Source organism: Ensifer sp. Root1252 (genome assembly GCF_001425885.1).
Taxonomy (GTDB): Bacteria; Pseudomonadota; Alphaproteobacteria; order Rhizobiales; family Rhizobiaceae; genus Ensifer; species Ensifer canadensis.
In genome coordinates this window covers 1-57,671 of sequence record NZ_LMDT01000018.1, presented here as the reverse complement: position 1 = coordinate 57,671, position 57,671 = coordinate 1, and the positions used below count along the sequence as shown (strand labels likewise).

General features: G+C 62.2%; 49 protein-coding genes and 2 pseudogenes (1 of these 51 running past the window's edge). 32 read left to right on the top strand and 19 right to left on the bottom strand.

The genetic code is table 11. From position 1 onward, the window contains the following. The 23 genes from ASD02_RS19260 to ASD02_RS19150 form a co-directional block, all read left to right on the top strand. Positions 1-36 carry the 3' portion of an NAD(P)-binding domain-containing protein gene (locus ASD02_RS19260; RefSeq protein WP_107027552.1) on the top strand. 1,092 nt of this gene lie to the left of the window's left edge, so the window shows 36 of its 1,128 coding nt (coding positions 1,093-1,128); its start codon lies off the left edge, out of view; its stop codon occupies positions 34-36. Positions 37-381: 345 nt separating this feature from the next. Then, complete coding sequence (locus ASD02_RS19255) at positions 382-561, top strand: hypothetical protein (protein WP_057221051.1); 180 nt, start codon at positions 382-384, stop codon at positions 559-561. 264 nt (positions 562-825) lie between these two features. Continuing rightward, positions 826-1,770, top strand: coding sequence for an ABC transporter permease (locus tag ASD02_RS19250; protein ID WP_057219085.1), 945 nt, complete (start codon positions 826-828; stop codon positions 1,768-1,770). Next, positions 1,767-2,585: an ABC transporter permease gene (locus tag ASD02_RS19245; RefSeq protein ID WP_057219083.1), complete on the top strand. Its 819-nt coding sequence runs from the start codon at positions 1,767-1,769 to the stop codon at positions 2,583-2,585. The genes ASD02_RS19250 and ASD02_RS19245 overlap by 4 nt, the downstream gene beginning before the upstream one ends. Then, positions 2,582-4,210: an ABC transporter ATP-binding protein gene (locus ASD02_RS19240; RefSeq protein WP_057219081.1), complete on the top strand. Its 1,629-nt coding sequence runs from the start codon at positions 2,582-2,584 to the stop codon at positions 4,208-4,210. The genes ASD02_RS19245 and ASD02_RS19240 overlap by 4 nt, the downstream gene beginning before the upstream one ends. 1 nt (position 4,211) lies before the next feature. Beyond that, on the top strand, positions 4,212-5,069 hold the full coding sequence (locus ASD02_RS19235; protein ID WP_057221050.1) for a serine hydrolase: 858 nt from the start codon (positions 4,212-4,214) through the stop codon (positions 5,067-5,069). 53 nt (positions 5,070-5,122) lie between these two features. Continuing rightward, a complete protein-coding gene (locus ASD02_RS19230; RefSeq protein WP_057219078.1) occupies positions 5,123-6,667 on the top strand; it encodes an ABC transporter substrate-binding protein in 1,545 nt (514 codons plus the stop codon). Positions 6,668-6,781: 114 nt separating this feature from the next. After that, positions 6,782-8,221 (top strand): M20 family metallopeptidase, encoded by a 1,440-nt coding sequence (locus ASD02_RS19225; protein WP_057219076.1) that lies wholly within the window; start codon positions 6,782-6,784, stop codon positions 8,219-8,221. Between the two features lie 277 nt (positions 8,222-8,498). Then, positions 8,499-9,752 (top strand): plasmid partitioning protein RepA, encoded by a 1,254-nt coding sequence (repA, locus tag ASD02_RS19220; RefSeq protein ID WP_107027553.1) that lies wholly within the window; start codon positions 8,499-8,501, stop codon positions 9,750-9,752. A gap of 5 nt (positions 9,753-9,757) precedes the next feature. Continuing rightward, on the top strand, positions 9,758-10,813 hold the full coding sequence (gene repB / locus ASD02_RS19215; RefSeq protein ID WP_057219074.1) for a plasmid partitioning protein RepB: 1,056 nt from the start codon (positions 9,758-9,760) through the stop codon (positions 10,811-10,813). A 319-nt stretch (positions 10,814-11,132) separates the two neighbouring features. Then, positions 11,133-14,057 carry a DNA translocase FtsK gene (locus ASD02_RS19210; protein ID WP_057221049.1) on the top strand — a complete coding sequence of 975 codons (2,925 nt, stop codon included), beginning with the start codon at positions 11,133-11,135 and terminating at the stop codon, positions 14,055-14,057. Positions 14,058-14,496: 439 nt separating this feature from the next. After that, complete coding sequence (locus tag ASD02_RS19205) at positions 14,497-15,564, top strand: LacI family transcriptional regulator (RefSeq protein ID WP_038577936.1); 1,068 nt, start codon at positions 14,497-14,499, stop codon at positions 15,562-15,564. A 26-nt stretch (positions 15,565-15,590) separates the two neighbouring features. Beyond that, positions 15,591-16,337 carry a transporter substrate-binding domain-containing protein gene (locus ASD02_RS19200; RefSeq protein ID WP_025429204.1) on the top strand — a complete coding sequence of 249 codons (747 nt, stop codon included), beginning with the start codon at positions 15,591-15,593 and terminating at the stop codon, positions 16,335-16,337. An 80-nt stretch (positions 16,338-16,417) separates the two neighbouring features. Beyond that, the gene (locus ASD02_RS19195; RefSeq protein ID WP_057209765.1) at positions 16,418-18,073 is read left to right on the top strand and encodes an amino acid ABC transporter permease; all 1,656 of its coding nucleotides are present in this window, start codon (positions 16,418-16,420) and stop codon (positions 18,071-18,073) included. Between the two features lie 19 nt (positions 18,074-18,092). Further along, positions 18,093-18,755 (top strand): SDR family oxidoreductase, encoded by a 663-nt coding sequence (locus ASD02_RS19190; RefSeq protein ID WP_025429202.1) that lies wholly within the window; start codon positions 18,093-18,095, stop codon positions 18,753-18,755. A 17-nt stretch (positions 18,756-18,772) separates the two neighbouring features. After that, positions 18,773-21,805 (top strand): aminotransferase class III-fold pyridoxal phosphate-dependent enzyme, encoded by a 3,033-nt coding sequence (locus ASD02_RS19185; protein WP_057221048.1) that lies wholly within the window; start codon positions 18,773-18,775, stop codon positions 21,803-21,805. Between the two features lie 202 nt (positions 21,806-22,007). Then, positions 22,008-23,156: a sn-glycerol-3-phosphate ABC transporter ATP-binding protein UgpC gene (ugpC, locus tag ASD02_RS19180; RefSeq protein WP_025429200.1), complete on the top strand. Its 1,149-nt coding sequence runs from the start codon at positions 22,008-22,010 to the stop codon at positions 23,154-23,156. Between the two features lie 20 nt (positions 23,157-23,176). Beyond that, the gene (locus ASD02_RS19175) at positions 23,177-24,409 is read left to right on the top strand and encodes a sugar ABC transporter substrate-binding protein (RefSeq protein ID WP_057209761.1); all 1,233 of its coding nucleotides are present in this window, start codon (positions 23,177-23,179) and stop codon (positions 24,407-24,409) included. Between the two features lie 18 nt (positions 24,410-24,427). Beyond that, entirely contained in the window at positions 24,428-25,384 is a 957-nt protein-coding gene (locus ASD02_RS19170; protein ID WP_057209759.1) for a sugar ABC transporter permease, read from the top strand. Beyond that, positions 25,377-26,189, top strand: a complete 813-nt coding sequence (locus ASD02_RS19165) for a carbohydrate ABC transporter permease (protein ID WP_025429197.1) — start codon at positions 25,377-25,379, stop codon at positions 26,187-26,189. The genes ASD02_RS19170 and ASD02_RS19165 overlap by 8 nt, the downstream gene beginning before the upstream one ends. Positions 26,190-26,192: 3 nt before the next feature. Next, positions 26,193-27,896 carry a trehalase family glycosidase gene (locus tag ASD02_RS19160; RefSeq protein ID WP_057219061.1) on the top strand — a complete coding sequence of 568 codons (1,704 nt, stop codon included), beginning with the start codon at positions 26,193-26,195 and terminating at the stop codon, positions 27,894-27,896. Between the two features lie 14 nt (positions 27,897-27,910). Beyond that, positions 27,911-28,945, top strand: coding sequence for a LacI family DNA-binding transcriptional regulator (locus ASD02_RS19155; RefSeq protein ID WP_057209756.1), 1,035 nt, complete (start codon positions 27,911-27,913; stop codon positions 28,943-28,945). A gap of 128 nt (positions 28,946-29,073) precedes the next feature. Then, complete coding sequence (locus ASD02_RS19150) at positions 29,074-31,086, top strand: beta-galactosidase (RefSeq protein ID WP_057221055.1); 2,013 nt, start codon at positions 29,074-29,076, stop codon at positions 31,084-31,086. 45 nt (positions 31,087-31,131) lie between these two features. On the opposite strand, the gene ASD02_RS19145 is transcribed toward ASD02_RS19150, so the two are convergent. Together ASD02_RS19145 and ASD02_RS19140 are read right to left on the bottom strand one after the other, a co-directional pair. Next, complete coding sequence (locus ASD02_RS19145; RefSeq protein WP_057221047.1) at positions 31,132-31,626, bottom strand: SRPBCC family protein; 495 nt, start codon at positions 31,624-31,626, stop codon at positions 31,132-31,134. 1 nt (position 31,627) lies between these two features. Beyond that, on the bottom strand, positions 31,628-32,011 hold the full coding sequence (locus tag ASD02_RS19140; protein WP_057209755.1) for a metalloregulator ArsR/SmtB family transcription factor: 384 nt from the start codon (positions 32,009-32,011) through the stop codon (positions 31,628-31,630). A gap of 254 nt (positions 32,012-32,265) precedes the next feature. On the opposite strand from ASD02_RS19140, the gene ASD02_RS19135 reads away from it, so the two are divergent. Then, positions 32,266-32,763 (top strand): DUF2165 domain-containing protein, encoded by a 498-nt coding sequence (locus tag ASD02_RS19135; protein ID WP_025429191.1) that lies wholly within the window; start codon positions 32,266-32,268, stop codon positions 32,761-32,763. A 90-nt stretch (positions 32,764-32,853) separates the two neighbouring features. On the opposite strand, the gene pcaF is transcribed toward ASD02_RS19135, so the two are convergent. Genes pcaF through ASD02_RS19120 form a run of 3 tightly spaced genes read right to left on the bottom strand, consistent with a single transcriptional unit; the run spans position 32,854 to position 35,713 of the window. Beyond that, a complete protein-coding gene (gene pcaF / locus ASD02_RS19130) occupies positions 32,854-34,059 on the bottom strand; it encodes a 3-oxoadipyl-CoA thiolase (RefSeq protein ID WP_057219053.1) in 1,206 nt (401 codons plus the stop codon). After that, entirely contained in the window at positions 34,060-34,842 is a 783-nt protein-coding gene (locus ASD02_RS19125; protein WP_025429189.1) for a CoA-transferase subunit beta, read from the bottom strand. A 10-nt stretch (positions 34,843-34,852) separates the two neighbouring features. Continuing rightward, a complete protein-coding gene (locus ASD02_RS19120; protein ID WP_057209752.1) occupies positions 34,853-35,713 on the bottom strand; it encodes a CoA transferase subunit A in 861 nt (286 codons plus the stop codon). Between the two features lie 240 nt (positions 35,714-35,953). Here ASD02_RS19120 and ASD02_RS19115 point away from each other — a divergent pair, with 240 nt between their 5' ends. Together ASD02_RS19115 and ASD02_RS19110 are read left to right on the top strand one after the other, a co-directional pair. Then, entirely contained in the window at positions 35,954-36,709 is a 756-nt protein-coding gene (locus tag ASD02_RS19115) for an IclR family transcriptional regulator (RefSeq protein WP_057219050.1), read from the top strand. Positions 36,710-36,784: 75 nt separating this feature from the next. Beyond that, positions 36,785-37,447, top strand: coding sequence for a sulfite oxidase-like oxidoreductase (locus tag ASD02_RS19110; protein ID WP_057219044.1), 663 nt, complete (start codon positions 36,785-36,787; stop codon positions 37,445-37,447). Positions 37,448-37,531: 84 nt separating this feature from the next. On the opposite strand, the gene ASD02_RS19105 is transcribed toward ASD02_RS19110, so the two are convergent. The 5 genes from ASD02_RS19105 to ASD02_RS19085 all read right to left on the bottom strand — a co-directional run bounded on the left by ASD02_RS19105 (position 37,532) and on the right by ASD02_RS19085 (position 42,587). Then, entirely contained in the window at positions 37,532-37,735 is a 204-nt protein-coding gene (locus ASD02_RS19105) for a hypothetical protein (RefSeq protein WP_025429185.1), read from the bottom strand. A gap of 429 nt (positions 37,736-38,164) precedes the next feature. Then, positions 38,165-38,626 (bottom strand): acyl-CoA thioesterase, encoded by a 462-nt coding sequence (locus ASD02_RS19100; protein ID WP_038578389.1) that lies wholly within the window; start codon positions 38,624-38,626, stop codon positions 38,165-38,167. Between the two features lie 301 nt (positions 38,627-38,927). After that, entirely contained in the window at positions 38,928-40,007 is a 1,080-nt protein-coding gene (locus tag ASD02_RS19095) for a GSU2403 family nucleotidyltransferase fold protein (protein ID WP_057219042.1), read from the bottom strand. Between the two features lie 211 nt (positions 40,008-40,218). After that, positions 40,219-41,535 (bottom strand): aspartate aminotransferase family protein, encoded by a 1,317-nt coding sequence (locus ASD02_RS19090; RefSeq protein WP_057219040.1) that lies wholly within the window; start codon positions 41,533-41,535, stop codon positions 40,219-40,221. Positions 41,536-41,537: 2 nt separating this feature from the next. Further along, on the bottom strand, positions 41,538-42,587 hold the full coding sequence (locus ASD02_RS19085) for a phosphotransferase enzyme family protein (protein ID WP_057221046.1): 1,050 nt from the start codon (positions 42,585-42,587) through the stop codon (positions 41,538-41,540). Between the two features lie 183 nt (positions 42,588-42,770). Here ASD02_RS19085 and ASD02_RS19080 point away from each other — a divergent pair, with 183 nt between their 5' ends. From ASD02_RS19080 to ASD02_RS19055, 6 genes are all read left to right on the top strand, one after another. After that, complete coding sequence (locus ASD02_RS19080; protein ID WP_057219037.1) at positions 42,771-43,451, top strand: GntR family transcriptional regulator; 681 nt, start codon at positions 42,771-42,773, stop codon at positions 43,449-43,451. 76 nt (positions 43,452-43,527) lie between these two features. Beyond that, complete coding sequence (locus tag ASD02_RS19075) at positions 43,528-44,268, top strand: SDR family oxidoreductase (RefSeq protein WP_025429178.1); 741 nt, start codon at positions 43,528-43,530, stop codon at positions 44,266-44,268. 212 nt (positions 44,269-44,480) lie between these two features. Beyond that, entirely contained in the window at positions 44,481-45,533 is a 1,053-nt protein-coding gene (locus ASD02_RS19070; protein ID WP_025429177.1) for an ABC transporter substrate-binding protein, read from the top strand. 110 nt (positions 45,534-45,643) lie between these two features. After that, the gene (locus ASD02_RS19065; RefSeq protein ID WP_171520168.1) at positions 45,644-46,711 is read left to right on the top strand and encodes an ABC transporter ATP-binding protein; all 1,068 of its coding nucleotides are present in this window, start codon (positions 45,644-45,646) and stop codon (positions 46,709-46,711) included. Next, the gene (locus ASD02_RS19060) at positions 46,708-47,886 is read left to right on the top strand and encodes an ABC transporter permease (protein WP_057219035.1); all 1,179 of its coding nucleotides are present in this window, start codon (positions 46,708-46,710) and stop codon (positions 47,884-47,886) included. Before ASD02_RS19065 ends, ASD02_RS19060 begins: the two co-directional genes overlap by 4 nt. A 3-nt stretch (positions 47,887-47,889) precedes the next feature. Continuing rightward, positions 47,890-48,672: an ABC transporter permease gene (locus ASD02_RS19055; protein ID WP_057219032.1), complete on the top strand. Its 783-nt coding sequence runs from the start codon at positions 47,890-47,892 to the stop codon at positions 48,670-48,672. Positions 48,673-48,753: 81 nt separating this feature from the next. Here the strand turns inward: ASD02_RS19055 and ASD02_RS37170 are convergent. The 9 genes and pseudogenes from ASD02_RS37170 to ASD02_RS19015 all read right to left on the bottom strand — a co-directional run. Then, a pseudogene (locus ASD02_RS37170) lies at positions 48,754-48,873 on the bottom strand (NAD(P)H-dependent oxidoreductase); the annotation flags it as partial. Between the two features lie 39 nt (positions 48,874-48,912). Further along, complete coding sequence (locus ASD02_RS19050; RefSeq protein WP_057221045.1) at positions 48,913-50,205, bottom strand: amidohydrolase family protein; 1,293 nt, start codon at positions 50,203-50,205, stop codon at positions 48,913-48,915. Next, entirely contained in the window at positions 50,202-51,143 is a 942-nt protein-coding gene (locus ASD02_RS19045; RefSeq protein WP_057219028.1) for an ABC transporter permease, read from the bottom strand. Before ASD02_RS19045 ends, ASD02_RS19050 begins: the two co-directional genes overlap by 4 nt. A gap of 1 nt (position 51,144) precedes the next feature. After that, on the bottom strand, positions 51,145-52,194 hold the full coding sequence (locus ASD02_RS19040; RefSeq protein ID WP_025429171.1) for an ABC transporter permease: 1,050 nt from the start codon (positions 52,192-52,194) through the stop codon (positions 51,145-51,147). Continuing rightward, on the bottom strand, positions 52,184-53,713 hold the full coding sequence (locus ASD02_RS19035) for an ABC transporter ATP-binding protein (RefSeq protein WP_025429170.1): 1,530 nt from the start codon (positions 53,711-53,713) through the stop codon (positions 52,184-52,186). Before ASD02_RS19035 ends, ASD02_RS19040 begins: the two co-directional genes overlap by 11 nt. Before the next feature lie 133 nt (positions 53,714-53,846). Then, positions 53,847-54,872, bottom strand: a complete 1,026-nt coding sequence (locus ASD02_RS19030; RefSeq protein ID WP_057221044.1) for a BMP family protein — start codon at positions 54,870-54,872, stop codon at positions 53,847-53,849. 283 nt (positions 54,873-55,155) lie between these two features. Beyond that, positions 55,156-56,592, bottom strand: coding sequence for an FAD-binding oxidoreductase (locus tag ASD02_RS19025; protein WP_057209729.1), 1,437 nt, complete (start codon positions 56,590-56,592; stop codon positions 55,156-55,158). A 56-nt stretch (positions 56,593-56,648) separates the two neighbouring features. Beyond that, positions 56,649-57,230: an S-(hydroxymethyl)glutathione synthase gene (gene gfa / locus ASD02_RS19020; protein ID WP_057209727.1), complete on the bottom strand. Its 582-nt coding sequence runs from the start codon at positions 57,228-57,230 to the stop codon at positions 56,649-56,651. Positions 57,231-57,347: 117 nt separating this feature from the next. Then, a pseudogene (locus ASD02_RS19015) lies at positions 57,348-57,671 on the bottom strand (S-(hydroxymethyl)glutathione dehydrogenase); the annotation flags it as partial.

Here is a 57,671-nt window from a genome sequence, read left to right as displayed (position 1 = left end):
GCCCGCGAGCTCGCCGATCACCTTCAGCTGCTCTAATCGCCGGCCGACGCGATCTCTTCGGCGTTGACGTCGGTGTCCCGCAGAGATTGTGCCCGGCACATCCATCGGCCCGTCACGGCACCGACCCTCGGGCAATGCGTCCAAAGGATGCGACCCTCGATATCAGCCCAAAACTCCGCTTGAGCCGGACGTTGCGTCATACCTTAAACGTGATTCCCGAAGGCGCTTTGAAGAGCCAAGCGTCGAGCCAAAGCGACCCCAGCTTGCGGGAATTACTCCCGTAAATGCCGGCCGATGCGCGTGGCGTTTCACGTCATCGGGCAATGACACCAGTGATTTCGTCTGGTCGTGCTCGAAAGTGATGCAAGGATACGGTCGCGGATGATGTTGCAGGCAACGCAGAAGAAGCGCCAACCGGCCGCCATGACAGTTCGGTTTGTGTTTGCCGGCATCGTCTTCGGCGTGCTCATGGTCGGCATCGCCTCAGCCATCAGCGCCACGGGCAAGCGCGGCGGCCACCTGTTTCCCGATCTCAAGATCGGTTTCAACATCCGTTGGTGATTTAAAGTCCATCGCTGACTGTCTTTTTGCGTCGGCATCGCAGGGCAATGCTCCCCGACTGCAAGCGCGACTTCCGCCCAGCGCATGATGCCGCACGTTATCGGCCCCTTTGGCAGCTCCCATGTCATCCCTTCGTCATAGAGCTATGACGATTCCTCATAATATTGCGCGGTTTTTTCCATTCGATCATAGTCGTGTCAAGAAAAGCCGGCAGGAGGGCCGAATCGCGATGTCGCGCCAGGCTGTTCTCAGTACGGGGAACCCATGATCAAGTTCATACTCAATCGTCTCGTGATGGCGATACCGACGATCGTCATTGTCTCGGTTGCCGTCTTCACGCTCATCCGTCTCATTCCCGGCGATCCGGCCGCGCTGATGCTCGGCGATATGGCCGAGCCGCAGCAGATTGCCGAAATGCGCAGCGTGCTCGGCCTTGACCGAAGCATTCCCGAGCAGTTCGTCATCTGGGCCGGCAACATCCTGTCCGGCGACTTCGGCCGCTCGATCGTCACCGACGAGCCGGTGCTTCATCTGGTGCTGAGCCGCTTCATGGTGAGCGCCGAGATCGTCGTCATCGCCGTGTTCCTCGCGAGCCTGATCGCCGTTCCCGCCGGCGTCATCGCCGCCTGGCGGCAGAACAGCCTGACGGACCTGGCGCTGGTCGGCACGGCCACCGTGCTTCTGTCCATCCCGACCTTCTGGCTCGGCCTGCTATTGCTGCTTGCCTTCGGCCTGAAGCTCGGCTGGCTGCCGGTGCTCGGTTACGTGCCGATCTCGGAAAACTGGACGGCGGGCCTTCTCTACCTCGTCCTGCCCGTCATGACGCTGGTCATCCACGAAATGGGCGTGATCATCCGCATGGCGCGCGCCTCGACGCTCGAGGTTCTCCGGCTTGATTACGTCACCCATGCACGGGCCAAGGGACTGTCGGAAAGCGCCGTCCTCTGGAAGCATGCGTTCAAGAATGCGTTCGGCCCAACCTGGACGATGATCGGCCTGATCCTCGGCAATCTGCTCGGCGGTATCGCGGTCATCGAGACGGTCTTTACCATCCCCGGCCTCGGCCGTCTGATGGTCGATAGCATCTTCCAGCGCGACTACCCGGTGATCCAGGGCTGCCTGTTGCTCGTCGCCTTCTCCTATGTCGTCGTCAACCTCGTGGTCGACCTCCTCTATCCTCTCTTCGATCCGCGGGTGGTGGCAGAATGAGAAAGCTCACTTTCAACGGCGTCATCGGCGGCGGACTGATCGCCGCTCTGGTCATCACCGCGCTGATCGGCGTGTTCTGGACGCCCTACGATCCCAGCGCGCTGGGCTTCACTTCGCGTCTGGCCGCCCCCGGTGCCGCCCATTGGCTCGGCACCGACGAGTTCGGACGCGACGTTGCCAGCCGGTTGATGATCGGTGCCCGCGCCAGCGTCTGGATCGGATGTCTGACGGTCGCCTTCGCGGTCGTCTGCGGCACCCTGATCGGCCTCATCAGCGGCTATGCCCGCGGCTGGGTCGATGGCGTCATCATGGCCGTCAACAACGCACTGCTCGCCTTTCCAGGCATCCTGCTGGCGCTCGGGCTGCTCGCGGTCTTCGGGGCTAACCAGTACGGCATCATTTTCGCGCTTGGCATCGCCTACACGCCGTCGATGGCGCGTGTGGTGCGCGGCGCCGTCTTGTCGCTGCGCGAACGCGAATTCATCGAAGCCTCGCGCGTCATGGGCAATGCCGAAATCTACACCATGCTGCGCCACATCCTGCCGAACTGCCTGGCACCGATTACCGTGCTGGCGACCTCGATGTTCGGCTGGGCAATCCTGTCGGAAAGCGCGTTGTCGTTTCTCGGCCTTGGCGTGCCGCCACCGGCGCCGACCTGGGGCAACATGCTGGCTGCGGGCCGCCCGTTCATCGAACAGGCCGTCTGGCTCGGTTTCTTCCCCGGCCTTTGCATCGCGCTGACGCTACTCGGCATCAACCTTCTCGGCGACGCGCTCCGCGACAAGCTCGACCCCCGCATGCGAGGCCTGAAATGATCGGCAGTTCCCTACTCAGCGTTCGCGACCTGTCGCTGGCTGTCGCCCATAACGGCAACCAGGTGGTCAAGGATGTCAGCTTCGACGTCGGCGCCGGCGAAATCGTCGGCATCGTCGGCGAATCCGGTTCCGGCAAGACGCTCGCGACCCGCGCCATCATCGGGTTGATCCCGCCTGCCGTGCGCCATGCCGGCGGCACGATCAGTTACCGCGGACGGGATGTCCTGTCGATGAAAGATCGCGACCTCCGGCAGTTGCGCGGCGGCGAGATCGGCGTCGTGTTCCAGGAGCCGATGACCTCGCTCAACCCGTCGATGACCATCGGCAGGCAGCTCGAAGAAGGCCTGATCCTGCATACGAAGAAGAGTGCCGACGAGCGTCGGGCTGCGATACTCGACATGCTGAAGCGCGTCGGTCTGCGCGAGCCGGAGCGGGCGCTTGCCGCCTATCCGCACGAGTTTTCCGGCGGCATGCGCCAGCGCATCATGCTTGCCTCGGTGATGCTGCTGAAGCCGGCCCTGCTGATTGCCGACGAGCCGACGACCGCGCTTGACGCCGTGGTGCAACGTGACGTCATGGAGCTGATGGTCGAACTGACCAAGGCGGAAGGCACGGCCGTTCTCCTGATCAGCCACGACCTGCCGATGGTGGCGCGCTACACCAATCGCTTCGTCGTCATGGAAAAAGGCGTGATCGTCGAACAGGGCACGACCGAGGACATTCTGAGCGCACCGGAGCATCCCTATACCCGCAAGCTCCTGTCTTCGCTGCCGTTTCGGGCGGCACCGCGCGAGCTCGACATGTCCCGCACGCCGATGGTGTCGGCCCGCAACATCGTGGTGGAATATCCCGGCCGCAAAGGGCTCTTCCGCAAGCAGGCGCCGAAGCGCGCGCTTCACGGCGTCAGCGTCGACATCCATGTCGGCGAAGTCGTCGCCCTTGTCGGCGGCTCCGGCTCGGGCAAGACGACGCTTGGGCGTACGATCGCCGGTCTCGTCCAGCAGACCGAAGGCGAGATCCTCTTCCAGGGGCGCGAGCGCAGCGCTGACTGGCGTGATTATCGGCTGAACTGCCAGATGGTCTTCCAGGATCCCTACTCTTCGCTCGACCCGCGCATGACCATCCAGGCGCTGGTCGAAGAAGCGCTCCGGCTGGTGCCCGATCTCGAGGGTGCGGCCAAGCGCAAGCGCGCGCTCGAAACGCTCGAAGAAGTTGGTCTTAGCGGCGATTTCGCCAGCCGCTATCCGCATGAGCTTTCCGGTGGTCAGCGCCAGCGCGTCGCCATTGCCCGGGCGATTGCCCGGCGGCCGAAGTTCCTCATCGCCGACGAACCGGTCTCGGCGCTCGACGTGACGGTGCGTGCGCAGGTGCTCGAACTCTTCTCCGATCTGCAGAAGCGCTACGGGTTTTCCTGCCTGTTCATCAGCCATGACCTCGGCGTCGTCGAGCAGGTCGCCGACCGGGTGATCGTCATGCAGGACGGCCGCATCGTCGAGCAGGGCGATCGCGACCGGATCTTCGACCAGCCACAGGAAGCCTATACGCGCAAACTGCTTTCGGCGATCCCCGCGCTCGATCTCAATCACACGGGTGGCGTCACCCTCAAATGGCGCCTGGAGGCCTGACATGACCGTAGCGATCAAAACCGCCACGACAGCCGGACGGCTTAATGCCATCGCCGACGCCCAGCCATTCATCACCCGCTTCCTCGTTCGCAACCTTCAGACCGGCGAGACGATCGGACGGGGCGAAAACGAGGAGACGCCTTCGGCCAGCACCCGCAAGACGTCGATCATGATGGCGGCGCTGAAGGCAGCGCACGAGGGCCGGCTCGATCTCGACACGCCCATCACCTACGAGGAGCGGCTGAAGCATGAGGTTGCGAGCGGCATGTTCCGCTACATGACGCCTGGCATCGTCATCCCGCTGCGCGACGCCATCGTCGGGATGATGGTCTTGAGCGACAATGTCTGCACCAAGATGGTGCTGGAGCGGCTGACGCTGGAAGAGGTCGACAGCTACTGCAAGGCGATCGGCATGGCCGGCACTCACCACCGTTTTCTGATCCCGCCGCTTGGCCTGAAGCCGGACCATTCGCTCGGCGAGGTGACGACGACGACGGCTGGTGACCAGATATTGCTGCTCGAACTGATCCTGGCGGCACAGGACGATGAGGCCGCTGCTGCACGCCTCGGCACTTCGGTCGACCTCTGCCGCTTTGCGCTGCAGACGCTGAAGAACCAGGTGCTGCGCTACGGCATCCGTTCGCGCCTGCCTTTCGATGCCGTCGTCGCCAGCAAGTCCGGGCGCGGCAAGCGCGGTCGCATGGACGCAGGTCTCGTCTATCGCAACAGTCGGCCGCTCTACGGCATCGCCGTCTTCACCGACGCCGTGCCGCAAGTGATGGCCGATGGCACGCCTGGCTACACAATTGCGCTCGAAACCATCGGCCAGCTGTCGCAGGCCTGCTGGGACGCGTTTTGAGCCGAAATCAACCGCAACAAACCAACAAGAAACAACTGGAGAAGAGTGGAACCATGAACAAAATCTTCCTTGCCGGCACCATCCTGATGAGCGCCGTCGGCTTTGCCGAAGCGCGTGACCTTGTGGTCGCGCAGAGCTCCGATATCCGCAGCAACGTCCCGGGCGTCAACCGCGACGGCAACACCGATTCCGTAATCTTTCACATCGTCGAAGGTCTCGTCGGCTACGCCGAGAACGGCGAGGTAAAGCCGCTCGTCGCCAAGAGCTTCGAAGTGTCTCCCGATGGCCTGACCTATACGTTCAAGCTGCGCGACGACGTGAAATTCCACAACGGCAATGCGGTCACGGCCGACGACGTCGTATGGAACTGGAACCGCTACATGGCCGCGGACACCAAGTGGACCTGCGCCGGCGATTTCGACGGCAGCAAGACGATCAAGGTATCGGCCGTCACGGCCGTCGATCAGGCCACGATAACGATGACGATCGAAAAACCGTCGGCGGTCTTTCTCGGCCTGATGGCGCGTCCGGAATGCGGCTATACCGGCATCATCGCCAGGGAGTCTGTCGGCGCCGACGGCGCCTTCGTTGCTCCCATCGGTACCGGGCCGTTCAAGTGGGCCGAGTGGAAGAAGGGCGAGTATGTCCGTCTCGAAAAGAACGAAGCCTATGTCTCGCCTGCCAATGACGGCAAGCCGGACGGCATGGTCGGCTCCAAACGGCCGCTGGTCGACGGCATCAAGTTCATGGTCATCCCCGATGCATCGACGGTGAAAACCGGTCTGCTGTCGGGCGCGCTGGATACGGCCGAGGTGTCCGCCGACCTGATTTCGGAGTTCAAGGACAGCGAGACGATGCAGTTGATCGTCAAGCGCAACAACGGCAAGAACCTGCTTTACTTCCAGACCCGCGACAAGGTTCTGAGCAACGTGGCCGTGCGTCGCGCCATGGCCGAAGCGCTTGATCTCGACCAACTGGTTGCTGCCGTCTCGAACGGTACGGGCGAAACCAATACCTCGATGGTGTCGGCAGACTCGATCTTCTATTCGGACGCGCAGAAGACGAAGTTTCCGATGGACCTGGAAAAGGCCAAGAAGGACCTGGCGGACGCCGGCTACAAGGGCGAGCCGATCACCATCATCGCCAACAAGCGCGGCAACGTGCCGAGCTTCCCGGCCGCCGTCGTCGCCCAGGCGATGATGCAGCAAGTCGGGCTTAACGTGCAGATCGAAGTGCTCGACTATGCGACCCAGGTCGACCGTCGCCGTTCCGGCAACTACCAGGTGATCTCGCAATCGGTCGCACCCCGCCTCGATCCGGCGCTGATGTATAGCTTCTATGTCGGCAACAAGGACAAGAACGCGTCGCTGATGTGGGATAACCCCAAGGCAATCGAGCTGATGAAGTCCGCCTATGTCGAGGCCGACCAGGCAAAGCGCCAGGCGATTTTCGATGAGTTCCACAAGCTGATGCTCGAGGAGGTCCCCGGCATCTTCATGTACGACATGGTCGACATCTGGGGTGCGACGAAGAAGCTGCACGGCGAGCCCGTGTGGCAGTCGAACACCCGGCTTTGGGAAGTCACGCTCGACGACTAAGTCGCGGCCCGGCCAGACACCATATCAGGTGGCGGCAGCCATGCCGCCGCCCTCCATCTGAAGACAGAAATGCCAATGCGGCCGGCCCCCATGTTGCCCGCAAGAGGAATATCCATGCCCCAGCCATCCGTCGTCGCCGCTCTTGCTGATATCGTCGAAGAGCTGAAGCCCGAATTCACTGCCATGAGCGACGCGATCTGGGACTATGCCGAACTGAGCTTTCGCGAGCACCAGTCGGCGGCAACGCAAATCGCGATGCTGGAAAAGCACGGGTTTCGCATCACGCGGGGAACGGCCGATATCGAAACCGCCTTTACCGGTGAAGCCGGCGCGGGTGGCCCGGTCATTGCCCTTCTCGGCGAATTCGACGCGCTTGCGGGCTTGAGCCAGATCGCCGGGGTGGTCGAGGCAAAGCCGCTTGAAGACGGCGGCACTGGACACGGCTGCGGGCATAATCTGCTCGGCACCGGCTCGCTGCTGGCAGCAGTCGCGCTTGCCCGTTATCTCCGCGAGAACAATCTGCCGGGCACCGTTCGCTACTATGGTTGCCCCGGCGAAGAGGGCGGCTCGGGCAAGACTTTCATGGCGCGCGCCAGCGCCTTTGCCGATGTCGATGCCGCACTCACCTGGCATCCAGCACCCTTCAATGGCGTGCGCTCGACCAACAATCTCGCCGTCCTTGAAATCTACTATCGTTTCAAGGGGGTCGCCGCCCATGCCTCGAACGGCGCCCATCTTGGACGCAGCGCCCTCGATGCGCTGGAACTGATGAATATCGGCGTCAACTTCCTGCGCGAGCACATGCCGCAGGATTGCCGCGTGCATTATGCAATCACCGACGCCGGCGGCAAGGCGGCAAACGTCGTCCAGGCGCGCGCCGAAGCGCTCTATCTTGTGCGTGCGCCGCAAATGCCTGAGGCGCTTGCGCTGGCTGCCCGCATCGACAAGGTCGCCAGGGGCGCTGCGATGATGACGGAGACGGAGGTCGAGATCGTCTTCGATCGCGCCGCCACCAATCTGTTGCCGAACATCACGCTTGAAACGGCGATCCACCAGAACATGGTCGCGCTCGGACCGGTTCCCTTCGATGAGGCAGACCTTGAATTTGCCCGCGATATCCAAAAGACCATGACTCCGGAGGCGATCGCCAGCAGCATCCGACTTTACCAGATCAAGGGCGACGTCTTCTCCAACAGCCGGATGGACGGATCGAGTGGTCTCCATCTGGGCTTGCGCGATTTCGAGGGTCAGTCGCATTTTCGCGCCGGATCCACCGATGTCGGCGATGTCAGCTGGGTGACGCCGACGGCGCAATGCTGGGCGCCCGCCTGGGCGATCGGCACCGCGCCGCACACCTGGCAGGTGGTAGCGCAAGGCAAGAGCCCCGCGGCACACAAGGCTTTCGCCCACGCGGCCAAGTCGTTGGCGACGACCGGTCTCGATCTCATCCTCGATCCGGAACTGCTGGCGCAGGCAAAGGCCGAGTGGCGGGAAAAGACCGAAGGCAAGCCCTACCAGTGCCCGATCCCCGATCATATCGGTCCCAAGCTCTGATCCTTCGACGGCAATCGCGTTCACGCGACGTCACGACGAGCCACCGCCCTTGGGCCGGCGGCCTTTTTGTCTCTTCCGTCTCGCAAGCGTGCAGGATCTTGCCGGCCGGGATGTTCGAACTCGGCTCGATGCCTTGACGCGAATCATTGTCTGCGGCATCTCTGTTACGGAATTTTGTGAATATGTGCCGTTTAGGCGTATCTGAATTAAATCTCTGTTAGTGCATCCCGGTGTCAATGGTGCGGGAAAGCGCGCAAGGAGCATGGCGGGAATGGACATGACGGTAACACAGACGCGATCCGGGACGGACCCTTCCCACGCCCGCCAGCCAGCCGACGAAGCGATCGCGGCCGATGCGCGCGCCCTTTCCGAACAGCTGAAGGCGATGCGCGAGCGGCTGTTTCCGCCAACGGCGATGAAGACGCTTCGCAGCTTCACCTCAGGCGAGGCGGCCAAGCTGATCGGCGTTTCCGACGGTTACCTGCGCCAGCTGTCGCTTGCGGGCGAGGGGCCTCAACCCGATACCGGCACCGGCGGTCGCCGCTCCTATTCGCTGTCCGACATCAACGCGCTTCGCCGCCACCTTGCCGAGCAGGCACTTGCCAAGGGCAATGCCGCCAAGGCGCGCAGCTACCTGAAGTGGCGTGACCGCGAGCGCGGCGAGCACCTGCAGGTCATTTCCGTCACCAACTTCAAGGGCGGTTCCGGCAAGACCACTTCGTCGGTCCATATCGCGCAATACCTCGCCATGACCGGCCACCGGGTTCTCGCCGTCGACCTTGACCCGCAGGCGTCGCTTTCGGCGCTCTTCGGCTACCAGCCGGAGCTGGACCTCACCGGCAACGACACGCTCTACGGCGCCATCCGCTACGACGCCGAAGCGCGGCCGCTGAAGGACATTATCCGTCCGACCTATTTCGACGGGCTCGACCTGGTGCCGGGCAATCTGGAACTGCAGGAATTCGAGCATACGACGCCGCAGGCACTCAGCGCCCGCCATAGCGGCTCCGATGCCGGCCCGCTGTTCTTCGCACGGGTGCAGTCGGCACTGGCAAGCGTTGCCGACGATTACGATGTCGTCGTCATCGACTGCCCGCCGCAGCTCGGTTATCTCACGCTGTCGGCGCTTTGCGCCTCGACGTCGGTTCTCGTCACCGTGCATCCGCAGATGCTCGACGTCGCGTCGATGAACCAGTTTCTCTACATGACCTCGGACCTCCTGAGCGTCGTGCGCGAGGCGGGCGGCGAACTCAACTTCGACTTCCTGCGCTATCTCGTCACCCGCTTCGAGCCGAACGACGGGCCGCAGGCGCAGATCGTCGGTTTCATGCGCTCGCTGTTCGGAGACCGTGTCCTGACCTCGGCGATGGTCAAGTCGACCGCCGTTTCCGATGCCGGTCTGACGAAGCAGACGCTGTACGAAGTGGGTCGCGAGAATTTCACCCGCGCGACCTACGACCGCGCGATCGAATCCTTGAATTCCGTCAACGGCGAGATCGAAGCTCTCATTCATGCGGCCTGGGGGCGCTAAAATACATGGCTGGCAACCGCAAGAACGAACTGCGCGCACTCTTTTCCGGAAACGTAGCGCCTGCGCCTGGCGCCGAACCCAATGCGACGAGCTCCGCTGAGATAAAGACGCTGACGCCTGCCGCACCTGCTGCCGATACACCGCGTGCGGCCTCGGGCGCCATCAAGGCCATGGGCCTTTCGCTTGGCAGCATCACCCGCGAGGCAGAAGAGGCGCGATCGCTGCGCGAGGCGCTGCATCAGGGCGAGCGCGTTGTCGAACTTGATCCGGATCTGGTCGACGCCTCGTTCGTCGGCGACCGCCTGACCGATGGTGAGCTCGACGATCCGGACTTCCTGGCGCTTGGCGACAGCATCCGCGAAAACGGCCAGCAGTCGCCGATCCTCGTGCGCCCGCACCCGGAAAAGCAGGGCCGCTATCAAACTGCCTATGGCCACCGCCGGCTGAACGCCGTCCGCAGCCTCGGCATCAAGGTCAAGGCCATCGTCCGGTCCTTGACCGACGACGAACTTGTATTGGCGCAGGGCAAGGAAAACGCCGAACGCCGCAACCTGTCTTTTATCGAGCGGGCGCTGTTTGCCTCGGCCCTGGCCGAGCGCGGCTTTGATCGAAAGGTGATCGGCGATGCGCTCGCCGTCCAGAAGAGCGAGCTGTCGCGGCTGATCCAGGTCGCCGAAAGCGTTCCGATGGCAATCGCACGGGCAATCGGTCCGGCGCCCAAGGTCGGTCGCGAACGCTGGATGGCGATCGGCGGCCTGCTTGAGGGCGAGCAGGCGCTGCAGAAGGCGCAGGAAGAGATTGGTCTGAGGCGTTTCCTCGAGGCCGACAGCGACCAGCGCTTCCAGTTCGTCTTTGCGCGTCTGTCGCGTACCGAAAGGCAGGATCCGGCCAAACCCGAGGTTCTCACCGACGAGAACGGCCAGGCCTTTGCCAAGCTGAGACGAGACGGAAAGAGTGCACGGATCGAGTTTTCGGCCAATGTCAGCCCGGCGTTTGTCGATGAAGCGATCGAGCTTCTGGCCAGGCATCACGCGGCTTTCGTCGCTGCGCGCCGGAGCTGATCGCTCGGGGCCGGCGTGACAAGGTCACGCCGGCCCGATTCGTTATGGTCCGTATCTCCGACCGAAGCGGTTGCCCCTGCTGCGCCGCGACGTGCCAAAATGACAATCCGGAAGAAATATTTTCGGCCAGGTTCTGCCAGCGACAGAATGGCGCGATGCCCTTGAGCGGGATGGGGATTGCGGCCGTTTCATCGGTCGTTTTGCCGGGTTGAACGGCGCGCCTGATGTCTTTCAAGCGGCCTTTGGAAGGGACTTGTTAACCTTCATTTTCTATCGCTTAGCAGGCCCCTCGGCGATGTCTCTAGCTCTTCCAGGACCCATGCGTATTCCCAGGACAAACTTCTCTCAGGCAGCTTTGCATGATGCAAACCAGGCGGATTACTATGACGATCCGCAGGACGGTGCGTTGAGCGATATGCCCACCCATGACGTGGATCCAGTCGATCCCTACCAGTTGTACGAGGCGCCTGCCGCGCCTCGCAAACCAGCCAACCAGCAATCGGACGCGACGGCGCATGTCGGCCGCGCTGCCCGGCTCTATGGCCAGGGCACGGCCTATGCGCCGGCCCAGGTGACGACGTCGACCGACGAGCCGCTGCCGACCCTGTCGGAGATCGCCGGCCACTACGGCGATTCAACGTGGGAGAGCCACTTCTTCCTGGCGCCGAACGTGCGGTTCACCCGCACGCCGGAACGGGAGTTTACCAAGCGCCGCGCGCCTTCGGACAGCGACAGCGATGTCGCATCTGAGGAACAGATTGCCTCAAGCGAAAATGTCGTCGCCGCGGCAGAGCCCGTGGAAGCAGCGTCTGCGGCTATCGAAGCCGTCGCCCCCGTCGAATCGCCGGACATGGTCGATGTCGTTCCCGTGCCCATGCCCGCACCCGTGCCTGAGCAGGCCCTGCCTTCCTACAGCCCCTCCGAGCTGCTGCGCGTTCTCACGAGCCAGCTGCCGCATTGGTCGTCGGCGCCAAAGGCAGGCGCGGCCAACCTGGCGCCCAACGCTACCGTTGCTGGCTCTGCAATCGGCCCGAGCCTGCCGGCCCAGTCCGCGAACGAGGCGCCTGTGGCGATCGCAATGCTCGCTGCACCCGTTGAACCGACGCAGATAGTCGAGCCAGCGGCGGCAGTAGAAGCCCCGGCCGACACGCGTCTGTCGTTTCTGTCGGACTTCGCCTTCTTCGAGTTTGGCCCGTCCGGCCTGGATGACGGATCGGCTGAGGCAGCCACCGTGCAGCCGAAGCCTTTCGTCGACACAGCGGTGCCCGCTTCCTTCACGCCCGCCGCTGTCGTGTCGATGCCGGCACCGGCACCGGCCCCAATTCCCGTCAAGGCAGTCGAAATCAAGCGCATGCCGCCGACGGCGATCACGTCGCTGTTCCGCGTTGTCGAATGCCGCCCGGCAGCTGAGGTGCCATCGGTGCCTGCCGCCGTTGTGCCCGCACTAGCAGAACCCGCATCGTTCGAACCCACGCGCGATGCGCCGGAGCCGATGATCGTGCCGTCGGAAATCGCATCCGTTCCACCTGTTGCGGTCGAACCGGCCGAGATCACATCGCTTATGGCCGAGGAAGAGCCTGTTCGTACGGTTGCGACAGTCTCAAAGGCTGCGATCACCATGCCCGCCCAAGTCTCGCGCGCACCCTCGCTTCTGCCGCCTATCGGTACGACCGAGCGTTTCGCGCACGCCGACGGCTATGAATTTCCGGCCGAAGACCTGTTGCAGGAACCGCCGGAAGGCCGCGGCTTCTTCATGTCGCAGGAGCAGCTCGAACAGAATGCCGGGCTGCTCGAAAGCGTGCTCGAAGATTTCGGCGTGCGTGGCGAGATCATCCATGTCCGGCCAGGGCCGGTTGTCACGCTTTACGAATTTGAACCGGCGCCCGGCGTCAAATCCTCGCGGGTGATCAACCTGGCCGACGACATCGCCCGCTCGATGTCGGCACTATCAGCCCGTGTCGCTGTTGTGCCCGGCCGCAACGTCATCGGCATCGAACTGCCGAATGCGACGCGCGAGACGGTCTATTTCCGCGAGCTGATCGAATCCGTCGATTTCCGCAAGACGAACTGCAAGCTGGCGCTTTGCCTCGGCAAGACGATCGGTGGCGAGCCCGTCATTGCAGAACTCGCCAAGATGCCGCATCTGCTCGTTGCCGGCACCACCGGTTCGGGCAAGTCGGTGGCGATCAATACCATGATCCTGTCGCTGCTCTATCGGTTGAAGCCGGAAGAGTGCCGCCTGATCATGGTCGATCCGAAGATGCTCGAACTCTCCGTCTATGACGGCATCCCGCATCTGCTGACCCCCGTCGTCACCGATCCGAAGAAGGCCGTCATGGCGCTGAAATGGGCGGTGCGCGAGATGGAGGACCGCTATCGCAAGATGTCGCGCCTCGGCGTTCGCAATATCGACGGCTATAACCAGCGTGCTGCCGCTGCCCGCGAAAAGGGCGAGCCGGTGATGTGCACGGTCCAGGCCGGCTTCGAGAAGGGCACCGGCGAGGCGCTGTTCGAGCAGCAGGAAATGGATCTGGCGCCGATGCCCTATATCGTCGTCATCGTCGACGAGATGGCCGACCTGATGATGGTCGCCGGCAAGGAGATCGAAGGTGCTATCCAGCGGCTGGCGCAGATGGCGCGTGCTGCCGGTATCCACCTGATCATGGCGACGCAGCGCCCCTCGGTCGACGTCATCACCGGCACGATCAAGGCCAACTTCCCGACCCGTATCTCCTTCCAGGTGACGTCGAAGATCGACAGCCGCACCATCCTTGGCGAACAGGGGGCCGAACAGCTGCTCGGCCAGGGCGACATGCTGCACATGCAGGGCGGCGGGCGGATCGCCCGTGTCCATGGACCGTTCGTTTCGGACCAGGAAGTGGAGCACGTCGTCGCCCACCTGAAGACGCAAGGCAGGCCCGAATACCTCGAGACCGTTACCGCGGACGAAGAGGAAGAGGAGCCCGCGGAAGAGCAGGGCGCTGTCTTCGACAAGACGGCGATGGCCTCGGAGGACGGCAACGAACTCTACGACCAGGCCGTCAAGGTGGTGCTGCGCGACAAGAAGTGCTCGACCTCCTACATCCAGCGGCGTCTGGGCATCGGCTACAACCGTGCCGCTTCGCTCGTCGAGCGCATGGAGAAGGAAGGCCTTGTCGGCGCTGCCAACCATGTCGGCAAGCGTGAGATCATCCATGGCAATCGTGACCATGCGATTGCGCCTGATAGCGACGACATGGATTGAGAAGGCGCCCGCACGGCGCAGTGTGATGTGTCGTGCGTCTCTACTCTGAATATCGATTAACAAGGCCGCGAAGGGAATGCTTCGCGGCCTTTTTCATTTGCGGGATTTTACCTGGCGCAGAGGTCTACTGCCAGATTCCTTAAATCCTATTCGATTTAAGGATAAAAACATGAAGCAATTCAAAGTGCTACAGCGACCTTTGCGCGTCTAAGTAAGACGCGCGGCGCTGTAGTCTTCGGCGGGTGTTGATCCGCAAGTCCTTTGGGTTCCGCTCCGGCGCAAAGCACACCTTCCTGGCCCATTAGGCAGTCTTGGTAGTAATTTCTTTGACGTCGAACTTCTCCCCATATGATAATAAAAACGTTTTTATTTTTCTTGAAAACGTTTTTATTGACTGTTACGCATATGTTCAGAGTGAGCCAACGGCCTGGGAGGGTGCATGGCGGCGCATATGCACAGAACCCGGCGTACACCGGTGCCGACGATCAAGACACTGGCCGAGATCACTGGCTATTCCATCGCGACGATCTCGAAAGCGCTCAGGGATTCGCCTGTCGTTGCGCCTGTTACCCGCGATCTCATCTTCAAGGCGGCGCGCGAAGTCGGCTATCAGGCCAATGCGCGCGGCATGGCGCTTCGCACCGGAAAGAGCTTTCAGGCGGCAGTGCTGATGCCGGTTACCGCGGCACGCGATTACGAGTGGGACGGCGTCGAATATACCCAGATTTTGAGCGGCGTCAGCCAGGCGCTGGATGGTACGGACTACCGCATGTCCGTGCATGTCATCCGCGATGCTGCCGACGGCGCGGAAACGGCGCGCCGCATCGTCGATCAGGGTCTGGCCGACGGATTGATCTTTTCCGGCATTCTTGCCGACGACCCGCGCATCGATCTGCTGGTCGACCACCATTTCCCATTTGTCTCGATGGGGCGTTGCCGCAAGGATCTGGATTACGCCCATGTCGATATCGACAACGAGTGGGCAGCCCACGCTGCCACCGCCCGCTTGCTTGCCGGCGGCCATCGCCGCATCGCGCTCGTCAACCCGGAGCGTCGGCTCTCCTATGCGTTGGACAGGCTGGACGGGTTTGCCCGCGCCTTCCGCGAAGCCGGCGTTACCGCCTCTGCCGATCTCGTTGTCGAAGGCGATCTTTCGACCCATTTTGGCCGGCAGAGCGTGATCGACCTTTTGCAGGTGGCGGAGCCGCCGACTGCCTTCGTCTGCATCAACGAATCGACGACGCTCGGCGTCCTTTCCGGTCTCGGCAGTCTCGGGCGGCAGGTTGGCGTCGATGTCGACGTGATCGCCTATGACGACATCAACGTCAGCGCCTATTTCACGCCGCCGATCACCACCTTCTATCAACCGATCGAGGTCCTCGGACGGACGCTCGGGCAGTTCCTGCTGAAGCGCATGGAGGGTGAGGACCCGAAGGCGCTCCGGCAGGTCTTCAGGCCAACCCTGATCGAAAGGCAGCCGGACAATCTCGGCGGCAGGCTGGCATGAACATTCATCATCCAAGGAGGAGAACCATGAAAAAACTGATTATTGCCCTGACATTTGCGGCTCTTTCCGCAAGTGTGTCCCACGCTGCCGATCTCGGCGGAAAATTGCTCAAGGTTGGATCCGACACCACCTCGCCGCCGATGGAAAGCGTCGATCCGGCCAGCGGCCAGATCGTTGGCTTCGACGTCGATGTGGTCAATGCGGTCTGTGCCAAGATCAACTGCCAGGCCGAGTTCATCACCACCGGTTGGGACGGCATCTTTGCCGCTCTCGATCAGGGCAATTTCGATCTCGTCGCCTCCGGCGTCTCGATCACCGATGAACGCAAGAAGGCGATGGACTTCTCCGACCCCTATATCGTCAACAGCCAGGCGGTGCTGATGCGCGTTGAAGACCAGGACATCACGCTCGATCGCTTCAAGGAGGCCGGCAGAAAGCTCTCCGCCCAGGCCAATACCACCGACGCTCAGGTTGCCGAAGGTGTGGTCGGTAAGGAGAACGTTGCCGCCTATGACACCTTCAGCGCCGCCATCATCGCGCTCAAGAACAAGGACGTCGACGGCGTCGTCATCAATGGCGCGAATGCGGCGGCTTACGAGCGCGAATTTGCCGGCGAACTGGTGGTGGCGATCAAGGATCTGGAATCCGATCCGCTCGGCCTCGTCTTCCGCAAGGGCGACGAGAATGTCGCGGCCTTCAACGAGGGCCTGAAGATGATCAAGGACGATGGCACGCTCGACCAGCTGGTCAACAAATACTGGGGCCTGAAATAAGCCCTCCGCAATTTCCCCGGAGCGCCGAGGCGGCCGCTCCGGGGGCTAGCCTTTTCAACAGCAATACCCCGGAGGAATGAATGTCGTTCCTGAGAAGCGTGCGTCCGAGCAATCTCATCATCCTGACCGCGCTGCCCTTCATCATCTATCTTTTCGTATCCTCCGGAGACTACCAGCGGTCGCTTCGCGCCATTCTCGGCGTCGAGAACGGCTCGTCTGCCTTCGTGCCCGGCTTTCTCGCGCTGGCGATCGCTTTTTCGGCGGGCCTTTGCGTGCTCCTGTTCTCGCGGGCCAAGGCGAGCCGTCCGAAGTGGGCGGTGGCCGCGGCCGTACTGAACCTCGGCGCCGCCGTCGTCCTGCTGCTCGGGCATAACATTCACCCCTTCATCGCCTCGGTCGTGGCAAACGGCGTCGATGCGTTCAAATCGGACCTGATCGTCAAGGGCGTGACGCCGCGCCAATTGACTGAGGCCGCCGATCTCTGGCTTCGTGGTGTCGAGTCCTGGCTGTTCCCGGGATATCTGGTGTCGAGCACCCTCGGTCTCGGGCTGTTTTTTGCAGGCGCACGTGGCGGCGAGCCTCTGGACAGTCCGTTCAGACGTGTCGGGCGCTGGATCCTCGGCGTCGTCAACGGCGCCGGGCTGGTTTTCGTTCTCTTCTTCGCGCACATCGCCTTTGCTGCGGGGGTGGCGACCACCATTCGCGCCGCGATTGCCGCCTACATCCTGGCGGCAGTGCTTGGTCTCGTCTGGGTCGGCCTCCTGCAATTGCGCTCGACGGTGCGCACCAGCCTCTATTTTGCGGTCGCGACCCTGGTTCTGGCGCTCGTCGCCGCCTGGTTCCTGCTGCAGCCGCGTGACACCTACGTGCTTGCCGGTTCGCTCGAGGGCAAGGTCGGCATCGTCACCAACACGCCGGCGGGTCTGATCGGTGCGGTGCGGTTCGGCCAGTATGACGGCGCGCCGCAGACGGAAACGCCGGTTCGCACCTTTGTCGGCCCGACCGAAGCACTCGCTTCCATGGCCAAGAACGAAGGGGTCAGCGCCGCCCTGCTGCCGGCCGCCTCGGCGCCTGCCGATCTGCCGGTGCTCTGGAAGACCGAAGCGCTCAACGACCGCGATCGCGCAACCGGCATTACGGTTGCGGTGCTGGCGATTATCCTCGGGCTTCTGACCTTCGGCGGCTACCTGCACCAGCGCCACCCGCTGGCGGTCGGCTCCGAATTCATCGTCGATACCATTCGCGGCATTCCGATGCTGGTCATCGTGCTCTATGTCGGGTTGCCGCTCAGCGGCGCGTTGAAGGACGCGACGCAAGGCGTGCTCGACCCACCCAATCTGGTGCGCGGCATCGTCGCCATGGCGCTTGCCTATTCGGCCTACCTCGCGGAAATCTTCCGTTCCGGCATCAACGCCATACCGGTCGGCCAGGTCGAGGCGGCGCGCAGCATCGGCCTCAATCGCTGGCAGACAGCGCGCCTCGTCATCCTGCCGCAGGCCTTCAGGATCATCATTCCGCCGCTCGGCAACGAACTGATCGCGATCCTCAAAGACACCTCGCTGCTGTCGATCCTGTCGATCCGCGACATCACCCAGCGCATGCGCGAGTTCCAGTCGGCAAGCTTCCTGCCTTTCGCGCCCTATAACTCCGCCGCGATCTTCTACATCTTCCTGACGCTTGCTGCAGCCAGCCTCGTGAACATGGTCGAGAGAAAATATGACATCAAGCATCGATAAAACGGAGGTACGACGCACCGTGCTGATCACCGGTGCCTCGCGAGGTCTCGGGCGCGAGCTCGCGGCACTCTATGCGGCCGACGGCTGGCGGGTCATTGCCTGCGTCCGAGGGGAAGCGTCTTTCGAAGGTGCCATTGAAGCGCAATCGCTTGATGTCTCCGACCCCGCTTCGATCATGGCCCTTGGCAGAGCGCTCGAAGGTGTGGCCATCGACGTTCTGATCAACAATGCCGGCATCCGCGGCGACACGGGTGGGCTTGCGACGCTGGACAGCGATGATTTCCTCGAGGTGATGCGCGTCAACGCGCTCGCACCTTTGCTCCTGGCACGTGCGCTGCATGCGAACCTTCTGGCCGGTGAACGCTGTGTTATCGCCAACATCAGCAGTCGTGCCGGCTCGCTTGCCGAAGGCACGCTGGACGATGATGACGGCGACTATGCCTATCGCTGCTCGAAGGCGGCGTTGAACATGGCGACGGTGAAGCTGGCACAGGATTTTCGCAAGGACGGCATCACCGTCCTGTCGCTGCATCCCGGCTGGGTCAGGACCGACATGGGTGGCGGCGAGGCAAATGTTCCGGTGGCAACAAGTGCCGCTGGGCTGAAAGCGATTATCGACGAAGCGGACATGGCCGACAGCGGCAGCTTCTGCAGCTACGACGGACGACGGATTTCATGGTGACGGGACAAGCAGCAGGCATGGCACAGGAAGACTTGAAGGCTGAGCAGGAACTGGCGGCAATCCGGGCGCTGCTCATCGAGACCTATGGCATCGAAGGGGATATCTCGCCGCTGCCGGGCGAGCACGACCTCAACTATCGCGTTCGCGCGCAAGACGGCGAGCAATATCTCCTGAAGCTGCACGCGCCAGGCGATGCCGATGAACTCGACATGCAAGTCGCGGTGCTCGACCACCTCGCAAAAACGGCAGTCGATCTGCCGGTCTCGCGGCCAGTGCCCGGTCGCGCCGGCGCGTCAACCGTGAAAGCGATGGTGCGCGGCGAGCGCACCGCGCGGCTCCTGACCTGGCTACCCGGCGATATCTGGGTGAAATCCGCGTCCCGCGGTCTGACGAGCGCGGAAACGCTCGGGCACCTGCTCGGCCAGCTCGACCAAAGCCTCAAGGGCTTTGCCCATGCCGGCACGAAACGCGTCTATGCCTGGGATATCGGCCGTGCCGATATGCATCTGAACCACGTGGGTCTGATCGACGGCGACGACAAGCGGGAAGCGGTTCGCGCCATCCTCGAACGGTTCGCGTCGTCCGTCCGGCCAAGCCTCGAAAGCTGCCTGCGACAGGTCATCCATAACGACGCCAACGACTACAATGTGCTTTTGGACCACGAGGGACGCGTCAGCGGATTGCTGGATTTCGGCGATATGGTCGAAACGTGGCGCGTCGTCGAGATCGCTGTCGCTGCCGCCTATGCGCTGATCGGCACGGCGGATGCGGTCGGCACCATCGCAGCGCTCGCGGGCGCCTATCACCGAGCGAACCCGATCAGCGAGGCCGAGACGGCTTTGATCTTCGATCTCGTTCGCACCCGCTATGCCGTCAGCATGTGCATGGCGGCCAAGCAGATCCGCGACAACCCCGAAAACACCTACCTGCTTGTCAGCCAGGAAGACGTCTGGCGTGAGCTTCAACGGCTCGAACGCGAGAACCGCGCGATTGCGATCGCCCGCATCCGCGACGCCTGCGGCTTTGCGCCGATCGCGCATGCGGCGTCCGTCGTGCGCTGGCTGGAGCAGAACGCCCATGACTTTTCCGCCATCGTCAAGCCGTCCGTCGCCAAGCCCAAGGTCGCCGTCTTCGATTTCTCCGCCTCCAGTCCCGAAGCGGCACAGTGGGCAGCACTGGATGCCACGGCGGCAGCGGCGCTGATCGCCGCGCGTATTCGCGAGCAGAATGCCGACTATGGCATCGGCCTTTACGGCGAGGATCGCGCGATCTATCAGGGCGACGCCTACGAAACGGCAACCGCCGGTGAGCGCCGTTCAGTCCATCTTGGCGTCGATATCTTCGCGCCGGCATTGGAACCGGTGCATGCACCGTTCGCTGGCAAGGTCGCTTTCCTTCATGACGATGCCGTCGCCTTCGGCTTCGGCCCGACCGTCCTGCTGGAACATGTCACCGATGCCGGGGATATCTTCTGGACGCTTTACGGCCATCTGTCGCGCGAGACGATGGCGAAGTTGACGGTCGGCCAACCGATCGCCACGGGCGAAAGCTTTGCGAGCCTTGGTGCCACCCAAGAAAACGGCAACTGGGCGCCGCATCTGCATTTCCAGCTGGTGACCGACCATCTGGGGCTGGAGGGCCGCATGTTCGGCGTCGGCGTGCGTGATCAATGGCAGGTCTGGCGCGAGGTCAGCCCCGATCCGAGCGTTGTGCTTGGGCTGCCTGTGCCGGCTTCGGTGATCGTCGCCCGCGACAAGGATTTTCTGGTGCGTGAACGTCGCCGGCGCATCGGGCGTTCGCTCAGTATCGCCTATAGCACAGCGCCGCTGAAGATCGTCGGCGGCGAGGGCGCTCATCTGATCGACGAGGACGGCACGCGCTGGCTCGATATGGTAAACAATGTCTGCCACGTCGGCCATTGCCATCCGCGCGTCGTCAAGGTGGCGCAGATGCAGATGGAGAAGCTCAACACCAATTCGCGCTATCTGCACGATTCGCTGGTCGAATATTCGCTGCGGCTGGCCGCGCAGTTCCCCGACCCACTCAACGTCTGCTTCTTCGTCAATTCCGGCAGCGAGGCCAACGACCTGGCGCTCAGGCTGGCGCGTGCCTACACCGGAAACCGCGACGTCATCACCGTCGATCATGCCTATCACGGCCATCTGTCGAGCATGATCGACGTCAGCCCCTACAAGTTTGCCGGCAAGGGCGGAGAGGGCCGCCCCGCCCATGTCCAGGTCGCGGAAATGCCCGATCTCTATCGCGGCCGCTATCGCTATGGCGACGTCGATGCAGGCCGCAAATATGCCGAGGATGTGCGCAACCAGGTGCTGGCGCTTGCCGCAAACGGCCGCCGCCCGGCGCTGTTCTTCAGCGAGGGTATTCTCGGAACGGGCGGGCAGCTGACATTGCCGGAAGGCTATCTGCATGAGGCCTATGCCCATGTGCGTGCCGCCGGCGGCCTGTGCCTGGCCGACGAAGTGCAGGTCGGCTTCGGCCGCGTTGGCAGCCATATGTGGGCGCACCAGACGCAAGGTGTGATCCCGGATATCGCCACGATGGGCAAGCCGATCGGCAACGGACACCCGATGGCCGCCGTCGTCACCACCGAGGCGATCGCCGCCTCCTTTGCCAACGGCATGGAGTACTTCAACACCTTCGGCGGCAATCCGGTTTCGGCCGAGATCGGCCTTGCGGTGCTGGACGTCATTCGCGACGAACGGTTGATGCACCACTGCCGTGTTGTCGGCGACCGGTTGATGGACGGCGCCCGTGCGCTGGCCAAGCGCCATGCCATCATCGGTGACGTGCGCGGCTACGGTCTCTTCAACGGCATCGAATTGGTGCGCAGCCGCGAGACCCAGGAACCGGCCGCAAGCGAGCTCGACTTCGTCATCGCTGAAATGAAACGCAAGCATCGGATATTGCTCAGCAGCGAGGGGCCGCACCACAACGTGCTGAAGGTGAAGCCGCCGGCGCCGTTCAGCGCCGAGGATTGCGACCATTTCCTCAATGCGCTCGACGAGACGCTCGGACGCCTAAACCATTGATCAAGAAACGATACGGCCGGTCATGAACCGGCCGTATCGGTTTTGTGCCCTTTATCGCCCACAGCAATTTCTCAAGCACCGATTTTTTCGCTTTACAACAAAGTTAAACGTTTTTATCGTGCATATAAACGTTTAACACGAACATGTGGTAAGGTAAGCGTTAAGCCGGCTGCCACAATGTTCGCCATCAGGGGAGGGCCCGTTGGCAGCTATCCGTATTGAAAATCTGCGCAAAGGCTTTGGTTCGCTCGAAGTCTTGAAGGGCATCAATCTCGATATCGCCGATGGCGAGTTCGTGTGCTTTCTCGGGCCGTCCGGTTGCGGTAAGAGCACGCTCCTGCGTTCGATCGCCGGTCTTGAGGAGCTCGATTCCGGTTCGATCCGCCTCGGCGATCGCGATATCACCGATCTGCGCTCGGCCAAGCGCGATATCGCCATGGTCTTCCAGAATTACGCGCTCTATCCACACATGAACGTGCGCAAGAACCTGTCCTTCGGCCTGGCGCTGAACGGCATGAAGCGCGACGAGATCGATCGCCGCGTCAACAACGCTGCCGACATCCTGCGCATCTCCGAACTGTTGCACCGCAAGCCCCGCCAACTCTCCGGCGGCCAGCGCCAGCGTGTTGCCATCGGCCGCGCGATTGTTCGCGAGCCGAAGCTGTTCCTGCTCGATGAGCCGCTGTCGAACCTTGATGCCGGCCTGCGTGTGACCATGCGCGTCGAGCTTGCAGCACTCCACGAGCGCCTTGGCGTCACGATGATCTATGTCACCCATGATCAGGTCGAGGCGATGACGCTTTCCGATCGCGTCGTCGTGCTCGACAAAGGCAAGGTCAGCCAGTTCGGCACGCCGCTCGAACTCTTCTATCAGCCGGCGAACCTCTTCGTTGCCGGCTTTATCGGCTCGCCGCGGATGAATTTCGTCACCGCGAACCTGGTCCGCCAGGACCGTTCCGAATTGACGCTTTCCGGCGGTGGTCTGGTTCGGGACCTGACGCTCGGAACGTTGTCATCCACCGTCGTCGCCAAGGACAAGCCGGTGACGATCGGCATCCGCCCGGACAAGCTTGAGCTGGTTTCGCCTGAGGAAGCGCACCTGATCGGCGACGTCCGCCTGGTCGAGCGGCTCGGCACCGAAAGCCATGTTCACATCGGCCTTGAGAATGGCTCCGACATGACCGCCGTCGTGCGCGGCACGCATCCGGTTGCCAACCGCGAGCGCATCCATCTGCGCATCCCCGCTGAGCATTGCCATCTGTTCGATGCCGACGGCAAGGCGATCGCGCGGGCGCTCGATCCCGAGACGCAGATGCTGATCAATCAGGAAAAAAGCAAAAGGGTCGCGTGACCCGAATGAGGAGGAGAAGCATGCAGAACAGGACGAAATCGCTCATCGGCTCGCTCATGGTCTTGGCCATGGCTGGAGTTGCCACGGCCCGCGCGGAAGAAACCTTGCGCTTTGCCACCTGGGACACGGATGAGAGCCTGGCGATCCAGCAGGCGATCGCCAAGAAGTTCGAGGAAAAGCACCCGGGCGTGAAGGTGCAAGTCGAGCCCTATGCCGATGGTTACGACCAGAAGCTGATCGCCGCCTTCGGCGCCGGCAGCCCACCCGACGTCATGTATATGTGGAATTTCCCGCAGTACTACACCTCGCTGATGCCGCTCGACGATCTGATCGCGCGCGACGCAGCCGAAGTGAAGCCGGACGATTTCCCTAAGGGCCTGATGAACACCACGCGCGTCGAAGGCAAGACCTACGGCATGCCGTCGGGCTTCACGACCCAGGTCGTCTTCTACAACAAGGACATGTTCGCCAAGGCCGGCGTCGAAGAGCCGAAGGATGGCTGGACCTGGGACGATCTGCGCGCCAAGGCCGCCAAGTTCCGTGACGAGAAGAACAAGGTCTACGGCTTTGCCGTCGACGCCAAGCCCGACCCTTACGACTTCGAGCAGTTCCTCTGGTCGAACGGCACCAAGTACATCTCCGACGATGGCAAGCAGATCGACGGCTACATGAACAGCGATGCGGCGGCCCAGGTGCTCGACATGTTCGGCGATATGGCCAAGACGCAGGAAGCGATCACGCTCAACCTCGGCGACGACACCTCGGGCAGCACGCTGTTCAAGGGGGGCAAGATCGCCATGTTCCAGAGCGCAATGTGGTCGAAGGCAGGCATCGACTCCTCGGGCATCAAGTATGGCGTGGCGCCGTTGCCGAAGTTCGGCGACAAGACCGCCCATTCGGCGCTCGGCGTCTCGGCGATCTCGATCGCCAAGGACGCAGCACACGCTGACCTCGCCTGGGAGTTCGTCAAGTTCTTCTCCTCGCCGGAAGCCGTTGCCATGCGGATCAACGACCTGCCGGTCCGCACCAGCGTTGCCGAAGAAAAGGGCATGACCACCGATCCGATCTACAAGCCGTTCTTCGACATTCTCGCGACCTCGAACACCGAAACCCACGCGTTCCTGAAGAACGCCAACTGGGGCAAGGTGCAGGACAATCTCGCGCGCGCCATCGAAGCAACCATGATCGACCAGGGCAACGCCAAGCAGCATCTGGACGATGCCGTCAGCCGTTCCAAGCGGTTGATCAAGTAAGCAAAGGGAGTACGGGGGATGGATATGACCTATGCCGGGGCAGAGCCCAAGGTGGCAAGGCGCAAGCGCTCAGCCATCGCGCGCTACGCAGCGCCCTATCTGTTCATCTCCCCGTGGATCCTCGGGTTCCTGTTCTTCACGCTCGGGCCGCTCGTCTTCTCCCTGACGATGAGCTTCTATGACTGGCCGGTGGTCGGTGAGCGGGCCTTTGTCGGTCTCGACAACTATAAATCGATGCTGTTCGACGATCCGCAGTTCTGGGAGAGCCTCTGGATCACGGTGAAGTTCGCGGCGATCTACGTGCCGTTCAACATCGTCATGTCGTTCCTCTTGGCGATGATGCTGCACAACATCACCTTTGCCAGCGGCTTCTTCCGCACCGCCTTCTATCTGCCGAGCGTCATTTCCGGCGTCGCGCTGGTGACGATCTGGAGCTGGATCTACAGCAAGGAATACGGCCTTTTGAACTTCATGCTGTCGCTCGTCGGCATCCACGGGCCGAACTGGCTCGGCGATCCGAATCTCGCGATCGTCGCGATTATCATCGCCAGCCTCTGGGGTCTCGGCGGCACCATGCTGATCCTTCTGACCGGCCTCAAAGCCATTCCGAAGGAGCTTTACGAGGCGGCCACCGTCTCGGGCGTTCCCGGCTGGGCCCAGATGCTGTTCATCACCCTGCCGATGCTCGGGCCGATGCTGCTTTTTACCTTCATCACCTCGATCATCTCGGCCTTCCAACAGTTGACCATCGCGCTCCTCCTGACCAAAGGCGGCCCGCTCGGCTCCACCTATTTCTTTGCTATGTATATCTACGACAACGCCTTCAAATATTTCGACATGGGTTATGCCGCCGCCGGCTCCTGGGTGATGTTCATCATCGTTCTGGCGCTCAGCCTCGGCGTGATGCGCTGGTCGGCCGCCTGGGTCTACTACGAAGGCGAAGTCCGCCAGAACGATGGAGAAGGCCATGCGTAAGACGCTGCTCTATTCCGCGCTGATCCTGCTCTCGGCCCTGTTTATCGCGCCGTTCTACTGGACCTTCATGACGGCGATCAAAAGCACCGCCGATCTCTACCAGTTCCCGCCGGTCTTCTGGCCGTCGGAATGGCACTGGGAGAATTTTGCCGCCGCCTGGAACAAGCAGCCCTTCGGCACCTACCTGACCAACTCGGTCATCGTCGTCGTGTTTTCGACCATCGGGCAGCTGATCTCGAGCTCGCTGGTTGCCTATGGCTTTGCCCGCTTCCGCTTCCCTGGCCGCGACCCGCTGTTCATCGTGCTGCTCGCCACCATGATGATCCCGTGGGACGTGAAGATGATTCCGCTCTACATGGAATTCAACATGCTGGGCTGGATCAACACGCTGAAGCCGCTGATCGTGCCGGCCTATTTCGCCGACGCCTTCTTCGTCTTCCTGCTTCGCCAGTACATCATGACCGTGCCTATGGAGATCGACGAAGCGGCGCGCATGGATGGCGCCAACGCCTTCGACATCTATTGGCGCATCCATCTGCCGCTGATGATGCCGGCCCTGGTGCTGGTCGGTACCTTCCACTTCATGAACGCGTGGAACGACTATCTTGGTCCGCTGATTTTCTTGAACGACCAGTCGAAATACACGCTGACGCTCGGCCTTTCGATGTTCAAGGGCCTGCATGAAGTCGACGTGACCTCGATTGCCGCGATCACGGTGATCCTCTGCCTGCCGCCGCTGGCACTGTTCTTCGTCGCCCAGCGCTACATCATGGATGGTGCGGTCGGCTCGTCGGTGAAGGGGTAAACGATGCTGTTCGATATCGATCATATCCCCTTCAGCCGAAAAGGACGGTTTCTGACGCTGTCGATGATGAAGGTGCCGGGTGGCGACGGCGCGCGTGCTCTCTATCTGCGCTTTGTTGCCGGCGGTGACGAACGGCCCTCGCTCGGTCGCCTTTGCCGCGTCGAGTTCCTCGATGCAATGGGCAAGCCGGCGCAGGCAACCTTTGAGTTGACGCCGGAGCGGCTGGTTGCCCGCATCAATGCCGGATCGCTGACTTTTGTTATCGGCGAGGGCGAGCGGCTACATGTCCGCGGCCAGAATGCCGGCGTGCGCTTTCACCTGGAAGGATCGCGCTACGATTACGTCTATCGCACGCCCACCGGCGTCGATTGCCTCGTGGCAGCCGTCGAGAACGTGAAATTCATCCCGCGGGCTGTGTCTGGCACCCTTGACGTGTCGGGCGCCTGGCAGCGCGACCACTCGGCCGACGTTTCCTTCGCATTCACGGGCACAGGCATTTTCGAGGGCAATGTCGACTTCTTCCGCACCGTGCCGCCGACAGCGCCGCTTGATTGCTTCGCGGACGCCCTTTCCGACGTCACTGTCGAGTTCGAAAAGTGGTACGGCAAGGTGCCGAGGGGCGCGCACGGTCAGGACGCGGCGCATCGGCTGGCAAGCTATCTGCTGTGGGCAAACGGCGTGCCGGTTGGCGGGCAGCTGACACGGCCGGCGATCTACATGTCCAAGAACCACATGATCAACATCTGGAGTTGGGACAACGCCTTTTCGGCACTGGGTGTGGCGGCCGTCGATGCGGACCTCGCCTTTGACCAGCTCGCAGCGATCTTCGACCATCAGGACGGCTCCGGTCTCCTGCCCGATTACATCAATGATCGTGACGTGCTCTTCGCCTTCACCAAGCCGCCGGTCCATGGCTGGGCGGTGTCGCTTATCGCGGCTAGGCACCCGGATTTCCTGACGGCGGAGCGCAAGAGCTATCTGCGCGACGCAATCGGCCGGCAGGTCGACTACTGGCTGACCTATGCGCGCACGGACGCAACGTCGCTGCCGAGCTATTTCCATGGCAACGATAGTGGCTGGGACAATGCGACCTTCTTTGCCGAAGGTGGCCCGGTCATCTCGCCTGATCTGCCGGTATTCCTCATTCTCGCTTGCGAGACGCTTGCGACGTTGCTCGAGAGCGATCCTGCGCGTGCTGCGGAATGGAACGCCAAGGCGGATGCCTTGCAGGCGTTGCTGTTCGCGCGCCTCTGGACCGGCGCAACGTTTGGCGCCCGGCTTGCGGGCGTACCGGACCGCATCTTGCCGGGCGAAAACCTGATCCAGTTCATGCCGCTGTTGCTCGGCACGCGTCTGCCCGCGGAAATGCGCGAAAAGCTTGTTGCGCATCTGGTCTCCGGCGGCTTCATCACCGCCTGGGGGCCGGCGACCGAGAGCCCGAAAAGCTCGTTCTACGAGGACGATGGCTATTGGCGTGGCCCGATCTGGGCGCCGACGACGCTTCTTCTCTGGGATGGCCTTCGTCGGCAAGGGGAGATTGAGCTAACGCGCGAAATCGCGGAAAAGTTCTGTTCACTTGCCAGCAAAAGCGGTATGGCCGAAAACTTCGATGCGCGGTCGGGGAGGGGCCTTCGCGATCGGGCATTCGCCTGGACATCCGCAGTCTATCTCCTGCTGGCGGCATCGCTCAGCGACGACAATCCATGACGAGCCGAGACGCCATGCAAAGACCAACGATCAAGACCATTGCGCAGGAAACGGGGCTGTCGATTGCCACCGTTTCGAAGGCCCTGAAGCATTCGCCTCAGGTTCGCCCGGAGACGCGCGCGATCGTGATCGAAGCGGCCGAGCGCGTCGGCTACGAACTGAACATGCACGGCGTGCAGTTGCGCACTGGCAAGACCTATCAGGTCGCGGCGATCATGACGGCGCCCGGCCCGAAGCAGAACGAGTGGGAAGGCGTGGAATACGCCCAGCTCTTGAGCGGCATTTCCTGGGCGCTGGAAGACAGCCCGTACCGGGTCTCGCTCTATGCGGTCAGGAATTTCGAGGAAAGCCAGGCCGTCATCCAGCAGATCGTGTCGCTGAAGAAGGCCGACGGCATCATCATCTCGGGCACGCGCGCCGACGATCCGCGCATCCGCACGATGCAGGCGGCCGACTTTCCCTTCGTCACCTATGGCACCAGCGTGCACAACGCGCCGCATGCCTATGTCGATGCCGACAACGAGCAGATGATCCGGGTTTCGATGGCGAGACTGGTCGACCGCGGCCATCGCCGTATCGCGCTGCTCAACCCACTGTCGGATCTGAGCTACGGCATAACCCGGTTTGAAAGCTACAGGCGCGCGCTCGAGGTTGCCGGCCTGCCGTTCGACCCGGCTCTGGTCGCACATGGGCGGTTGACGCCGGCCTTCGGGCGGGAAAACGTGCTGACGATGGCGGATCTCTCCAATCCGCCGACCGCCTATATCTGTGCCAACGAGGCCTCCGCGCTCGGCGCCTTCTCCGGTTTCCACGAGCGCGGCCTCGTGCATGGCCGCGACGCCGTCATCAACGCCACCGACGACCTGAACGTCAGCCAGTATTTCGCACCACCGATCACCACCTATTACCTGCCGATCAGCGAGCCGAGCAGCCTGCTCGGGACCTACATCCTTCGCCGGATGGAAGGCGTGCCGCCGGAGGCGCTTCAGACGCTTTTGATGCCGAAGCTGATCGAGCGCTGCGACGACCGTTTGACCCCAAACCGCTGAAGACGAACAACGACCCGACGACCACACGACTGCGCCTGATGATATAAACGTTTATATCCCGGAGAGCGCTCGCATCGAAGACAAAGTGCCGGGTGAAGCCGGCCGAGAGCATGACGAAGGACCCGATCTTGCATATGCCCCTGACGAGACCGAACCGTTTCAACGCCGACCAGCAGGAGACCGACATGCTCGAACTCGGCGTCTGCTACTATCCGGAGCAATGGCCGCGCGAGAAATGGGAAGAGGACGCCCGCCGCATGGTCGAACTCGGGCTTGCCTGGGTGCGCATCGGCGAATTCGCCTGGGCCAAGATCGAACCCAGATCGGGTGAATTTCATTGGGAGTGGCTTGATGACGCGATCGACGTGCTCGGCCGCGCCGGTCTCAAGGTCATCTTGGGCACGCCGACCGCCGCACCGCCGAAGTGGCTGATCGATCGTCACCCGGATATCCTGCCGGTCGACGTGAACGGCGTGGTGCGCAAGTTCGGTGCCCGGCGCCACTATTGCTTCTCCAGTCGCAGCTACCGCATCGAGGCCGCACGCATCTCGGAGGCCATGGCCGAACGTTACGGCAAGAACGCCTTCGTCCATGCCTGGCAGACGGACAACGAATATGGCGACCATGACACGATCTACAGCTATTCCGGCGAGGCCGAGCGGGCGTTTCGGCTTTGGCTCGCCGAGCGCTACGGCACGACCGACGAACTGAACCGCGCCTGGGGCACTTCCTTCTGGGCGATGAACTATAACAGCTTCGACGAAGTCGAACTGCCGAACAACCTCGTCGAAGAGCCGAGCCCGACCCATATCGTCGACTTCATCCGCTTCTCGTCCGACCAGGTGAAGAGCTTCAACAAGGCGCAAGTCGACATCATCCGCAAGCACTCGCCGGGTCGTCCGGTGACGCACAATTTCATGTCGCAGAACACCGACTTCGACCACTACAAGGTCGGCGAAGACATCGATATCGCGTCCTGGGACGTTTACCCGATGGGTGGGCTGTTGAACGGTCGTCTTTCACCGGAGGACAAGGGACGCTACCTGCGTGTCGGCGATCCGGACCAGCCTGCCTTCAACCACGATCTCTACCGGGCCGTCGGCCGTGGACGCGTCTGGGTGATGGAACAGCAGCCCGGTCCGGTCAATTGGGCGGCGCACAACCAGTCGCCGGCCGATGGCATGGTTCGGCTCTGGACCTGGCTTGCCTATGCGCATGGCGTCGACATGGTTTCTTATTTCCGCTGGCGGCAGGTGCCGTTTGCGCAGGAGCAGTTCCATGCCGGCCTCTTGCTTCCCAACAGCGAGCCCGACCAAGGCTATCTCGAGGTGGCTCAGGTCGCAGAAGAGATGAAGCGGCTGCCGAAAGGCGAGGCACGCGGCAAGGCCAAGGTCGCGATCCTGCTCGACTACAATTCGCGCTGGGCGACGCGCGCCCTGCCGCAGAGCCGGACCTATTCAGCCTCGGCGACGGCGCTCGACTGGTATTCGACCGTTTCCCGCCTTGGCGTCGACGTCGATTTCATCGGCCAGCATTCCGATCTCGACGGCTACCAGCTGGTGCTGGCGCCAGACCTTGTCATCGCCAATCAGGCCTTTGTCGAGAAGCTGGTCGCGTCGCAAGCCAGGGTCTTGTTCGGACCGCGCAGCGGCAGCAAGACTGAGGACATGCACATTCCCGAGGGATTGCCGCCGGGACCGCTCGCAGCACTTGTCGACGTCAGTGTCGCTCGCGTTGAATCCCTGCCGGAATTTCATAGCGAGACCGTGCTTTACGGCAACGAGACCTATCCGGCCGGCATCTGGCGCGAGACCGTGCGCACCAGCGAGGCGGTGCTGGCGACCTTCGAAGGGGAATACCGCAATGGCGCGCCGGCACTCGTCGGCAACGACAAGGCGCGTTACATGGCGGCGGCCGCCCGTGGCGACCTGCTGAAAAAGGTGATCAATGACGCCCTTGGCTGGGCTTCGGTCGAAGCGCTCGCCGATCTCGGCGATTTGCGCATCACCCGTCGCGGCAAGCTCAACTTCGCCTTCAACTACGGCAAGGAAGCGGCGGACGTGCCGGCTGGCGCTGGCGCTACCTTCCATGTCGGTGCCCGCAAGCTCGGTCCCGTCGACGTCGCCATCTGGACGGAATGAGAATTGGACCGTGGGCGGATCGCTCCGCCCACGGTCATTCCATGACTATTCGGCCGGTTCGGAGGCCAGGATTCCTTCGAGGCGGTCATAGCCGATGGCAATGCCGCTCTCCATCGGCGACTTGAGGACGGCATCGCGGGTCTCCGTCGAGGAGTAGATAACAGCCGTCGTCACCGTGGTGCGCCCACCCTCCTCGACGAAGTGGGTCGTCACTTGGGTTTGGCCGCCGGTCCAGTCCTCGTCAAAGAGTTCCTCGTGCACGATCCGGTCCGGCGCTTGGATCTCGCGATAGGTTCCGCCCATGCCCATCTCGACACCTTCGGCGCTTTTCCAGACGTAACGGAAGGTCCCGCCAGGTCTCAAATCAATCTCGCAAACGGGCAGCGACCAGCCGTCCGGGCCGGTCAGCCAGCGCTTGACGAGCGCCGGTTTGGTGAAGGCGTCGAAGACCAGCCGGCGCGGCGCGTCAAAGCTGCGGACGATGCGGATTTCCCGGTCGCCATGCGCCGTGACAACAAGTTTGTTGGATGCAGCATTCATGTCATTCCTCCTTCGTGGTGAAATTGGTGGGGAGTGCGGCCGACGCCTGTGATGCAGCCTCGGCTTTCAGCTCCTCAAGCAGGGTGTCGAGGCGGGCAAAATTCGCTTGCCAAAGCTTGCGATATTCCTCCAGCCAGTCGGCTGCCTCAGTGAGCGGATCGATCTCGATGCGGCAGGGACGGCGCTGTGCATCGCGGCTGCGCGAAACCAGCCCGGCGCGCTCCAGCACCTTCAGGTGCTTCGACACGGCCGGCTGGCTCATGGCGAAGGGCTCTGCAAGTTCGAGGACGGATGCTTCGCCCAGGGCCAGACGGGCAAGGATCGCCCGCCGTGTCGGGTCAGCAAGGGCGGAAAAGGTAGCGTCGAGGCGTTCGGATGGAGTCATTTGTATAACCAAATAGTTTTAGAACGATTTGGTTATGTAGCAACCCGGCACGAGAGTCAAGACTGCCCATGGGCAGGGAGCGCGCGACGCGTTTGCCGGCACCTTTTGCGAAGTGCATATTCGTCACACTGCAAGTTGTGGAAGAGACGCCTCGCGGCCTCGATCAACTTTGCTGGTGGGCTATGGCTGGACTGATGCCGGTAAGATTCGGCCCGGATCTTGGGCGTGCCGGCAGTGGACAGGAGTACCAGACCATGAAGATCATTCGGATTGCCAAAACCGCAGCCGTTGCTGCAATCGCCTTGTTTTCAACGCTCGTCGCCTTCGGCAACATCACCGACTACGCAACGAACTTCGCCTTCGTTCAGCATGTGATGATGATGGATACGATCTTTCCCGACGCGGCGATCAAATATCGCGCCATCACCAGTCCGGTGCTTCACAACCTGTTTTATGTCGTGATCATCGCGGCGGAAACGTTGACGGCGCTGCTTTGCTGGCTCGGTGCCTACAGGCTCGCCACTAACCTCAACGGTGGCGCCCGCGAATTCAACCGGGCGAAGACGGTGGCGATCGCCGGCCTGACGCTCGGCTTCCTCGTCTGGCAGGTCGGCTTCATGTCGGTCGGCGGTGAATGGTTCGGCATGTGGATGTCGAAACAATGGAACGGCGTTCCCGACGCCTTCCGCTTCTTCATCACCATCCTGCTGGTGCTGATCTTCGTGGCCCAGCGCGACGAAGAAACCGTGTGAATAAAAAAGGGGAGCCGTCAATGAACGGCTCCCTATCTGGCTTTCAGATGCGCTTACCGAGCATGCGTTACCGCAAAACCGCGGAGTGCTTTAGACGCGCTCGAGCGCCACGGCGATGCCCTGGCCGACGCCGATGCACATGGTTGACAGTGCATAACGTCCGCCGGTTTCCGCGAGCTCAAGCGCGGCCGTCCCTGTAATGCGGGCGCCGGACATGCCGAGCGGATGGCCAAGGGCAATGGCGCCGCCATTGCGGTTGACGCGGCCGTCGTCGTCGGCAATGCCGAGATCGCGCAGCGTCGCTAGTCCCTGCGAGGCAAAGGCTTCGTTGAGCTCGATGACATCGAACTGTTCCTGCGCCAGGCGAAGACGCGCCATCAATTTCTTCGAGGCCGGGGCCGGGCCGAAACCCATGATGCGCGGTTCAACGCCGGCGGTGGCCCCGCCGAGGATACGGGCGATAGGTCTGAGGCCGTATCTCCTGACCGCCGCCTCGGAGGCAATGATCAACGCCGCCGCGCCATCATTAACGCCCGACGCATTGCCGGCGGTGACCGTGCCCCCCTCCTTCTTGAAGGGCGTGCCGAGCTTGGCAAGTGCCTCCATCGTCGTGGCGCGGGGATGTTCGTCTCTTTCGACGACAGTCGGGTCGCCCTTGCGCTGCGGAATGGTGACGCCGACGATTTCCTTCGCCAGGCGACCGTTGGCTTGCGCGGCTGCCGCCTTCGCCTGGCTGCGCAGCGCAAAGGCGTCCTGGTCTTCTCGACTTACCTTGAAATCTTCGGCGACGTTTTCGCCGGTCTCCGGCATGGAATCGACGCCATATTGCTTCTTCATCAGCGGGTTGACGAACCGCCAGCCGATGGTGGTGTCATAGATCTCGGCATTGCGCGAAAATGCGCTCTCCGCTTTCGGCATCACGAAGGGAGCCCGCGACATGCTCTCGACGCCGCCGGCAATCATCAATTCGGCTTCGCCCGCTTTGATGGCACGTGCGGCAGCGATGACGGCATCCATGCCCGAACCGCAGAGGCGGTTGATCGTGGTGCCGGTCACGCTCGCCGGCAACCCGGCCAGAAGCAGCGACATGCGCGCGACGTTGCGGTTGTCTTCGCCTGCCTGATTGGCGCAGCCGAAGATGACGTCATCGACCGCTTCCCAATCGAGCGAAGGGTTGCGTTCGATCAGCGCCTTCAGCGGAATGGCGCCGAGGTCGTCTGTCCTGACTGACGAGAGCGCGCCGCCGAAGCGGCCGATCGGCGTGCGGATATAATCGCAGATATAAGCATCGGCCATTTACGCGACCTCCTTGTTGCCCTGGTGGGCCTTCTTCGTGCGCGCGTTGATGTCGCGAAGCGTCGCCAGTTCGATCTCAGTCGGCACCGGCGTCTCGATGACCTCTCCGGCGAATTTGATCGGCCAGCCGCAATTGTCGACGATCTGGTCACGTGTGACGCCGTGATGGATCGAAACAACAGTTAGTTCCTTGGTCACCGGATCGGGCTCCAGAATGCAGAGATCGGTGATGATGCGAGTGGGTCCCTTGGTCTTCATGCCGAGCCGTTCGCGATGATCGCCGCCTTCGCCATGACCCATCGAGGTGATGAAGGGCAGCTTTTCGACGAAGCCGCGCTTGGAGAGCGCCATGGTGATGAAGATGCGGCCGCAATTCGACGCGATCTCCGGAGCGCCGCCGCCGCCCGGCAGCCGGACCTTCGGATGGTCATAGGGACCGACGACCGTGGTGTTAAGGTTGGCGAACTTGTCGATCTGCGCGCCGCCGAGAAACCCGGTGGTAATGCGGCCGCCCTGCAGCCAGTAGCGAAACATCTCCGGCACCGAGACGGTGAAGAGGGCGGTATCGCAAAGCTCGCCGTCTCCGATCGACAAGGGGAGAACATCCGGCTTGGTGCCGACGGTTCCGCTTTCGTAGATGAGCGTAATGTCGGGGGCGTGGGTCAACCGCGCCACGTTGCAGGCGGCCGATGGCGCACCGATGCCGACGAAGCAGACGTCGTCGTTGGAAAGTTCGCGCGAGGCTGCGATGGTCATCATCTCGTTTGGGGTGAAATCCGTCATCGTCGCCTCCTCAAGCGGCCTTCGCCGGCTTCCTGCCGGCGTGTCGTGCAAAATCTTCAGGCCCTGCGTCGAGCACGTTCTCCTTGATCCATGCGGTAAAACTCTCGCGGTCGCGGGCGATCTCGTCCCAGCCGATGTAGAAAGCGTTCGAGCGCGGATAGTAGCCGTGGGCGTAGGACGGGAAGGCGCCGCCCGGCACATGGCTGACCGCCGTTACTGCCCAGGTGGGCAACACGACCGAGTTGGGCGACGGTGGCGCAAGCTCGTCGACGATTTCCTCAACCGTGACGATCGAGCGCTTGGCTGCAAGCACCGCCTCTTTCTGCACGCCGACGATGCCTTCGATGAGCACGTTGCCCTTCCTATCGGCCCGCTGGGCGTGGATGATCGTCACATCCGGCCGGATCGCCGGAACGGCGGCCAGCACTTCGGACGTGAAGGGGCAGGTGATCTGCTTGATGTTCGCGTTCACCTTCGGAAGGTCGGCGCCGATGTAGCCACGCAGCATCGCAAACGGCAGGTTCGCCGCACCCGCCTCATAAGCGTTGGCCATGGCCGCATGAGAGTGTTCTTCGATTTCGAGCGGCCGCGGCCACTGGTTTTCGACTGCGTCGCGGAAGCGGTGAAGCGAGCCGACACCGGGATTGCCGCCCCAGGAGAATTTCATGCCGCGGGCAGCACCCACGCCGATCAGCTGATCATAGAGGATGTCCGGCGTCATGCGCACGAGAAACAGGTTCTTGCGACCCTGGCGGATCACTTCATGTCCGGCAGCATAGGGGATCAGATGGGTGAAACCCTCCATGGCAACGGTGTCGCCATCCCTGACATTGTCGCCGATGGCCTCGGCGAGCGAAACGATCTTCGCCATGTTTCCTCTCTTCTGATTTGAGCGTTGCCGCCAATCGGCGGGCGCATGGTTGTCTGCAGGCGGTGGGAAGAGCTGACGCGTCGTCTTTCGCGGTCCATGGAGTGCGGGCCGACAAGCTCCCCTTGCCTGTATTGGCCCGAAATAGGCTCTCAAAAACAGTGAGCGTCAAACATTTTGTGCGATATTTGACATTTGTTCGTATATCGCACAGATTAATTGCCGGTAGAACGAGGATGAGCCATGAGAGAAACCGATTTCGTCAGCGGTTTTGCCCGCGGGCTGACCGTCATCGAGGCTTTTGGTGAGACACAGCAGAAGCTGACGATCACCGAGGCGGCGAAGATTACTGGTCTGGACCGGGCGACCGTGCGCCGCTCGCTGCTGACGCTCTCGCAGCTCGGCTACGCCGACTATGACGGGAAGTTCTTTTCGCTGACCCCGAAAATCCTGCGGCTCGGCCACGCCTACCTCTCGGCGACACCTCTGCCGACGATCGTCCAGCCCTATCTCGACCAGCTCTCGGAGCGGGCAGGTCAAAGCGCTTCCGCCTCGGTTCTCGACGGCACTGAGATTGTCTATATCGCGCGCGCCTCGCAAAGGCGGGTGATGTCGATCAGCCTGATGCCGGGCTCCAGGCTTCCTGCCTATTGCGCATCAATGGGGCGCGTGTGGCTCGCCGCCTTGCCGGAACAGCAGGCGAGGGACGTGCTCGCCCGCTCGGATCTCAAGGCAAACACACCTCATACGAGAACCGACACGGAAGAGCTGATGGCCGAAATCGGCCGCGTGCGTCACCAAGGCTATGCGATCATCGACCAGGAGCTGGAAATCGGTCTTTGCTCCATCGCCGTTCCGCTTCAAAACGATCGCAACCAGATCGTCGCGGCACTCAACATCGGCGCGCCGGCCGCACATGTGCCGGCTGCTGAAATGGTCGAACGCTATCTGCCGCTCCTGAGGGAGACGCAGGCTGCCTTGCGGATCGTGCTGCGCTAGAGACAGCTCCCGTCTCTGATGCTTGACGGAAACCGCGACGGGTCTTCTAATCCGCGCGGACCGGAGGAGCACCCGATGACCGACGAAGAACCCCCAACGGAAACCAAGCTGACGACGACGAAGCGGCGTTGGGCGGCGGCCGGCAAGTTCCTCACCGGGCGCGCAGCCCGGCCTGAGGACGAACGATTGCCGCCGGGCCAGCACCTTGTTCGGGATTGGCCGGTGCTGGACCTCGGGCAGCAGCCCGCGATCGGCGTGGAGCGCTGGCGGCTGGATGTGACCGGCCTCGTCGAACAGCGCCTGTCGCTGGATTGGATAGCGTTCAAGGCATTGCCGCAGAGCGACAGCCTCTCCGACATCCATTGCGTCACCACCTGGTCGCGCTACGACAATCGCTGGCAAGGGGTCTTGACGCACGACCTGCTCGACCTGGTCATGCCGAAGCCTGAAGCGTCTCATGTGATGCTGACGAGCTACGATGGTTATACGACCAATCTGCCGCTCGCCGATTTTGCCTCGGAACACGCGATCCTTGCGACCGATTGGGAGGGCAAGCCGATCAGCCGCACCCATGGCGGGCCGATGCGGCTTGTCGTGCCGCATCTCTATTTCTGGAAGAGCGCAAAGTGGCTGACGCGCATCGATTTTCGAGCCGGCGACGAGGCCGGTTTCTGGGAGCGCAATGGCTACCACATGCGTGGCGACCCTTGGCTTGAGCAGCGTTATTCCGCTGACTGACTGCCGGGCGTGGCTTTGGATATTGCCGGGAAAATGTATTCTGCGTTGCCCGCCGCGATCTGCCGGCGGGCAACGCAGCTGATGCTATTTCATCAGGTCCATATGCTGTTCGGCCCGCGCCTTGATCAAAGGGTCGAGGTCCGACTTGTAAGGCCCGTATTTCGTAAACATTTCGTGGGCTTCGAGCGGCGGAATGCCGGATGCGCGGATGAAATCCTCCAGATCATACCGGACCTCGCCGTTGGCGACGCCCTCTGTAAACTGAAGTCCCGTCTCGGATGTGGACATTTGAATCTCCGTTATCCCGAGCCCGCAACGACGGTGTTGGTTCCCGTGGCAGCAGGCGTTGATAGGTGGCTTCGCTTGTTCACGAAAATGGCGCCAGATTCAGAACGCGGCGCGATGGTTTTGAACGCGTCATTGTGGCTTTTCAGAACGCGGGGGCATGCTCACAGCACATTTGCGCGGGATTCACGCCGCAGAGGCGCCGAATGCATGTATGGGCTTCAACAGGCTTAAGGGCCAACAACGCCGCCCTCCATGCGCCGGGCAGGTGGCGAACCGCTCCCCTTGGCCATTTAGCTCCGGCCGGTGAAAGATACACTATCAAGCCGCCGGGCCAAACACAGGAATGGTCCTTGCGAGGCCTTGTTGCAAAAAGTGACCTTGGCTCCGGCGCCGGGCGAAGCCACCATGCGAGCAAACGGATTGCGGCGATCAGGCTTCGGTGGGCGAGCCAGCAGCTTGAAAGCGGGCCTCGAACTCCCGCCGCAGGTTTTTCCGCACCTCCGCCGCGCGCTGGCGTCGCTTTCGGATGCTGGTCACGGGATTGTAAGTCGGAACCGCGGTCGGACGCCCCTCGGCATCGACGGCCACCATAGTGAAATAGCAGGAGTTCGTGTGCCTGCGCTCGCCGGTGCGGATGTTTTCGGCTTCGACGCGGATCCCGACTTCCATCGAGGTCCGCCCGGCCTGATTGATCGAGGCGCGAAAGGTCACGAGTTCGCCGACATGGATCGGCTGCCGGAAGACGACCTGGTCCACTGACAAGGTCACCGCATATTCCTGCGAATAGCGCGAGGCGCAGGAAAACGCGACGCGGTCGAGAAGATTGAGCAGGGCGCCGCCATGGACCTTGCCGCTGAAGTTGGCCATGTCGGGCGTCATCAAGACGACCATTTCAAGCTCGCTGGTGTCATGTCCGGCTTCCACGGCCACTCCCTCTAAGATGATCGCAGCTCTTCTGGACCGATACGCGGCCGACGATGCCAGTATTCCAAGCCATGGTCCAGCGGTCAGTGAGACGTCCGGCTCGGTGGGCGACCGTGGGACTGGCCAGGGTGCGGGTCGCCGGGAGAAGAGCCAAACCGCGACTGCAGAGGTAAATGGTCGCACCTGGACCGGAATCTCTGGCGGCCCTGACACCACCGGGTGCCGACTTCACGATCGTCGATAATACTCTTGATGATGTTTCGGAGTGCTACTCCGCTTCGTAATCGACACCCAGTTCATGGAACAAGGCGGCCGTGGCAGCTCTATCCCCTCGGGACATGTACCCCATTCCGGCCCGGATCGCATGGCGCCAGGCCTCTCCCCTTTCCCAGGCTTCCTTGAGAGCGTCCGACAGCTCGCCGAGACGGTTGGAAGCATCGAGCGCATCGAAGAGCAATACCGCTTGCCTCAAGTCTTTGTCGCGCTTTGCAGCCCCAATCGTATCGACTACGCGGCGGGAGGCCACAATCAGCTTGTGAACAGCATAGCGCTCCGGAGCCGGGACGATCACGGAGATACCGCTTTTGTGTAGCAGGACGGCTCGCACGGGCTCATAAATGAGGAAATCCAAAAACCGCAGCGGATCGGCGCTTGCCCCACCCAGGGCGGGCATGTCGGCCGGTTGATCTTGATAGTCATCACTACCCCTATTTCCGGTCAAGAATTCCACATTGTAGCTCGCCCGGTTCTTGAATGCCGTTGATCGGGTTGACCCTGAGCGGTGCGGAATCGGCCGGAAGGTCGGATCGACGCCTTGTAGGATTTCAAGAATAGGCGGAAACGAATCCCCTACTTCGGAGCTGATCGCGTAGTCCTGGGCGAAATCAGCAACACCCGTCATCATCGAGGCGGCAGGAAGACGGACGCCAAGATGGCCCGCATAGGTCGAGAACGCTACCGTTCCTACCAAGCAGGCCCGCAAGCGGAAAATGCCAGCCTGGGCCAGCGCCTCGACGACATCGCCGGAAAACGGTTCGGGAGCTGGTAATCCAGCCTCGCGAACGAGGGTGGTGACCAGCTTACGGCGGGCCTTGACGTCATCCTTGATCGCGCGGAAGTCCTTTACCCGCCTGTTGATTTCGGGATCATCGGTCGGTCCAACATACCGGCGTTTCTGCCGGTGGCCCTCGCCTTCGCCTGGCTGGTCGAAATACCAGTATTTGCGGGCTTTGACCGTGACCGGCACGAAGCGGCCTTCGACCGGGAAATCGGCCGAGAAGCTGGCGTCGAGCAAACGTTGACCGAGTTCAGCGGTCATCGTGCGATACATCAGGTCGATCTGCCGCATATTTGCCCCGTTATACTGAATCGCGAAAGTTAGTATAACAGTCGGAGACTCCGATGGGAGTGGTGTTATACTGATATTGCGAATTTAGTATAACGCCACCAGCACGCAATCTGACCCCAGCCGGTGCGGATGCGGGCCATCAGCATCTCGGTCACTCGCGTCAGGCCACGCCGCTCCGGCCACCCGGCCTTGCAGGACAGCTTCGATTCTTTCAGAGCGTCCTCAGCACGTCGCCGAGTGCGTCAACCAGCATGTCGGCGTTCTCGCGGGAGAAGACGAGGGGAGGGCGGATCTTCAGAACGTTAGCATTGGGACCCGAGGCGCTGATCAGGATGCGCCGCTCGCGCAGGCCGTTGACGATGCGTGTCGACAGGGCCGCGTCAGGACGCTTTGTGGCCGAGTCCGCGATGATCTCGACGCCGATGAAGAGCCCAGACCCACGCACGTCGCCGATCGCCGGGTGCGTAGCTGAGAGGCTTTTCACCCTATCCATCAGGTGGCGACCAACCACCAGCGCATTCTGCTGCAGGCCTTCAGTGCGGATCGTGTCCAGCACGGCTTTGCCGGCGGCGGCCGCGACTGGATTGCCGCCGAACGTGTTGAAATAGCGCGCCCGAGGACCGAACTCGGCAATGACCTCCGGGCGCAGGACGATGCCGGCCATCGGGTAGCCGTTGCCCATCGGCTTGCCGATCGTCACCATATCGGGCGCGACGCCGTGGCGTTCGAAGCCCCACATCGCCTCGCCGGTGCGGCCGAAGCCGGGCTGTACTTCATCGGCCACGAAGAGACCGCCGGCCTCATGGATGGCGTCGACGGCCGGCTTCAGAAAACCTTTCGGCCCCTCGAAAATACCGTCGCTCGAAAAGATCGTGTCGGTGATCAGCATGGCCGGCTTAATGCCGTGGCGCTTCAAGTCAGCAATCGCCGCGCGCACGTCGCGGCCGAACTTTTCCGCTATCTCTTCGGCGGAATGGCGGTAGCTGTCCGGGGCGGGCACGGTGCGCACATGCGGCCCCAGCGTAACGGCTTCGCCGAGGGACGGCGAGAATTCCGCGACGGCGCTTGTGAGACCGTGATAGGCAAGCTCCGTTGCGATGATGCCTGTGCCGCCGGTGACGAAGCGGGCGATGCGCACCGCAAGGTCATTCGCCTCGCTGCCGGTACAGGTGAACATGACCTGGCTGAGCGCCTCGGGGAAGGTGGCCGTCAGCGCCTCTGCATAGTCGACGATGCCTTCGTGCAGGTAGCGCGTGTGGGTGTTCAGCACGGCGGTTTGCCTGGTGATCGCCTCCACCACGCGCGGGTGGCAATGGCCGAGCGAGGCGACGTTGTTGTAGGCATCGAGATATCGTTCGCCGGCCGCGTCATAGAGAAAGACGCCTTCACCGCGCACGAGATGCAGCGGTTTTTCATAGAAGAGGCGGTAGGCGGGACCGAGCACTTTTTCACGGCGCGCGATCAGCGCCCGTTCGGCTTCGTCGAGCCGTTCGAAATCTTCGCGCGAGAAAGCATTTACCATCGACATGATCAGGCCTCGGAAAGGTTGGGCACGAGCCTTTTCAGCCCGGCCGGCGTCAAATCGGATATGTTTTGAAGCCCCCGCCAGGCGGTGGCGTGGTTGCGCAAAATATAGTCGCGGTTTTCCGGGAAGCGTGCGGAGCGCCATTCGGCGATGATGAGAGACATCGCCAGCCGCGACCGGGTCAACACCGGTAGAAGTTCAATTTCGGCAGGCTCCAACGCACGTGCCGAAAGGAACCCCTCCAGGAAGGAACTGGTGCGCGCCGCCCAGTTTTCCGTCGCCAGATGATAGGAAAGCGCGACGGCAAGATCGTTGATGAGTGGCGCATGGACCATGTCGCCGAAATCGATGATGCCGACGACTGCGGTGGGTGCGGCCGGATCGAGCAAGACATTGTGCGGGTTGAAGTCGTTGTGGATGATCTGCCGCCGCTTGAGATTGGTGATGGCGGGAAGCGCCCGCTCGAACTCCGCCAGCACCGCCTCCGCCTGCGCCCGGCGTTCGGGCGCGACATGGTCGAGGACGGCAGTGAGATCGAGCGTGTGGGAAATGTCCCACATCAGCTTTCCCGCCGGCGGGCGTCCGTCATAGTTCTCAAGGCCGAGCCCGAGTTCCGCAAGCGCCCGGCCGACGTTGCGGCTCTGCGCCTCGGAGGCGGGTGTGCGGTACTGCAATTCTCCCCGCAGGAAAGTGAGCAGGCGCATGATGCGCGGGCCATCGGCGGTGGAAAGCGTGTGGCTAGGCTCTCCGCTTTTCGTGAGTATGAGCCGCGGCACCGGTACGGCGGGGGCGGCAGCCTCCAGATGCAGGAGCGCACCGTCCTGGAATTCCAGCGCGGCCGGGTCCTCGGCGGGATTGGCAATCTTGAGGATGAAGTCCGTTTCGTCCGAGCGGGTGAAAAGAAAGGTCTCGTCCCTTTCGCTGGAAAACCGCCTGATCGTGCCGCCCATGCCATAGACCTGCGTCACCGCGGCCTCGGCATCGGCAAGCGATGTCGCACTCCACGTCGCCGACATGGAATCGGCCTTCTTGGCGGTGGGCGATGGCTCCGTCATGCTTGCTCCGTTGGTGGGGTTGCCCGCATTTCCTTCGATTGTCCCTGCCGTCTGCTGACCACGGTGCCGACTAAATTGCCGCCGCAAGCCGTTTGGCGGAAGATGTCCGCGACATGTCATACTTGAAACACGCCGAAAAAGATGCATCAAGTATCTTGTTATTCGATTTTGCGGACCAGTTCCATGCCTCAATTTACGTCACTGGATCATGAGAACCTCAACAGCGCCGTTTATGGTGCGTTGTGCGATGCCCTGATCCAGGGACGGTTCCAGCCCGGCGACCGGCTGAAGATCCGTGATCTGGCGGAACAATTCGGCACGAGCGTCACACCGATCCGCGACGCCATCCTTCGGCTTGCCAATGACGAGGCGATCACCTTCCGCTCGCCGCGCGACATCCGCATCCCGGGTTTGAGCGAAAACCGCTACCGCGAGATCCGCGCAATCCGTGTCCGGCTGGAGGGATTGGCGGCGGAAACCGCCGCCCAGGTGGCGACGAGCACGGATATCGAGGCATTGGAACGCATCTTGCGCGAAAATGAACAGGCAATCGAGGCTGGCGACCGGCTGAAGGGCACGCAACTCAACCAAGCCTTCCACTTCCTGTTGCCGCAGATCGCTGGGCTGCCGGTGCTGAACGGCATCCTGCGGCGGCTCTGGCTGCAGATGGGGCCGCACATTTCCGATGCCTATATAGAGGGTGGACGTGCGATGATCGACCATCACTACCCGGTCGTCGAAGCCCTGAAACGGCACGATTCCGCCGCCGCCTCGATGGCGATCGTCGACGATATCCTGCTCGGCGGCAAGCCGATCCTCGAGCGCATCGAACGGGGAACGGAGCGGGAGGCGCGCTGGGCCTGACATCACTTGGAAGAGGAGGCTTGCAATTCATGGGCGGCCTATTACGATGTATCAAGCATCAACAGAGAACGCTCCCATGACCGAAGAATGCCGCTACATGTTGCTGACGGGTGCGAGCCGCGGGATCGGTCATGCGACGGTCAAGCTCTTCCAGTCGAAGGGCTGGCGCATTCTCACCGTTTCCCGTCAATCCTTTTCCGAGGAATGCGCCTGGCCCTCCGCCCGCGAAAGCCATATCCAGGCCGACCTCGCGGATCTCACGCAGATCGACCGCCTGGCAGCGACGGTGCGCGAGCGCCTGCCGAACGGCCGGCTGCACGCGCTCGTCAATAATGCCGGCATTTCGCCGAAGGGGCCGGGCAAGAGCCGCCTCGGTGTGCTGGATACGGATGCCGATGTCTGGACGCAGGTGCTCAACGTCAATCTTATCTCGACCGCTTTGATCGCCCGCGCACTCATGCCGGAACTGGAAGCGGCGAAGGGCTCGATCGTCAATGTTACGTCGATCGCCGGCTCGCGCGTCCACCCCTTCGCAGGCGTTGCCTATGCGGCGTCCAAGGCGGCGCTTGCCTCGCTGACCCGTGAAATGGCGCACGAATTCGGCCAACGCGGGGTCAGGGCGAATGCCATCGCCCCGGGCGAGATCGAAACGTCGATCCTGTCGCCCGGAACGGATGAACTGGTGGCGGCGGAAGTGCCGATGCGAAGACTGGGCGAACCGCGCGAGGTCGCGGAGACCATCTATTTCCTCTGCACCGAGCCATCGTCCTACATCAACGGCGCGGAAATTCACATCAACGGAGGTCAACACGTCTAACGATGGTCGACTGGGGAAAATCCCCGCTGACCGACAAGGACCGGAGTGCATCATACGGTCGGACAAACGCCCGGGGAGAAAGGGCGCGACGACCGGAAAGGCTGTAATCATCGCAATACGCCAAAGGGACGGGTCAGCAGTCCGCATGAGATCGTCAACGGGGGCCGGAGGCTGACGGCGGTTCCTTCACAAACGAAGAAAAGGGGAGTGCAATGAAGACTATCTTTCAAGCGGGTGTTCTGGCGTCCGCCGTCGTCGTGCTGTCCGCAAGCCTTGCCGCACCGGCATTCGCACGGGACCTGACCGTCGTCTCCTGGGGCGGCAACTATCAGGACGCGCAGCGCAACATCTATTTCAAGCCCTTCGCCGAAAAGACCGGCAAGCCGGTGCTCGACGAAGCCTGGGACGGCGGCATCGGCGTCATCCAGTCGAAGGTCAAGGCCGGCGCGCCGAACTGGGATGCCGTGCAGGTGGAAGCCGAAGAGTTGGCGCTCGGCTGTGCCGACGGACTCTATGAAAAGATCGACTGGGACAAGATGGGCGGCAAGGACAAGTTCCTCGATTCTGCGGTCGATGACTGTGGTGTCGGCGCCATCGTCTGGTCGACGGCGATCGCCTATGACGGTGATAAGCTGAAGGAAGGCCCGGCCTCCTGGGCGGACTTCTGGAATGTCGAAAAATTCCCCGGCAAGCGCTCGCTGCGAAAAGGCCCGAAATATACGCTCGAATTCGCGCTGCTCGCCGATGGCGTCTCTAAGGACGAGCTGTACGACGTGCTTGGGACCGACGAAGGGGTCGAGCGCGCATTTAAGAAGCTCGACGAGCTGAAGCCGCACATCGTTTGGTGGGAATCGGGCGCCCAGCCGCTGCAGTTCCTCGCCTCTGGCGAAGTGGCGATGACGTCGGCCTATAACGGCCGCATCACTGGCATCAACCGCACGGAAGGCAAGAACTTCAAGGTCGTCTGGCCGGGCAGCATCTACGCCGTCGATAGCTGGGTGGTGCTGAAGGATGCGGAAAACAAGGACGCCGCACAGGACTTCATTGCCTTCGCAAGCCTGCCCGAACATCAGGCGAAGCTGCCGGAATTCGTCGCCTACGGCCTGCCGAACAAGGAAGCTGCAGCCAAGGTTCCGGCGGAATTCGCCAAGGACCTGCCGACCGATCCGGCGAACATGACGGAGTCGATCTCGCTGAATGTGGACTTCTGGATCGACAATGCCGAAACGCTGACGCAGCGCTTCAACGCCTGGCTGGCCCAGTAAGAACATTCGCCGCGAAGGGCGCTCCGACGGGCGCCCTTCCTGCCTGGCCGGATGCGTTCTCACGGGTTTTCCGGATGGCGCATCCTTCGCCTCTAGCGATGGAGTCTTCCGTGGCCGAATTCATTCGATTTGACCGCATCACCAAATTCTACGGCCCGCTCTGCGTGGTTGAAAACCTGGCTCTCGGCATTGGCAAGGGCGAGTTCGTAAGCCTGCTCGGCCCCTCCGGCTCCGGCAAGACGACGCTCCTGATGATGCTGGCTGGTTTCGAGCAGCCGACCTCCGGCAATATCCTGCTGGACGGGACGGCGATCAACGACGTGCCGACCCACAAGCGGGACATGGGGGTCGTCTTCCAGAGTTATGCTTTGTTCCCGCATATGTCGGTCGGCGAGAACGTGGCCTTCCCGTTGCAGATGCGTAGGCTGGGCAAGGCGGAGATCGCCGAGCGCGTGGCGCGGGCGCTGGACATGGTGCAGCTGTCGGCCTTCGCCGACCGCCGGCCTTCGCAACTCTCCGGGGGGCAGCAACAGCGTGTGGCGCTTTCCCGCGCGCTGGTCTTCGAGCCGCGCGTCGTGCTGATGGACGAGCCGCTCGGCGCGCTCGACAAGCAGTTGCGCGAGCAAATGCAGCTCGACATTCGCGACCTGCACCGCCGCCTTGGCGTAACGATTGTCTTCGTCACACATGACCAGTCGGAGGCGCTGACCATGTCGGACCGCGTCGCCGTCTTCAACAAGGGTAAGATTGAGCAGATTGGCACGCCGCGGCAGGTCTATGACGAACCGGCGACGCGCTTCGTCGCGGAATTTATCGGCGAGACCAATCTGGTCGAGGGTGTCGTCGAGGCGGTGCAGGGGCAGGAGGCGACCGTGCGCCTGCGGTCCGGCGCGCATATCGTTTCGGCCGTTTCCGGCAGCGTCGCCTCCGGCCAACCCGTCTTTCTCTCTATCCGGCCGGAGCGGGTCGATCTCAGCGAAACGCGCGGCGAAGCGCGCAATTGCCTGGAAACGGAAGTGACCGATTCCGTCTATCAGGGCGATCATCTGCGTGTGCAGTTACAGAACGCAGCGCAACCGCTGATCGCCAAGCTCGGTCGCCGGTCACGCGAATTCCCGCCGGGCACCAAGGTCTATGCGGCCTTTTCAGCCGGCGATTGCCGGGTCATCGCGCCATGAGTGCAGTCTCGTCCCGGACCGGGCGGTCGCTCGTTCTTCTTGCGCCGCTGCTTCTCTTCCTAATCGGCTTCTTCGTCTGGCCGCTGTTCAGCATGATGTCGCAGGCGGTGTCGGATCCAGCCGTGCTGCGCCTGCTTCCGCGCAGCGCCGAAGTGCTGACGGATTGGGATCGAAAGTCGCCGCCAACCATGCCCATGCAGACGGCGCTGATGGAGGACCTGAAGGCCGTCGATGACGACCAGGCGCTCGGCGATATGGTCCGCCGCCTCAACAGCGCACGTTCCGGCTTCCGCACGCTCATGTCCAAGACGACCAGCGCGCTCGACGACACGGCGAACCCGCCCGCCGACCTCGTCTCCATCGACAAGCGTTGGGAGAAACCGGAATTCTGGCTGGCCATCGCCGATGCGCTCGCGCCGCTCACCGATCGCAACCTGCTCGCCGCAGTCGATCTCGGCCGCAATGCCGCCGGCGATATCGAGCAACTCCCAGCCGACCGGTCCGTCAACCGGGTTATCCTCGTGCGCACCTTCTGGATCGCCGCACTTGTCACCTTCGCCTGCGCCGGTATCGGCTTCCCCTATGCGATGATCGCGGCTTCGCTGACCGGCTGGAAGCGCGACCTGATGCTGGCTGCTGTGCTGCTACCGCTCTGGACCTCGCTTCTGGTCCGCACCGCCGCCTGGTTCATCCTGTTGCAGGAAAAAGGGTTGATCAACGACCTTCTGCAAACGCTCGGCCTGATCGATGCGCCGCTGCCGTTGATCTTCAATCGCACCGGCGTCATCATCGCCATGACCCATGTGCTGCTGCCTTTCATGGTGCTGCCAATCTATTCGGTGCTTATTACCATCCCGAAGAATCTGATGCCGGCGGCCGCCTCGCTCGGAGCGCCGCCCTGGCGCGCGTTCCTGCGCGTGCTGCTGCCGCTGAGCCTGCGCGGCGTCGCTTCCGGCAGCCTGCTCGTCTTCATTTCTGCGATCGGCTACTACATCACGCCGGCACTGATTGGCGGGCCGGGTGACCAGATGATCAGCTCGATCATCGCCTTCTACGCCACAGGTTCTGCGAACTGGGGCATGGCCGGGGCGCTTGGCGTCGTGCTGCTTGTCGCGACGCTGCTGCTCTATAGCGTTTATGCGCGGCTCTCCACTGACGAGCCGGGGAGGCGCTAGGTCATGCCGATGAAGCTCACCAAGTTCGTTTTCGCCTCGCTGACGATCCTCTTTCTCGTCGCGCCTCTCATCGCCATCCTGCCGCTCGCCTTCACCTCGAGCGTCATCCTCACCTACCCGATCCCGTCCTGGTCGCTGCGCTGGTTCGAGGAATTGTTCACGGCAGATGCCTGGCGGCGGGCGATCTTTAACAGCCTGATCATCGGGACGGGCACGACGCTGCTCGCCACCGTGCTTGGCACCGCCGCCTCGCTCGGCCTGCGCAACCGCCTCCTCTTCTTCCGCGGGTCAATACGCACGCTTTTTCTACTGCCCATGGTGGTGCCCGCTGTCGTGCTCGGTGTCGGCATGCAGGTGCTACTTGCGGGTTTCGGCCTGACGAACAGCTATGCCGGCGTGATCATCGCCCACACTGTCGTCGCCGTGCCCTTCGTCGTGGTCAGCGTCATCGGCGCGCTTGCCGGCATCGACGAACGCGTGGAACTCGCCGCACAAAGCCTCGGCGCTTCGCCCGCAACAGTCTTCCGCCGCGTGACCCTGCCGCTCGCCATGCCCGGCGTGCTCTCCGGCGCGGTGCTGGCCTTCGCCACCTCGCTGGACGAGGTTGTGCTGACGCTCTTTGTCGCCGGTCCCAACCAGCGTACGCTGGCCCGGCAGATGTTTTCCAGTATCCGCGAGAACATCAGCCCGGCGATTGCGGCAGCGGCCTTCCTCTTCATCGTCGCGACAATTCTGATCGGCCTCGCGGTTGTGCTGTCTCGATCTGTGCTGGCGAAGCGGCGTTAGACAATTTGCGCGTCCGGGATGAAAAGATCGTTGAAGGCTTTGGATACGTAAAGGGATAGATAAGCGCACTGATGCCGGCCCGAGCAGCCAATCGATCGGGTTTTTGAGGCTGCAGGGAATGCTGCGAACATATTCAGGGCTCGAAATGATCAGCCCGTCACTCGCGGAAATTTTCTCGATGAACCGGATGACGCTCTCTGGGGTATTCGGCCCCTCCCGTTCTGTTCTCGTCCAGTCCGTTCAACGTGGCTGCGGTGGCACGATGTGGCGGCGGTTGATGGTCGCCGGACGGCCCTTGATGGACAGGGCCGTATCGCGCTTCTCGCGTTCAGCCACGACCTTGCCCTTCGCCACGACACAGAGCCGCTCGGCGCGCAGCCGCACCGCCTCGATGGGGTTGCCCGCATCGAGCACAACGAGGCTTGCCGATTTGCCGACGGCTAGGCCGAGATGATCGAGTCCCATGATCTCGGCATTGACCTTGGTCACCATGTCGAAACAGGTGCGCATGTCCGCGGGCGAGGACATCTGGGCGACGTGCAATCCCATGAAGGCGACGTCGAGCATGTCGGCCGTGCCGAGGGAGTACCAGGGATCGAGCACGCAATCCTGACCCCAGCCGGTGCGGATGCCGGCCTTCAGCATTTCGGGCACTCGCGTCAGGCCACGCCGCTTGGGATAGGTATCGTGCCGCCCCTGCAGCATGATGTTGATCAGTGGATTGGGGATCGCCGAGACACCGGCTTCCGCAATCAGCGGCAGCAGTTTCGAGACGTAGTAGTTGTCCATCGAATGCATTGAGGTAAGGTGCGAGCCAGCCACCCGGCCTTGCAGGCCGAGCCTCTGGGTCTCATAGGCAAGCTGCTCGATATGGCGCGACAGAGGATCGTCGGTCTCGTCGCAATGCAGGTCGACCATCAGGCCGCGCTCGGCCGCGATCTCGCAAAGTTCGGTAACGGAACGCGTGCCGTCGGACATGGTCCGCTCGAAATGCGGGATGCCGCCGACGATGTCGACGCCCATGTCGAGGGCGCGGATGGTGTTCTCGCGCGCATTCGCCGAGCGGTAGAGCCCGTCCTGCGGGAAGGCGACGAGCTGGAGATCGATATAGGGCGCGATCTCCTTCTTGACCTCGAGCAGCGCTTCCACCGCAAGAAGGCGGTCGTCGCAGGTATCGACATGGGTGCGGATGGCGAGGAGGCCCATCGAGACCGCCCAGTCGCAATAGGCCAGCGCGCGTTCCTTGACGGCCTCGTGGGTCAGGAGCGGCTTGAGTTCGCCCCACAGCGCGATGCCTTCGAGCAGCGTGCCTGAGGCATTGATACGCGGCAGGCCGTAGGACAGCGTTGCGTCCATATGGAAATGCGGATCCACAAAGGGCTGGCTGACGAGGTTGCCCGAGGCATCGACGACACGACCGGCCCCGGCATCGATACGGGGCTCGATCGCGGCGATCCTGTCGCCCTTGATGCCGATATCGGCGACGGTTCCATCGGGCAGCGTGCCGCCCTTTACGATCAGGTCGAAACTCATCTTTCGCCTTTCTGGTACGGGATCATCAAAGCTTTGGGATAGGTGGCGCGGCGTGCGACCAGGATCAGCGCCAGGATCGACAGCGCATAGGGCATCATCAGGAAAACCTGATAGGGCACGATACCGCCCGATATCTGCTGCAGGCGAACCTGATAGGCATCGAATGCGGCAAACAGGATGGCGCCGATCAGCGCCTTTCCTGGTCGCCAGGAGCCGAAGACGACCAGCGCGATGCAAATCCAGCCGCGCCCATTGATCATCTGGAAGAAGAAGGAATTGAAGGCCGAGATGGTGAGAAAGGCGCCGCCGACCGCCATCAGCGCGCTGCCGACGGCGACGGCGCCCATGCGTATGCCGGTGACCGAAATGCCTTGCGCCTCGACCGCCGACGGGTTTTCACCCGCAGCGCGAACGGCAAGGCCAATGGGGGTGCGATAGAGGATCCAGGCGACGGCTGCGACCGACACGAATGCGAGATAGGTCAGCGGCGTCTGGGTAAACAGCGCCTCACCAACGACAGGAATGCTGGACAGGCCCGGGATCGGCAAGGGCTGGAACGGCTCGATCTTGGGCGGCGACGTCACCTCGGGCAGCGCAAGACGATAGGTGAAATAGGTAAGGCTTGTAGCAAGCAGCGTAACGCCGATGCCGACGACGTGTTGCGACAGGCCGAGCGGTACCGTGAGCGTGGCGTGCAGCAAGCCGAACATGGCACCGACCAGGGCAGCGACCAGCACGCCGGCCCAAAGATCGCCGCCAGAATAGACGGTGAACCAGCCGGCGAAGGCGCCTGCCGTCATGATCCCCTCGATGCCGAGGTTGAGGACGCCCGCGCGCTCGCAGATCAACTCGCCCATGGTTGCGAAGATCAGCGGCGATGCTATGCGGATGGCGGCGACCCAGAAGGAGGCGGTGAAGAGGATCTCAAGCGCGTCCATGTCACCTCCACCTTATCCGGAATCGCGTCAGAAGGATCGCGACAACCATCGTCAGCAGCGAGGTGGCGACCATGACGTCGGCTATGTAACTCGGCACCTTGGCCGCACGGCTCATGGCATCGGCGCCGACGAAAATGCCGGCGACGAAGATGGCCGATGCGATGACGCCGAGCGGGTTGAGCATGGCCAGCATCGCGACGACGATGCCGGAGTAGCCGTAGCCCGGCGACAGGTCGAGCGTCAGGTTGCCCTTGAGCCCCGAGACTTCTGAAAAGCCGGCAAGTGCGGCCAACCCGCCCGAAAGCAGCGCCGTCTTCATGAGCGTGCGGTTGACCAGAATGCCGACAAAGCGTGCGCCCTCGGCATTGAGGCCGACGGCGCGCATTTCGTAGCCGAGAACCGTCTTTTTCATGACGACCCAGACGAGAACGGCCGAAGCAAGGGCAATGACGAAACCATAGTGCAGGCGCTTGCCCTGGATGAGGCGTGGCAATTGCGCTTCGGCGATCACCTTCTGCGATTGCGGCCAGCCGAGCCCCATCGGATCCTTGAGCACACCTTCAAGCAGCATCGACACGAACAACAGGACGATGAAGTTGAGCAGCAGCGTGGTGACCACCTCATCGACGCCGAAGCGGGTCTTCAGCACGGCCGGGCCAAGCAGAAGCATTGCGCCTGCGGCCATGACGGCGGCCATGATCACCGGGATCAGAATGACCGAAGGTAGCGGCAGCGCGCCGGTTCCCAGCACCACGGTGACGACGCCCCCGATGTAGAGTTGCGCTTCTGCGCCGATGTTCCAGAGCTTGGCCCGGAAGGCGACGGCGATCGCCAAGCCCGTGAAGATCAGCGGCGTCGCGCGGGTCAAGGTTTCCATGAGCGCGAACTGCGAGCCGGCCGCACCCTTGGCCACAAGATAGAAGACGGACAGTGGCGAAGCGCCAGCGGCAAGAACCAGCATCGACGTCAGCAGCAGCGTGGTGGCGATGGCTGCCAGCGGAAACAGCAAGGTGACCGTCAATGACGGTGCGGGCTTCGGCTCAAGCCGCATGATCGCTAGGCTCCCCGCTGTGGCCTGCCATCAGCTCCCCCAGTTCCCGAATGCTGCGTTCACCGCGCGAAGACGGCGTCGATAAGCGCCCCTTGGACATGACGATGATGCGGTCGGACAATGCCAGGATTTCCTCAAGGTCCTCCGAAATCAGCAATATCGCCGCGCCCCTTTCCCGCGCTTCAAGCAACATGCGGTGAACATAGGCGACGGCGCCGACATCGAGGCCGCGGGTCGGCTGGCTTGCAAGGATGACCGCCGGGTCGGGATCAAGGGCCCGGCCGAGGATGAGCTTCTGCATATTGCCGCCCGAGAGCAGGCGTATGCGGGCCTCGGGCGAGGGGCATTTGACGTCGTAGTCGGCAATGAGTTTCTCGGCGAAGCGGCCGGCGGCTTTCCAGTTCAGGAAGCCCATGCGGTTGAACCGCGGGCTCCGGTAGCGTTCGGCGATGACGTTCTCCGCCACACTCATGTCGCCGATGCTGCCGATAGCGTGGCGGTCTTCCGGAATGCGGGCCACGCCATGGGCGAGCGCAGCGCGCGGCGACCAGTCAGCGACTTCCTGCCCGGCGATGGAAATGCTGCCGCCGGTTGGACGCCGGATGCCGGCGATGAGGCCGGCAAGGACAGCCTGACCATTGCCGGCAACGCCGGCAAGGCCGGTGATTTCACCAGCTGTCAGCGTGAGCGACACCTTATCGAGGCCGGCTCCGTTATACGGCGCTGTTGAGACGCCCTCGAGCGCCAGCAGCGGTGCGCCCAGTTTCACCGGGCTGACCTCCGCCGGCTTGACCTCCTGGCCAACCATGAGGGAGGCCAGTTCTTTGCGATCGGTCGAGCCTGTCTCGCGCTCGCCGACGAGCTGGCCGGAGCGCAGAACCAGTACACGATCGCTGACAGCCATCACTTCGTGCAACTTGTGGGAGATGAAGATGATCGACAGGCCTTTGGCGACGAGCAGTTTCAGCGTCCGGAACAATGCGTCGGTCTCGGCGGGGGTCAGAACAGCCGTCGGCTCGTCCAGGATGAGAATGCGGGCTTCGCGATAAAGGGCCTTCAGGATCTCGACGCGCTGGCGTTCGCCGACCGAAAGGGTGGAGACGGTGGCCGCGGGATCGACGGCGAGGCCGAAATCGGTAGACAGTTGCGCGATGCGCCGCCGCGCTGCGGCCCGGTCGAGCCGCATGCGCCAGAGGCCCTGCGTGCCAAGCGCGATGTTTTCCTGCACCGTCATGTTGTCGGCGAGAGTGAAGTGCTGGTGGACCATGCCGATGCCGGCATCGAGGGCTGCGCGCGGATCTCCCGGCGGAAGCGGCTTGCCAAAGGCCTCTACGGTTCCTTCGTCTGCGATGTAGTGGCCGAAGAGAATGTTCATCAGCGTCGTCTTGCCGGCGCCGTTCTCCCCGAGAAGCGCGATGACTTCGCCCCGCTTCAGGTCGAAGGAAATGGCCTCGTTGGCTCGGAGCGGGCCGAAACGCTTGCTGATGCGTGAAAGACGAAGGGCGGGATTGCTTGACACATCGGTGACCGGAAGTGGCGTTGCGGGGGAGGCTTCCTTTCCCGTCCAGGGAGGGAATGGTCGCTGCCGGCGAAGGGTAATCCCTCGTCCGGCATTGCCAACCACCTCTCCCATGAACGGAAGGAGAAGAGGGCTAGCTCGATTTTGGCTCGGCGTCGTTGATCTCGACGGCGAACGAGCCATCCTTGATCATCTTTTCCTTCTCCGCGACCTTGGCCTTGATGTCGTCCGGAACCTTGCTGTCGAAGGTGCCGAGAGGCGCGAGCGAACAGCCGCCGTTCTTCATGAAGGAATAGACGCCGTAGTCGTCGGCCTTGAAAGTGCCGGCCTTCACTTCGGCGATAGCCTTGTCGAGTGTCGGTTCGAAATGCCACAGCGCGGAGGCGACAACGGTGTCCGGATAGTCCGCCTGGGTATCGATGACATTGCCAATGGCCAGGACTTTCTTCTCCTTGGCGGCGTCGGACACGCCGAAACGCTCGGCATATAGAAGGTCCGCACCGCCATCGATCTGGGCGAATGCGGTCTCCTTGGCCTTGGGCGGATCGAACCACGAGCCGATGAAGGCGACCTGGAACTTGGTGTCCGGGGCCACTTCATTCACGCCAGCCATGAACGCGTTCATCAGCCGGTTGACCTCCGGGATCGGATAGCCTCCCACCATGCCGATGTTCTTGGACTTGGTCATTGCGCCGGCGACCAGGCCGGACAGATAGGATGCGTCCTGGATATAGTTGTCGAAAACCGAAAAGTTCGGCACGGCGGCATCGGGCTTGAAGCTCGAGCCCATCAGGAAGGCGACGTCAGGATAGTCTTTGGCGACGGCGCGGGCGGCATCCTCGACGCCGAAGACCTCGCCCAGGATCAGCTTGTGGCCGGCCTCGCAATATTCGCGCATGACGCGCTCGTAATCGTTGTTCGCGGTGTTTTCAGAATAGACATATTCGATGTCGCCGCGCTCCTTGGCGGCATTAGCTGCCTTGTGGATACGGCTGACCCACTGCTGCTCGACCGGGACGGTATAGATGGCCGCCACCTTTATCGGGTCCGCAGCAAACAGACGGCTCGGCAGACCCGCCGCGGCCACCACGGCGGATGCGCCAGCAACTTTCATCAGGGTTCTTCTGGAAATGGCGGAATGGAAGGAATTGCTATGCATTAAATTCCCCTCTGGTTGATTGCGCGTTTTGGAACACGTCTTTTTTACCACTTGGTCAATGTAGGTGAAGTTGGAGGTTGCAGCAATTGGGTGCCGCGGAAAGTTCGCCGCAGGCAATGGAAGCAAAACGCGGGATCACGAAGGCCGCTCGATCGTGGATTGCGGGCGTGAGCCCATCGCGGCGCTGAGCAAAGGCCTGCCGCTATTCTCCGAAATCGCCGCGCCGACGCTTCTCAAGCTGATGAGCTCGAAGGCCTTTCCGGGGGTGGGGGGTGGCGCAGATCTATCGGGTGGCGTGAACCCGTCGCCGAAGGGTCGGTTGCCGGGGCAACACCTTTCCCGGATTGAGGATCGCGGACGCATCGAGCGTGTCCTTGACCCGATGCATCAGCGCCAGCTTGACCGGGTTCGATGTGGCTGACAGTGACCCCACTCTCTTGGTGCCGATCCCATGCTCGGCAGAGAATGACCCGCCGATCGTAACTATGTCCCTGTAGAGCACCTTCTCAATGGCTTTCGCCTTTTCGCCTGCAATGTCACTGCCAGCCGCGTTGAGGACGATATGGAGATTTCCGTCAGCAAGATGGCCGAACACGTAGGGATCGAACGTGGCATCCAGTCCCCTGAGATCTGCAAGACAGCGATTAAGATAAGACCCGACTTGCGATAGAGGAACCGAGACATCGTAGGATGGTGCGCTCGGATGCTTTCGGTAGATGAGGTCCGTGTCTTCGCGCAGTCGCCAAAGATCCATCTCCTGCGCACCTGAGGATGCAATGACGGCTGAGGCGTCGGGGTGATCCTCGATGACGTCTTCATAGATACGTCCCAGTTCCGATTGCAACGCTCCCTCCTCGGCCCCGCTTAGTGAAACCAGCAGGTTGACCGGATGCTCGGCATTGTAGTCCGAGACAGACCAACGATGATGGCCGGATGTCAGACGGAAATAGGTGTTCCAGATCGCTTCCGCAGCGCGTAGTTGACCGTACTCGGCGTCGAGACCTCGACGAACTGTCTCGAGCGCTGCATCAACTGACGGTAAACCGAAGAGGACAGTGGCCGTGGCAAAGGGCTGGGGCTCAAGCTTGACGGCAATACGCGTTATGATGCCGAGTGTTCCTTCGGCTCCCACAAAGAGATGTTTCAGATCATAGCCGGCCGCGTTTTTCACGACCCGTGTAAGATCGGAATAGATCGAGCCATCCGCGAGCACGGCCTCCAGGCCAAGAATGCGATGCCGCATGACCCCAAACCGAAAGGCTGCAATACCCCCGGCATTCGTCGAGGCCATACCTCCGATCGTTGCCGAACCGCGCGATGGCAAATCGATCCCTGTTTCAAGTCGATGCTCCGCGGCCGCCACTTGCAGCGCTTGCAGTGTCACGCCGGCCTCCACGACCGCAACCCGCTCGATTGGTGAAATATCCAGGATTCGATTGAGGCGGGCGGTTGAAAGCACCAGTTCGCCCGGCCGAGACATCGCCCCGCCTACGAGCCCGGTTCGTCCTCCATGGGTGACGAGCGAGATCCCGTTGGCGAGGCAACATTTGACGACGGCGGCAACCTCATCGGTCGTTCTCGGGTAGACCACGGCGCCTGCCCCGAGATTTTCAGGTGCAACTCCGTGGTCGACCGTGGCAATGGCCTCCCCGTCCTTGAGATTTTCGTCACCAACAATTCTACGAATTTCGTCTTTGAATTCGGGCTGTAGGCGATCCATTCGATGTTACCTGTTGGTGGATGTCGAGAACGGTGAGATGTCTGCGGCAGACTTGTTCAGGCAGTTTCGGTTTTGAGCGCGCCACTCTTCTTTGCCGTCCAGGTGGCGATGAAGTCCATGAGCCCAGGGTTGAGGCAGTCATAGGGCTCAATACCAAGCTCTCGCAGGCGGGCACGTACGCCATCCATCTTTGCCGGATCGTATCCGCTTTCGATGATCGAAGACACGAAAGCCGCAAACCCCGGCTTCGCCCAGCCCGTTTCCTGGAACCGCTCAGGATGCAAGAAGGAAAGCCCCTTGAACGGATGGTCGCGTTCGACCGGGCCGTACATGTGCACGCCGCAGTCCTTGCAGGCGTGGCGCAGAATAAGAGCGGTCGGGTCCACGACAGCGAGCTTGTCGCCGTTTTCGAGTATCTCGACATTGTCCGTCGGCGCGACGGCGACGACCGAGAAGACAGCACCATCGGGCTTCCAGCACTTGGTACAGCCGCATGCATGGTTATGGGCAATGTCGCCCCTGATCCGGATCTTCACAGGGTTGCTCGCGCAGTTGCACACAAGTGTGCCGCCCGAGAAGGCTGCATCGGTCGCCTGGAAACCGGAATCGAGGGATGGATGTATCGCAACGCTTGGCATGGGCTTCTCCTCCTTCATGGCCGGCGCGGTATGCCCGGCAGATCATTGGCATCGCCGGGCGGACGCTTGGCGATGTGATGAACGGATTGCATTCGTGATGCGGTCTTGAACCCGCGCTCAGTATACCACGACGCTGCGGATGCTTTCGCCGGAATGCATCAGTTCGAAGCCCTTGTTGATGTCTTCGAGCGGCATCGTGTGGGTGATCATCGGATCGATCACGATCTTGCCCTCCATGTACCAGTCGACAATCTTCGGCACGTCGGTGCGGCCGCGCGCGCCGCCAAAGGCGGTGCCCATCCAGCTGCGGCCGGTGACGAGCTGGAACGGGCGGGTGGAGATCTCCTGGCCGGCACCGGCAACGCCGATGACCACCGACTTGCCCCAGCCGCGATGCGAGGCTTCGAGCGCCTGGCGCATCACCTTGGTGTTGCCGGTGCA

Bases quoted from the DNA above. Each gene is read 5' to 3' on its own strand.
- gfa (WP_057209727.1), bottom strand. From the start codon at position 57,230: ATGCCAAGCGTTGCGATACATCCATCCCTCGATTCCGGTTTCCAGGCG.
- ASD02_RS19230 (WP_057219078.1), top strand. From the start codon at position 5,123: ATGAACAAAATCTTCCTTGCCGGCACCATCCTGATGAGCGCCGTCGGC.
- ASD02_RS19250 (WP_057219085.1), top strand. From the start codon at position 826: ATGATCAAGTTCATACTCAATCGTCTCGTGATGGCGATACCGACGATC.
- ASD02_RS19195 (WP_057209765.1), top strand. From the start codon at position 16,418: ATGTCGTTCCTGAGAAGCGTGCGTCCGAGCAATCTCATCATCCTGACC.
- ASD02_RS19225 (WP_057219076.1), top strand. From the start codon at position 6,782: ATGCCCCAGCCATCCGTCGTCGCCGCTCTTGCTGATATCGTCGAAGAG.
- repA (WP_107027553.1), top strand. From the start codon at position 8,499: ATGACGGTAACACAGACGCGATCCGGGACGGACCCTTCCCACGCCCGC.
- repB (WP_057219074.1), top strand. From the start codon at position 9,758: ATGGCTGGCAACCGCAAGAACGAACTGCGCGCACTCTTTTCCGGAAAC.
- ASD02_RS19185 (WP_057221048.1), top strand. From the start codon at position 18,773: ATGGCACAGGAAGACTTGAAGGCTGAGCAGGAACTGGCGGCAATCCGG.
- ASD02_RS19050 (WP_057221045.1), bottom strand. From the start codon at position 50,205: ATGAGTTTCGACCTGATCGTAAAGGGCGGCACGCTGCCCGATGGAACC.
- ASD02_RS19170 (WP_057209759.1), top strand. From the start codon at position 24,428: ATGGATATGACCTATGCCGGGGCAGAGCCCAAGGTGGCAAGGCGCAAG.
- ASD02_RS19210 (WP_057221049.1), top strand. From the start codon at position 11,133: ATGCGTATTCCCAGGACAAACTTCTCTCAGGCAGCTTTGCATGATGCA.
- ASD02_RS19155 (WP_057209756.1), top strand. From the start codon at position 27,911: ATGCAAAGACCAACGATCAAGACCATTGCGCAGGAAACGGGGCTGTCG.
- ASD02_RS19205 (WP_038577936.1), top strand. From the start codon at position 14,497: ATGGCGGCGCATATGCACAGAACCCGGCGTACACCGGTGCCGACGATC.
- ASD02_RS19100 (WP_038578389.1), bottom strand. From the start codon at position 38,626: ATGGTCGTCTTGATGACGCCCGACATGGCCAACTTCAGCGGCAAGGTC.
- ASD02_RS19085 (WP_057221046.1), bottom strand. From the start codon at position 42,587: ATGACGGAGCCATCGCCCACCGCCAAGAAGGCCGATTCCATGTCGGCG.
- ASD02_RS19060 (WP_057219035.1), top strand. From the start codon at position 46,708: ATGAGTGCAGTCTCGTCCCGGACCGGGCGGTCGCTCGTTCTTCTTGCG.
- ASD02_RS19110 (WP_057219044.1), top strand. From the start codon at position 36,785: ATGACCGACGAAGAACCCCCAACGGAAACCAAGCTGACGACGACGAAG.
- ASD02_RS19160 (WP_057219061.1), top strand. From the start codon at position 26,193: ATGCTGTTCGATATCGATCATATCCCCTTCAGCCGAAAAGGACGGTTT.
- ASD02_RS19095 (WP_057219042.1), bottom strand. From the start codon at position 40,007: ATGCGGCAGATCGACCTGATGTATCGCACGATGACCGCTGAACTCGGT.
- ASD02_RS19255 (WP_057221051.1), top strand. From the start codon at position 382: ATGATGTTGCAGGCAACGCAGAAGAAGCGCCAACCGGCCGCCATGACA.
- ASD02_RS19055 (WP_057219032.1), top strand. From the start codon at position 47,890: ATGCCGATGAAGCTCACCAAGTTCGTTTTCGCCTCGCTGACGATCCTC.
- ASD02_RS19025 (WP_057209729.1), bottom strand. From the start codon at position 56,592: ATGGATCGCCTACAGCCCGAATTCAAAGACGAAATTCGTAGAATTGTT.
- ASD02_RS19125 (WP_025429189.1), bottom strand. From the start codon at position 34,842: ATGACGGATTTCACCCCAAACGAGATGATGACCATCGCAGCCTCGCGC.
- ASD02_RS19115 (WP_057219050.1), top strand. From the start codon at position 35,954: ATGAGAGAAACCGATTTCGTCAGCGGTTTTGCCCGCGGGCTGACCGTC.
- ASD02_RS19145 (WP_057221047.1), bottom strand. From the start codon at position 31,626: ATGAATGCTGCATCCAACAAACTTGTTGTCACGGCGCATGGCGACCGG.
- ASD02_RS19165 (WP_025429197.1), top strand. From the start codon at position 25,377: ATGCGTAAGACGCTGCTCTATTCCGCGCTGATCCTGCTCTCGGCCCTG.
- ASD02_RS19235 (WP_057221050.1), top strand. From the start codon at position 4,212: ATGACCGTAGCGATCAAAACCGCCACGACAGCCGGACGGCTTAATGCC.
- ASD02_RS19080 (WP_057219037.1), top strand. From the start codon at position 42,771: ATGCCTCAATTTACGTCACTGGATCATGAGAACCTCAACAGCGCCGTT.
- ASD02_RS19045 (WP_057219028.1), bottom strand. From the start codon at position 51,143: ATGGACGCGCTTGAGATCCTCTTCACCGCCTCCTTCTGGGTCGCCGCC.
- ASD02_RS19140 (WP_057209755.1), bottom strand. From the start codon at position 32,011: ATGACTCCATCCGAACGCCTCGACGCTACCTTTTCCGCCCTTGCTGAC.
- ASD02_RS19240 (WP_057219081.1), top strand. From the start codon at position 2,582: ATGATCGGCAGTTCCCTACTCAGCGTTCGCGACCTGTCGCTGGCTGTC.
- ASD02_RS19090 (WP_057219040.1), bottom strand. From the start codon at position 41,535: ATGTCGATGGTAAATGCTTTCTCGCGCGAAGATTTCGAACGGCTCGAC.
- ASD02_RS19105 (WP_025429185.1), bottom strand. From the start codon at position 37,735: ATGTCCACATCCGAGACGGGACTTCAGTTTACAGAGGGCGTCGCCAAC.
- pcaF (WP_057219053.1), bottom strand. From the start codon at position 34,059: ATGGCCGATGCTTATATCTGCGATTATATCCGCACGCCGATCGGCCGC.
- ASD02_RS19040 (WP_025429171.1), bottom strand. From the start codon at position 52,194: ATGCGGCTTGAGCCGAAGCCCGCACCGTCATTGACGGTCACCTTGCTG.
- ASD02_RS19135 (WP_025429191.1), top strand. From the start codon at position 32,266: ATGAAGATCATTCGGATTGCCAAAACCGCAGCCGTTGCTGCAATCGCC.
- ASD02_RS19175 (WP_057209761.1), top strand. From the start codon at position 23,177: ATGCAGAACAGGACGAAATCGCTCATCGGCTCGCTCATGGTCTTGGCC.
- ASD02_RS19075 (WP_025429178.1), top strand. From the start codon at position 43,528: ATGACCGAAGAATGCCGCTACATGTTGCTGACGGGTGCGAGCCGCGGG.
- ASD02_RS19120 (WP_057209752.1), bottom strand. From the start codon at position 35,713: ATGGCGAAGATCGTTTCGCTCGCCGAGGCCATCGGCGACAATGTCAGG.
- ASD02_RS19030 (WP_057221044.1), bottom strand. From the start codon at position 54,872: ATGCATAGCAATTCCTTCCATTCCGCCATTTCCAGAAGAACCCTGATG.
- ASD02_RS19070 (WP_025429177.1), top strand. From the start codon at position 44,481: ATGAAGACTATCTTTCAAGCGGGTGTTCTGGCGTCCGCCGTCGTCGTG.
- ASD02_RS19245 (WP_057219083.1), top strand. From the start codon at position 1,767: ATGAGAAAGCTCACTTTCAACGGCGTCATCGGCGGCGGACTGATCGCC.
- ASD02_RS19200 (WP_025429204.1), top strand. From the start codon at position 15,591: ATGAAAAAACTGATTATTGCCCTGACATTTGCGGCTCTTTCCGCAAGT.